This window comes from Roseococcus pinisoli (assembly GCF_018413645.1).
GTDB lineage: Bacteria > Pseudomonadota > Alphaproteobacteria > Acetobacterales > Acetobacteraceae > Roseococcus > Roseococcus pinisoli.
Window position 1 is genome coordinate 109,438 of record NZ_JAHCDA010000004.1, and the last position, 56,228, is coordinate 165,665.

Below are 56,228 nucleotides of genomic sequence, written 5' to 3' on the forward strand. Positions count from 1 at the left end.
ATCATAACGTCATATCTACATGGCTCCTGCTGCACGGATGGCGGGCATTCCCTAGCCCAAGGGCAGGGCGGCCATGTGAGACGGGCATGGTGCGCCGCACACGAAAAAGGCGGCGCCGGTTTCCCGACGCCGCCTTTCGCCTTCCGTAGCCGCTGTCCCGGCGCTCAGCCGACCGAGAGCCGGCGCTCGACGATCTGCTGCTTCATGCTCTTCTGAAGCTTCTCGAAGGCGCGCACCTCGATCTGGCGCACGCGCTCGCGGCTGATGTTGTACTGCTGGCTGAGCTCCTCGAGCGTGGTGGGCTCGTCCTTCAGGCGCCGCTCGATCAGAATGTGGCGCTCGCGCTCGTTCAGGGTGCGCAGCGCGCCGTTCAGCATGTCCTTGCGGTTGGACATGTCCTGCCGCTCGGCGAGCTCCTCCTCCTGGCTCTCGGTCTCGTCCACCAGCCAGTCCTGCCACTCGCCCTCGCTATCGGCGCGGACGGGGGCATTCAGGCTGTTGTCCGGCGAGGCGAGGCGGCGGTTCATGCTCACCACGTCCTGCTCCGGCACCGCGAGGGTCTTCGCGATCTTGGCCACGACCTCCGGCTGGAGGTCGCCTTCCTCGAGCGCCCCGATCTGGCCCTTGAGGCGGCGCAGATTGAAGAACAGCTTCTTCTGCGCGGCCGTGGTGCCCATCTTCACGAGCGACCAGCTGTGCAGGATGTATTCTTGAATCGCGGCGCGAATCCACCACATGGCATAGGTAGCAAGACGGAAGCCGCGATCCGGATCGAAGCGCTTCACCGCCTGCATCATACCGACGTTGCCCTCGCTGATGAGCTCGCCGACCGGCAGGCCGTAGCCCCGGTAGCCCATGGCGATCTTGGCCACGAGACGCAGATGCGAGGTGACGAGCTTATGGGCCGCGCCCTCGTCGCCGACATCGCGCCAGCGCTTGGCCAGGTTCAGCTCCTCCTCGGGGGCAAGCATGGGGAACTTGCGGATGTCCTGCAGGTAGCGGGACAGGTTGCCTTCGGGGGCCATGGGGATGCTGAGGGATGCCATAGAAAGCCTTCCATCTGCGTCGCGCCCCACCCCGTGACGGCGGCGGGTGCGCGGACTTGGAGCGATAACGTCCCCGGGGCCCTCCCGGCTGCATCCGCCCCGGTCACGGAGAGGGCGGTGGCAGCAGCCTGGATCTTCAGCGGCACCCCAGGGGTCTTACCAATGTCGTAGCCTTAGCCGGATCTCGCGTCTTTGTCCAGATAAACCGACCATTCTAGTACGGATAGGAAATCACTGGCCTTTGATGAGATCCGCGGCGTTCGACGTGGGGTTCCCGCCAAGCTGGGCGAGCAGGTCCTGCATGTCCTTCGGCGGATCCGAGCGAAAGGTTAGCGCCGCCCCCGTGACGGGATGGCGGAAGGCGAGCGACGTCGCGTGCAGGGCCTGCCGCGGGAAGGCGAGCAGGCTTTCGCGCAGCTCCTCGGGCAGCGCCTTACTCGCGGCGGGGGTGCGACGCAGATAGACCGGGTCCCCCACCAGCGGATGGCCGCGATGCGCCAGGTGCACGCGAATCTGGTGCGTCCGGCCGGTCATGAGCTTGCAGCGCAGCAGGGCGGTCGCGCCGAACCACGTCGTCTCGGTGGAATAGCGGGTAATGGCGTGCTTTCCCGAGGTGGCGCCGGCGGCCCCTCCCCGCGACCGCGGCTCCACCACGGCCATGCGCTTGCGGTCCGTGGCATGGCGGCCGATCGCGGCCTCGATCTCGTCCTTGGCCGGATTCGGCACGCCCCAGACCAGCGCGAGGTATTCGCGGTCGAGGTCGCGGGCGGCGAAGGCCTCGGAGAGAGCCTGGTGGGCCGGCTGCGTCTTGGCCACGACCATGATGCCGGAGGTGTCCTTGTCGAGCCGATGGACGATGCCCGGCCGCTTCTCCCCGCCGATTCCCTCCAGCTCCTCGCCCGCATGGGCCAGGAGCGCGTTCACCAGGGTGCCGTCGGCATTGCCCGGCGCCGGATGGACGACGAGCCCCGCCGGCTTGTCGAGCACGATCAGGTCCCGGTCCTCGTAGAGGATGTCGAGATCCATCGCCTGGGCTTCCGGTTTGGCGGGCACGGGCGATGGCGGCGAGATCGCGTAGAGCGCGCCGGCGCGCACGCCATGGGACGGTTCGGTCACCACCACGCCGTCGCGGGAGGCATGCCCCTGCTCGATCAATGCCTTGACGCGGGAGCGCGAGAGGCCGCCTATCCGCTCCGCAAGGAAACGGTCCAGGCGCATGCCCTGGTCGGATTCGAGCGCGGCGATCTCATGGGTCTTGGACAAATGCGGGCACTCAAATTCCTGGTTGTGACAATGGGGGTGCTGATCGTGGCCGGCACCGTGGCCCTCGTCGTGCTGCTCGTCCAGCGCGCCGGGCGCGGGGGTGGATCGTCCCTGCCACCGATGAGCCTCGAACTGCCGGCCGGTAGCCGGATCGTCGGAATCGCCGGGGCCGAGGGGCGCTTCGCCGTACTGGTGCAGCGGCCGGACGGCGACCGGATCGTGTTCCTCGACGCGCGCACCGGACGGCCCGTGGGTGAGGTCATTCCTGGCGCCGGAGTACCTGTGCGCTGACCCGGGCGCTGAAAATGCACAAACTTTGCCGCCCCCCGCTTGATCCCGGAAAGAAGCCCGACTAGAAGCTCGACACCGGCCACGTCCCTTTCGTCTAGAGGCCTAGGACACCGCCCTCTCACGGCGGCAACAGGGGTTCGAATCCCCTAAGGGACGCCAGCCGCCATCCTCCGGATCGGCGAGTTCTGGCCAACCACTCATCAGAAAAGTATCCTGCCCTCCCTACCGGTACGCCCCCTCGCGCGAATCCGTCGCGAGACCTTGCCTGACGCCCTGCCTCCCGCCACCTGAAGCGCAAGCTCGGGATTGTCGGGCGTCATCGATTCCTTCGGCTAGCATGAACAAAGCGTTAGCTTTAAGACGTCGCAACCCATCATTCGGACCCACTTGCTCCGGAGGCTCCCATGGCCCTTGCCGATCTGTTCCCCGCTTCCAGCGGGGTCCTGACTCTCTCGCCCTCCAATAAGAAGGAGCTGTTCGAGATGCTCGCGGCCGAGGTGGCCGCGCGGATCGATCAACCGCAGGAGCGAATCCTCGACGCCATCCTGGCGCGCGAGAAGCTCGGCCCCACCGCCCTGGGCCGCGGCGTGTCGCTGCCCCATGCGCGGGTGGACTGGCTCGACAATCCGGTCGCCATCCTGGCCCGCCTGACCCGCGGCATCGACATGGAGGCCCGCGACGGCGAGCCGGTCGATCTCGTCTTCCTGGTCCTTTGGCCGGAAGCCGCGTCGGAGGGTTTCCTCCCGGCCCTGTCCGGCATCTGCCGGGTCCTGCGCGACAACCAGCTTCCGCGGCAGCTTCGCCAGGCCCAGTCCGCCGACGAGGCCCTCGAGACCCTTCGGGCCGCCGAACGCGCCCAGGACTGACCGCCACGAGGTCCGCCACCTTCCGGCACCGCCTTGCGAGCGGCGCCGAAATCCAGAACTGACGGAGAGCCCGCCGCCCGATGCCCGATACTTTCTACCTCATCGCAGCGGTCCTACTCCCTTTTCTAGGCGCCATGGTGGCGATGATGCTGCCGCAAAGCGCCCGGCTCGAGGCCTGGCTGGCGGGGGCCGTCGCGCTGCTGACGCTGGTGATGGTGGTCCTCGGCTACTCCTCCATGGCGGCCGGCAGGATGCCGCGCGTCGAGATCCCCTGGGTGCCGGAGCTCGGCCTGTCCTTCGTGCTGCGGATGGACGGCTTCGCCGCCGCCTTCGCCATGATGGTCTCGGGCATCGGCTTCCTCATCGTCCTCTACGCGCGCTACTACATGTCGCCGGACGACCCGATCCCGCGTTTCTTCGCCTTCCTCCTCGCTTTCATGGGCTCGATGCTGGGGATGGTGCTCTCGGGCAACCTCATCCAGCTCGTCTTCTTCTGGGAGCTGACGAGCCTCTTCTCCTTCCTGCTGATCGGCTACTGGCAGAACGTCGCCGCCGCGCGCGACGGCGCGCGCATGGCCCTGACCGTGACGGCGGGCGGCGGCCTCGCCCTTTTCGCGGGCATGCTGGTGCTGGGGCACATCGTTGGCAGCTATGACCTCGACGTCGTCCTGGCCTCCGGCGACCTGATCCGGAACCATCCGCTCTATCACGTCGCGCTGGTCCTGATCCTGCTCGGCGCCCTGACCAAGAGCGCGCAGTTCCCCTTCCACTTCTGGCTGCCGCACGCCATGGCGGCGCCGACCCCGGTCTCGGCCTACCTCCACTCCGCGACGCTGGTGAAGGCCGGCATCTTCCTGATGGCGCGGCTCTGGCCCGTCCTGGCGGGGACGGATGCCTGGTTCTGGATCCTCTGCCCGATCGGGCTGATCACGCTGCTGCTGGGGGCCTATGTCGCCATCTTCCAGCACGACATGAAGTCGCTGCTGGCCTATTCGACGATCAGCCATCTCGGCCTGATCACGCTGCTGCTCAGCCTCAACAGCGACCTCGCGATGGTCGCCGCCGTCTTCCACACGATGAACCACGCCACCTTCAAGGCGTCGCTGTTCATGGCGGCCGGCATCATCGACCACGAGACGGGCACACGAGATATCCGGCGACTCTCCGGGCTGAACGAGACCATGCCCTTCACGGCGCGGCTCGCCCTGGTGGCCGCGGCCGCGATGGCCGGCGTCCCGCTGCTGAACGGCTTCATCTCCAAGGAGATGTTCTTCACCGAGGCGCTGACCGCCTCGACGATGCCGACCTTCATGCACGGCATCCTTCCCATCGCCGCGACCATCGCGAGCATCTTTGCCGTCACCTATTCGCTGCGCTTCATCCACGGCGCCTTCTTCGGCCCCGCCACCGACGACCTGCCCAAGCGCCCGCACGAGCCGCCGCAGTTCATGCGCGTGCCGGTCGAGGTGCTGGTCTTCACCTGCATGGTCGTCGGCATCCTTCCGGCGGCGACCATCGGCCCGCTGCTCGATGTCGCGGTCCGCTCGATCCTCGGCGACGCCACGCCCGAATACAGCCTCGCGGTCTGGCACGGCTTCAACCTGCCGCTCGTGATGAGCCTCCTGGCGCTGGCGGGCGGTGCGCTGATGTACCGGCTGCTCTACCGCCACCTGAACGCCGGCATCGACGGCACGCCCCTGCTGTCCGGCCTCGACGGGCGCCGCGCCTTCGACCAAGTGATGGTGTTCCTGTCCTGGCGCTTCGCCCGCACGGTCGAGCGGCTGATGGGCACGGACCGCCTGCAGATGCAGCTGCGCCTTGTGGTCTGCATCGCCTTCCTGGCAGCCACGCTGACGCTGCTGCCGCACGGGCTGCGCGCCGGCGACCTGCGCCTGACCCCGGTCGACCCCGTGGTGGCGATCCTCTGGGCCATTGGCGGCGCCTGCGCGATCGGCGCGGCCTACCAGGCCAAGTACCATCGCCTCGCGGCCGTCGTCCTGCTCGGCGGCACCGGGCTTATCACCTGCCTGACCTTCGTCTGGTTCTCCGCGCCCGACCTCGCGCTCACCCAGCTGCTCGTGGAGGTCGTGACGGCGGTGCTGCTGCTGCTGGGTCTGCGGTGGCTGCCCCGGCGCTTCGAATCCGCCGGCTCGGGCGACCTGCTGGCACGCTTCCGGCGCCTGCGCGATCTCGTCATCGCCGTGGCCGCCGGCGGGGGCCTGGCCGCGATCTCCTACGCGATGATGACCCGCGCCTCGCCCGAGGGGATCTCGCGGCAGTTCCTGGCGCGCGCCTACGCCGAGGGCGGCGGCACCAACGTGGTGAACGTCATCCTCGTGGACTTCCGCGGCTTCGACACGATGGGCGAGATCACCGTCCTCGGCATCGTGGCGCTGACGGTCTTCGCCCTCCTCCGGCGCTTCCGCCCGGCCCCCGAGAGCGTCGGCGTGCCGGACCAGCAGCAGGGCGATGCCCGCGACTGGCTGCTGGTGCCGGCCGTGACCATGCGCATGCTCTTCCCGATCATCTTCGCGGTCGCGGTCTATCTGCTGCTGCGCGGGCATGACCTGCCGGGCGGCGGCTTCGCGGCGGGGCTGATGCTCTCCATCGGCATCCTGCTCCAGTACATGGCGGGCGGGGCGCGCTGGGTGGAGGACCACCTGCGCGTGCTGCCGCTGCGCTGGATGTCGGTCGGCCTGCTGCTGGCCGTCGGCACCGGCACGGCCGCGACCTTCTTCGGCAAGCCCTTCCTCACCTCCTACTTCGCCTATGCGAATCTGGGGCCGCTCGGGAAGCTGCCGCTGGCCAGCGCGGTCATCTTCGACCTCGGCGTCTTCGCCCTCGTCTTCGGGGCGACGGTGCTGATCCTCATCGCGCTCGCGCACCAGTCGGTGCGCAGCCAGCGCGCCGCCCCGCCCCCGCCCCCCGAAGCCCCGGCCCGCGTGGGAGAGGACTGATGGAACTCGCACTTGCCCTCGCCATTGGCATCCTCGGCGGCTCCGGCGTCTGGCTGCTCATGCGGCCGCGCACCTTCCAGCTCATCATCGGCCTGTCGCTGCTGTCCTATTCGGTGAACCTCTTCATCTTCAGCATGGGCCGCTTCCCGATCGGATCGCCGCCCATCCTCGAGCCGGGCGGCGCCGGTGACCCGGCGAACTATGCCGACCCCCTGCCCCAGTCGCTGGTGCTGACGGCCATCGTGATCGGCTTCGCCACCACGGCGCTGTTCCTCGTCGTGATGATGGCCGCCCGGGGCCTGACGGGCGGCGACCATGTGGATGGGAGGCCGCCGCGATGACCGGCTGGCTCGAACACCTCATGATCGTCCCGGTCGCGCTGCCGCTGATCGTGGGCGCGATCATGGTGGCGCTGGACGAACAGCGGTACCGGCTCAAGGCCGCGATGGGGATCCTCTCGATCCTCGTGATGCTCGGCACCTCCATCACCCTCGCCGTGCAGGCGCATGCCGGCGGCGCCGTCTCCCTCGGCGTCTATCCGCTGGGGAACTGGCCCACGGCCTTCGGCATCGTCCTGATGCTCGACCGGCTCTCGGCGCTGCTGCTGATCCTCTCCTCGGTGCTGGGCCTCGCCGCCCTGCTCTATGCGCTGCCGCGCTGGCAGCGGATGGGCGCGCATTTCCACGCCCTGCTCCAGTTCCAGCTCATGGGGCTGAACGGCGCCTTCCTCACCGGCGACCTGTTCAACCTCTTCGTCTTCTTCGAGGTCCTGCTCGCCGCCTCCTACGGCATGGCGCTGCACGGCTCGGGCGTCGCACGCGTGAAGGCGGGGCTGCACTACATCTCGGTCAACCTGGCCGCCTCGCTGCTCTTCCTGATCGGCGTGAGCATGATCTACGGCGTCGCGGGCACGCTCAACATGGCGGACCTCGCCGCGCGCATCCCCAACATGCCGGCCGAGAACCGCCCGCTGCTGGAGGCGGGGGCCGCGATCCTCGGCATCGCTTTTCTCGCCAAGGCGGCGATGTGGCCGCTGGGCTTCTGGCTGACGCCCACCTATGCGGCCGCGAGCCCGCCCTCGGCCGCGATCTTCTCGATGATGAGCAAGGTCGGCGTCTATGCGGTCATGCGGCTCGTGCTGCTGCTCTTCGGGGCGGAATCCGGCGCCTCGGCCGGCTTCGGCGGCACCTGGCTCATGGTCGGCGGCATCGCGACCATCCTCTTCGGCGCGGTCACCGTCCTCGCCACGCAGGACCTGCCGCGCCTTGCCGGCGCCAGCGTCTTCATCTCCTCGGGCACGCTGCTGGCCGCGGTCGGGGCCGGGCAGGTTTCGGTGACCGGCGGCGCGCTCTTCTATCTGACGAGCTCCGCCCTCGCGATCGGGGCCTTCTTCCTGCTGATCGAGCTCATCGAGCGCGGCCGCGAGGTCGGCGCCGACGTGCTGGCCGTGACGCTGGAGGCCTTCGGCGACGGCGACGAGGAGGAAGAGGAGGATGAGGAAATCGGCGCCCCCATCCCCGCCACCATGGCGGTGCTGGGCGCCTGCTTCCTCTGCTGCGCCATCCTGTTGGCCGGCCTGCCCCCCCTCTCGGGCTTCATCGCGAAATTCGCGATGCTGAGCGGGATCCTGAACCCCCATGGGCTCGGCGAGGGCCCCGCGCTGGTCGCGCCCAGCGGCTGGGGGCTGCTGATCGCCCTGATCCTGTCGGGCTTCGCGACGATCGTCGCCATGGCCCGTGCCGGCATCCGCAACCTCTGGGCCATCGCCGACCGGACCGTGCCGCGCGTGGGCGCGGTGGAGATCGCGCCGGTGCTGATGCTGCTTTTCATCTGCATCGGCATGACGGTCGCGGCGGGGCCGACCATGCGCTACATGCAGGCCGCCGCCGTTTCCCTGCACACGCCGCAGGAATATGTGCGGCAGGTCATGGAGGACGGCCCATGAGGTGGCTCCTGCCCCACCCGCTGGTCTCCCTCGGCCTCCTCGTGCTGTGGCTGCTGCTGAACCGCACCTACGCGCCGGGCCCCGCTTTGGTCGGCATCATCGTCGCGCTGATGGGCGGATGGGCGCTGGCGCTTCTCGACCCGGGACGCCCCCGGCTGCGGCGCCTGGACGTCGTCCTGAAGCTGACGCTGCATGTGCTGCTGGACATCGCCAAGTCCAACCTCGCCGTCGCGCGCAACATCCTCGAGCGGAAGTCCGATCGCCGCGCCGGCTTCCTCCGCATCCAGCTCGAGCTGCGCGAGCCGCAGGCCCTCGCGGTCCTGGCCTGCATCGTCACCGCGACGCCCGGCTCCGCCTGGGTGGAGTTCGACCCCGAGGACGGCCAGCTCCTCCTCCATGTCCTCGACGTCGGCGAGGAGGCGGATTGGGTGCGCCTCATCAAGGAACGCTACGAACAGCCGCTGATGGAGATCTTCGCATGACCGTGACCCTGCTGAGCTGGTCGCTGCTGCTCGCGCAGCTGATGATCGGCACCGCGATGCTCTTCGCGACCTGGCGCGTGCTCTGGGGCCCCCGGGCGCAGGACCGGGTCCTCGGCCTCGACACGCTCTATGTGAACGCCATGCTGCTGCTCGTCACCTTCGGCATCCGCGCCGGGACGGACGTCTATTTCGAGGCGGCGCTGGTGATCGCGCTGCTCGGCTTTGTCAGCTCCGTGGCGCTGGCCAAGTTCCTCATGCGCGGCGAGGTGATCGAATGATCGAGATGACGGCCGAGCTCCCCTGGATCGCGGCGGTGCCGGTGGCGCTGCTGCTGCTGATCGGGGCCGGGCTCACCCTGGTGGGCTCCTTCGGGCTGCTTCGCCTGCGCAGCTTCTACGAGCGGGTTCATGCCCCCACGCTCGGCACTTCCTACGGCATGGGCTGCACGCTGCTGGCGTCGATGATCTTCTTCTCGGTCCTGCAGGGGCGGTTCGTCATCCACGAGATCGTAATCGGCTTCCTCATCCTGGTGACGACGCCGGTGACGCTGATGCTCCTGGCGCGCGCCTCGCTGCACCGCGACCGGCTGGAGAAGAACGAGCAGGTTCCGCCGCCGCGGTAAGGCCGCCCGATCCCCGATGGATCAGCGCGGTAACTCCGCCGGAAGGAACCGCGACACCGCCGCCACCAGATCGGTCCCCGAGAAGGGCTTCGGCACGATGGCGACATGCTCGAAGTCGCGCGGCAGGTGCTCCCGCCCATAGCCGCTCACGAAGACGAAGGGCACGCCGCGCGCCGTCAGGGCGGAGGCCACCTCCTCCACCGGCAGGCCGCGCAGGTTGCCGTCGAGCAGCGCCCCGTCGAGAGACAGGTTCTCGATCGTCTTCAGCGCCTGCTCGATGGTTCCGGCCGTGCCGGCGATGACCGCCCCGGCCTGCTCCAGCACCGCGGCCATCTGCATCGAGATGATGGGCTCGTCCTCGATCAGGAGCAGCCGCATTCCCCCGAGATTCTCCTCGGACGGGTCGCTCCTGCGCGGCGGCCTCGCCGCCTCCCCGCGCGCCGCGGCGGGCGCGCCCGCCTCCAGGCTCCAGCCCTCGACCTGGAGGGGAACCGCGATCTCCCAATCCATGCCGTCCGGCCCGTAATGCGCCCGTGCGGACCCGCCCTCGGTGCCCACGCTCTGCTCGATGAGCTTCGTGCCGAAGCCCGTCCGGCTGGGCGGCGCGACGGGGCCCGTGCCCCATTCCTTCCAGCGGAAATGCAGCACGTCCTCCAGGACGCTCCATTCCATCGTCAGCCGGCCCATGGGCTTGGAGAGGGCGCCGTGCTTGTTCGCGTTGGTCGTCAGCTCATGCAGGATGAGCGCCATGTGAAGCGCGATCTGCGGCGCGAGCTGGAGGTCCCGGCCCGAGACCGTCAGCCGATCGGCATCGATGGTGCCCAGCCGGAGCTGGCCTTCGATCAGCTCCTTCAGCATCGCGCCCCGCCAGGTGGAATCGCTCAGCAGCGAATGTGCGCGCGCCAGCGCCTGGATGCGGCCCGAGAAGTCGGTGACGAAATCGGCCGGGTCGGCGGCGCGGTGAAGGCCCTGGGCCGCGATCGCCTGGACCGTGCCGAGCATGTTCTTCACCCGGTGGTTGAGCTCGCCGATCAGCAGCCGCTGGGTCCGCTCCGCCCGCCGGCGCTCCGTGATGTCGAGGATCTGCGCGGAGATGGAGACGAGCGCCCCGTCGGGCACGCGCAGCGCCGAGCAGTACCACTCGCAATCCACGCCCATACCGTCCTTGCGCCGCAGCGGGATCTCCCCGACGGCGCGGGGTGCCTCCCCGGCCTGCAGCTCCGCCTCCAGCGCCTTGAGCGCGGGCATGTCCTCCGGCTGGAGCCAGCCGAGCTCCCGCACGCTGCGGCCCATGGCCTCGCTCCGCGACCAGCCGAAGATGCGCGCCGCGCCGAGCGACCAATCGGTGATGCGGAAGGCGGCATCGAACTCCACCAGCGCCAGCGGCGAGTTGTCGGCATGGGCGCGGAACTGCGTCAGCGCCTCCTCCAGCTTCACCGCGCCGAAGCGGATGTCGTCGCGCTGCCGTGCCAGCTCCTGCCGCTGCCGCGCGAGGTCGAAGAAGACCCCGGCCTTGCTCGTGAGCATGTGCGTGTCGATGGGCTTGAAGAGGAAGTCCACCGCGCCGGTCTCGTAGCCGCGGAAATGCCGCCGCTCATCGGTCGCGACGGCGGTCAGGAAGATGATCGGCACGCGCCGCGTGCGGCCCGTGCCGCGCATCAGCTCCGCGAGCTCGAAGCCGTCCATCCCCTCCATCTGCACGTCGAGCAGCGCCAGCGCGAAGTCGTGCCGCAGCAGCAGCTCCAGCGCCTCGGGCCCCGACTTCGCCCGGAACAGCTGCAGGCCGTCGCGGCGCAGCAGCGCCTCGAGCGCGAAGAGGTTCTCCTCCAGGTCGTCCACCAGGAGGAACTTCACGTCATCAGGCGGCATCGGACCCTCCCCAGACCGCCGGAAGCGTGTCGCTGCGTCGCCAGATCCGCTGCTCGGAGGCGAAGTCCGAGAAGGAATCCGAATGGCTCGAGAAGCGCAGCGTCTCCTGCGCGCCCAGACCGAGGAAGCCGCCATGCACCAGGGAGTTGGCGAAGAGGCCGATGGAACGGTCCTGCAGCTCGCGGTCGAAGTAGATCATCACGTTGCGGCAGGAGATGAGGTGCATCTCGGCGAAGACCGCGTCCGAGACCAGGCTGTGCTCCGAGAAGACCGTGCGCGCCCGCAGCGTCCGGTCGAAGACCGCGGCCCCATAGCCCGCGGAGTAATACTCTGACAGGGATTGCAGGCCGCCGGATTTCCGGTGGTTCTCGGTGAAGAGGGCGATGCGGTCGAGATCGTAGATGCCCGCCTCTGCCTTGCGCAGGGCGGCGGGGTTGATGTCGGTGGCGTAGAAGATGGTCCGCGCGTCGAGCCCTTCCTCCCGGAAGAGGATCGCCAGCGAATAGAGCTCCTCGCCATTCGCGCAGCCGGGCACCCAAACCTTCAGCGAAGGATAGGTCCGCAGATGCGGGATCACCTTCTCGCGCAGCTGCCGGAAGTAGTCCGGGTCCCGGAACATCTCGCTGACCTGGATGGTCATGAGACCGATCAGCTCGGGCAGGATGGCCGGCTCATGCAGCAGGCGGCTCTGCAGCATCGAGAGGTTGGCGCAGCCCAAGCGCTGCCGCGCCTCCTCCAGCCGCCGGGCGACGGAGCTGCGGGAATAGCCGCGGAAATCATAGTGGTAGCGCTGATGGAGCGCCTCCAGCAGCAGGCTGACCTCGATCTCCTCGGTGGCCTGCGGAGCCGTCCAGACCCTCATCGCGGCATCCAGACCCGCACCAGCGAGAGCAGCTTGTCCACGTCCAGCGGCTTGGCCAGGTAGTCGTTGGCGCCGGCGGCCAGGCACTGCGCCTGATCCTCCGGTCGGGCCTTGGCCGTGAGGGTGATGATCGGCAGGTTGCGCCACTCCGCGCGCTTGCGGATCTCGCGCGTCGCGGTCAGCCCGTCCATCTCGGGCATCATCACGTCCATCAGCACGATGTCGATCGGCTCGGCATCGCCGCGCGCGCTGCGGTCCAGCGCCGCCAGCGCCTCGATGCCGTTGCGAGCGATGGTCACCGTCGCGCCATGCGGCTCGAAGATGCTGGTCAGGGCGAAGACGTTCCGCACGTCGTCCTCGACCACGAGGATGTTGCGCCCCTCGATGGCGGCGTCGCGGTTCATGGAGCGCGCGAGCATGCGCTGCTGCTTGTCCGGCAGGTCGGAGACGACCTGGTGCAGGAAGAGCGTCGCCTCGTCCAGCAGCCGCTCGGGCGACTTCGCGCCCTTGATGATGATGGAGCTGGAATACCGCCGCAGCCGCAGCTCCTCCGCGGCAGTGAGGTCGCGGCCCGTATAGACGATGACCGGCGGGAACGGCGTGTCCTCGTCGCCGCGCAGCTGCTCCAGCACCTCGAAGCCCGAGGCGTCGGGCAGGCTGAGATCCAGCACCATGCAGTCGAAGGTCTGCTGGCGCAGTTCCTCCAGCGCGCCGGCCGCCGTGCGGACGCCGATCGCCTTCACATCGTCCGAGGCGAGGAGCGACTTCAGGCTCTCCAGCTGGTTGACGTTATCCTCGACGATCAGGATCCGGCGCACGCGCTCGGCGAAGCGCTTGTCCATCCGCTCCAGCGCCTGGATCAGCTGCTCGCGCTTCACCGGCTTGAGCATGTAGCCGACGGCGCCGAGGGACATGGCCGTCTGCGTGTAGTCGCTGACCGAGACCACATGGACCGGGATGTGGCGCGTGCGGATATCGCGCTTCACGCGGTCCAGCACCGAAAGGCCGGTGTGATCCGGCAGGCCCATATCCAGGATGATGGCCTGCGGCAGGAATTCCTTCGCCGCCTCCACGCCCTCATCCGCGGTGGAGGCCGCGATGCACTGGAAGCCCAGCTCATGCGCCAGGTCGTAGAGGATGCGCGCGAAGGCCGGATCGTCCTCGACGACGAGGATCACGCGTCGGTCGGCCTCGAGCACGCTGCGGTCGTCCTCGATGAAGCTGGTCCGGCGCGGCGGCGCCTCCAGCACCGGTACCTCGACCTTGCGCATCACCGGGCGCGGGTTGTCGATCATCATGGGCGCCGGCCGCAGCCCGCCCGCATCGGTGGCCTGCACGAGGGCCGGGTCGTAGATCTCGGGCAGCGAGAGGGTGAAGGCGCTGCCCTGGCCGGGCACGCTCTCCACCTCAATGTGACCGCCGAGCAGGCGCGCCAGCTCGCGCGAGATGGAAAGGCCGAGGCCGGTGCCGCCGAACTTGCGGTTGATGGTGCCGTCGGCCTGCCGGAAGGCCTCGAAGATCGTCTGCTGCTGGTCCGCCGCAATGCCGATGCCGGTGTCGCGCACCGTGAAGGCGAGCTGGCCGCCCGGCCGGCGGGAGACGCTCAGCCGCACCGTGCCGCGATCGGTGAACTTCACCGCGTTGGAGAGGAAGTTGCGGAGGATCTGCTCCAGCCGCTGCAGGTCGGTCTCCATCTCGGTCGGCGCATCGGCCGCGATCTCGGCCCGCAGCTCGACGCCCTTTTCGGCCGCCATGGCGCGGAAGGTCGCCGCCAGCTTCTCCACCAGCGGCGCCACGCGGCCGCGGGTGGTGAGGAGCTCCAACTTGCCCGCCTCGATCTTCGAGATGTCGAGGATGTCGTTGATCAGCAGCAGCAGGTCGTTGCCCGAGGATTCGATGGTCCGGGCGAAGGTCACCTGCTCGGTCTGCAGGTTGCCGGCGCGATTCTCCGCCAGCAGCCGGGCCAGGATGAGCAGCGAGTTCAGCGGCGTGCGCAGTTCGTGCGACATATTGGCCACGAATTCGGACTTGTAGCGGCTGGCCTGCTCCAGGTCCCGCGCCTGGGCGCGGAGCGCCGTCTGGGCCTGGCTGAGGTCGTCGCGCTGGACCTCGAGCATGCGCGTCTGGGTCTCGAGCTGGGCATTGGTCTGCTCGAGCTCGCGCTGCTGGGTCTCCAGCTCGACCTGCGAGGCCTTGAGCGAGCGGCTCTGCTCCTCCAGCTCCTCGTTGGAGGCGCGCAGCTCCTCGCTCTGCACTTGCAGCTCGTCGGACTGGCGGCGTGTTTCCTCCAGCAGTTTCCGAAGCTCGCCGCGATAGTTCGCCGACCGCACCGCGATGGCGATTGACGTCGAGGTTTGCTCCAGAAGAGCGATCACGCTGTCGTCAACCGGACGGAGAAGTCCCAGCTCGATCACCGCGTTCACAGATCCATCGACGCTGACAGGCAAAATGACGAGATGTTTCGGCTTGTCTTGCCCCAAGGCAGAGCCGAACGAGAGATATCCTTCCGGGATGTCGCTCAGCACTTTGGGGCGATTTTCCACGGCAGCCTGGCCTAACAAACCTTCCCGAAGTGCAAAACGCGCCGGGACCGAGGTGTCCTGCGGCACGCCGTAAGTCGAGGCGCGTCTATAGCCATCCTGGTCGCCAACGAAGACCGCACCGGCAACCGCGCTCACGTAGCCCGTCAGGAAGTCCAGGATGTTATTGCCGAGCTGCTCGATATGCTGGTCGCCCAGCATGGCCGACGACAGGCCGGCGTGTCCCCCCTGGAGCCATTCCTCGCGCCGGCGGGCCAAGGTGGCCCGCCGAATCAAAAGGCTTACCGTCCCCGTCAGAAGGATACCCAGAAGGCCGGATAGAAGGCCTGTCGCCAGGGCGGTATTCTGGGCGCTGTTCATCTCCTGGAGCCGGAGTGACCGCTGCAACGCTTCTTCAGCGGACATTGCCATGATCTGGGCGCGGATCGCGTCCATTTCGGCCTTACCCCGGTCCGTCATGACCGCCGCCAGCGCGGCCTCAAGCGTCCGTGTCCGGCGAAGATCGATTGTCTCCACAAGTTCGGCGAGTTTGGCGTCAACATGCTGTCGAAGCGCATTGACCCTGACTTGCTGCGCTGGGCTGTCCCGCGTCAACCGGGCGGCAGTATCGAGCTTTGATGAGATCGAACCGACGGCGGCATTGTAAGGCTGAAGATACGCCTCGTCATTCGTCAGAAGAAATCCACGCTGGCCCGTTTCGGCGTCCTGCACGGTCGACAGCAAATCATCGAGCACGACAATGACGTCATGAGACTGAACGATCCTCTGATTGCCCTCCCGCAAAGCCTGCAGGTTGAAATAAGCGACCGTGCCGCTGATCAGGAAGAAGACGACCGAGCCTGCGAGAGCAAAGGCGACGATGGGATCCAGTCCCAGGGTTCGCCGGAAGGTATCGGGGGTTCGGATTTGTCGGCTCATATCAAATCCATCATCGATGGTTTCGGGCTGGCGGGAAGGCACGTCCCATTGACGGTCCGGCTCGACAGAGGCGGCGTCCATCAGATTCCACTTTTATCGCTGTCAGGCGATCGCTACGAGAAGGGTACAGAGGCAGCGGCCAACAGCGATAAAAATTCCCGCGCCGGCAAAGTTGGCCACCCCGCGCGTTTCCTGGCTATTCGACACTTGTTCTAAAAGCATCCCAAAATGGGAAAGTAATGGCGGATCAAAGCATAAGGCGCAGCTAACAGCTCGGGGCAGCCGGCACAATTCGCTCGGCGATTCGGGATGGCAAAGTCGCCAGATAACCATTCCAAGATGGAGAACCTGCCATGGACGTCCCGATGATCCGCCTCACCGAGCTCGCCCATGGCGGCGGCTGCGGCTGCAAGCTCGCCCCCTCCGTACTCCAGAGCCTGCTGGCAGACCAGCCGATGGCCGGCCCCTTCGCCCAGTTGCTTGTGGGCTCCGAGACCGCCGACGACGCTGCGGTCTGGAAGGTGGATGACAACCTCGCCGTCATGGCGACGACCGACTTCTTCATGCCCATGGTCGACGATCCGGAGGATTTCGGCCGCATCGCCGCCACCAATGCGATCTCCGACATCTATGCCATGGGCGGCAAGCCGATCATGGCCCTGGCCATCCTCGGCATGCCCATCGGCAAGCTCGACCCCTCCGTGGTCCGGCGCATCCTGGCCGGCGGCGCGTCGATCTGCGCCGAGGCCGGCATCCCCGTGGCCGGCGGGCATTCCATCGACTGTCCCGAACCCGTCTATGGCCTGGCCGTGATCGGCCTCGGCCGGCCGGACCGCGTGCTGCGCAATACCGGTGCCCGGGCCGGGGACGCGCTGATCCTGACCAAGGGGATCGGCGTCGGCATCTATTCGGCCGCCATCAAGAAGGGCCAGCTGCCCGAGGGCGCCTATGCCGAGATGATCGCCACCACGACCCTGCTGAACCGCGCGGGCGCGGAGCTCTCCGCCGACCCCGCGGTGCATGGCGTGACCGACGTCACGGGCTTCGGCATCCTCGGCCATGGGCTGGAGATGGCGCGCGGCTCGGGCCTGACCCTGCGCCTGCGGCAAGACGCGGTGCCCTTCCTGAAGCACGCGGAGGCGCTCGCGCAGCAGGGCTTCATCACCGGTGCCTCGCATCGCAACTGGGACAGCTATGGCCCCAGCATCGAGCTGCCCGCGGGATGCCCCGACTGGCAGCGCCTCCTGCTCGCCGATCCGCAGACCTCCGGCGGCCTGCTCATCGCCTGCGCGCCCGAGGCGGCGGAGGGAATGGTCGCGCGCCTCCAGGCCGGCGGCTACCCGCTGGCCCGGCGGATCGGCCGTGCCGAGGCAGGGCCGGCGCGCGTCGTGGTGGAGTGAGGCAACCGCGGGGCGCGGCGGCGCATTCTCCCTGACAGCCGAGGAGAACCTCCGATGCGCTTCATCCTTCCTATGACCGTCGCGCTGGCCTTCGCCGGGCCAGCCTTCGCCCAGGCGCCGCCAACGCCAGCGGTACCGTCCGGCCAGAGCACGGTCCAGGGCTGCAACCCGGCCGGCCGGGCCGAAGCCGCGACGCCGCCCGCCCGCGGCAGCGGGGACGGCACCGCCCCCGGCAATGCGGGGTCGACCGGTTGGACGGGCGGTACCGGCGGCTCGCATATCGGCACCAATACCCAGGGTGCGACGCGGGATTCGCCGACCTGGCAGGCGCCGACCGCCCGAGGTCTCGATCCCCTCGCCGCCCCGGCCCGACCGGAGCCCGCCTGCTGAGGCAGGGGCGCCGGCCCCTCGGTTCCAGTCAGGCGGGCGGTGACCGCCCGCCCCCAGCATCACCAGTTGAAGCGCACGGCCACCACGCCCTGCGTCGTCGAACGGCGCTCCCGCCCGTCCACGGACCAGCGGTGATCGATATGACCATAGAGGCTGGCCGTTTGCGTGATCCGGGCCGTGACGCCGACGCCGAGCTCGACCGAGGTATTGCCGAACCGGTTCTCGACCGCGGGTGACGCACCGAAGCTCGCGCGATCGGTGCCACCGAAGCCGTGCCAGAGATTGGCCTTGGCATAGGGCTGCCAGAGCGTGTTCGCATCGCGCGCGGTGTATTGCAGGCGCCCGCCGATCCGGCCGGTGACAGCGTCGTCCTCGTTCCAGCCGATCGTCGAATAGGCGTCCCGGCTGCGATTGACCGAGACCGACTGATAAATGATCTGCGCCTGCGGCTCGAGCTGCCAGCGCTGGCTGAGGCGGAAGGGATAGCCGCCCTCCAGCGAGGCGGCGAAGCCAGAGCCGCTGGTGCTCATCCGTGCCTCGTAGAGCGACGTGGCCTTCGCATCGAACCAGTTCCCCTGGACCACCGCGTCCAGGTACCAGCCCGACGGTCCAAAATGGGTCCAGTAGGCGCCCACCGCCGGCCCGTTCAGCGTCAGGCGGCCAAGCCGAAGGTTCTGCTGGCCGAGCGCGAAGCCGCTGACATTGGAGGAGCGGTAGTCCGTATAGGCGACATAGAGGCCGACATGATCGCGATGGCCGTTGTCATGCTGGCTCCGATAGGCGTCGAAGCCCGCCTGTATCCCGACGAGGTTGGCATCGTTCACCCGGCTGTCGACCGTACCCGACCAGCGGCTGCTGCCGCGCTCGCCGATCAGGCGCATCCAGGTGCCGTTCGCGTAGCGGCGGGATTCTGGATTCTGCACGATGTTCATCTCCTCCCCGACCCGCTCATGCAGAGTGCCGAGGGTGGCGAGGCCCATGTGGCGCGCCATGGCCGGAATGGGCGCGTAGAGACCGACCTCGGGGCGGTAGAGCGGAATGACCGGGGGGGATGGGGGGGCAGGGTCGGTTGGCCCGATCGGCGGGGACGGCGGCCCCTGGACCAGGTTGGAGCGCAGGAACCAATCCTCCGCGCCGCTGCTTCCACCGCGGAACAGCCGGTATTCATAGGCGCCCGCCGTCACGCGACCAGCCAGGTTGAAGGCCCCCGGCTGCGTGGTCGCGCCATTCGTCGCCTGAACCAGACGGATGCCGTCAGCCAGCGTCAGCGCGCCGCCGCCGCCCGCATTCGTGACGGAAAGGGTCGTCGTGCCCGTCGCCGTGCCGCCCTTCACCACCAGGAGGTTGGTCGGCGAATTGTCGCTGCCGAGGACCGTGTTGAAGGCCATGCGCCCGCCCTGCCCGACATAGCTGCCGGTCGTCAGGCTCGAGAAGCCGCTGGCGAGGGGCGCGAACTGGATCAGGCCCGCATTGGTGACCGTGCCGGTCGCGTCGGAGGAGCCGGTGACGGTCCAGGCGCTGGCGCCATCCACACGAACATCGCCGGCATGCGTGGCCTGGCCGGTCCAGGCGCTGCCGAGCAGGTTGATATGGGCGGTATTGCCGGGAGCCGCGACGAGGTCGCCCGTCCAGTTGGTGGCATTGAAGGTCGCGTTCACGACGTTGTTCGCGCCGGTCACCGAAAAGATGCCGGCCACCCCGCCCAGGTTCGTCAGGTTGAGGGTCAGGTTGCTGGGCGCGGCGCCGCTGGTCACCGTGGCCAGGGCCAGGCGCCCGCCGACGAGGCCCGAGGAGATGGCGATGGGGCCGTTCAGCGAAATGTTCCCCGTCCCACCTTCGGCGAGAACGACCGGGCCCTGGCTCGAAGCCAGCGTCCCGCCGGTGACCGTCAGCAGGTTCGGCGCGGCCGAGGTGCCCCCCGCGATGTGAACGGCGGCCGCCCCGTTGCCCGACACCTGCGTCGCCACGTTCGACGCGGTCAGCGAGGCCCCATCCTGGGCGCTGAGGCCATGCGCAGAAGCGCCGGAGGTGGTCACGCTGCCGCTGTTCAAAACGACCGCGGACGCCGAGGCCACCGCGCCCAGCGCATTGGCACCCGAGGTGAGGATGGTCGTCCCCGTCGCCGCGAGATTGCCGCCAGCCTCGGCACGCACTCCCGTCGCGCCGATGCCGGAGGTGGTCACACTGCCGTTGTTCAGCGCGACCGTCGCCGCCGAGGCCACCGCGCCCAGCGCGTTATCCCCCAAGGTGCGGATGCTCGTCCCCGTCGCTGTGAGGTCGCCACTGCCCTCGGCGAGCACGCCCGTTGCCCCCGTCCCGGAGGTGGTCACGCTGCCATTGCTCAGCGCGACCGCCGCTCCCGAGGCCACCGCGCCCAGCCCATTGGCGCCCGAGGTGAGGATGGTCGTCCCCGTCGCCGTGAGATTGCCGCCACCCTCGGCACGCACGCCCGTGGCGCCGATGCCTGAGGTGGTCACGCTGCCATTGCTCAGAGCGACTGTGGCCGCCGACGCCACCGCGCCGAAGGCCGCGTCACCGGAGGTTCGAATGGTCGTCCCTGTCGCTGTGAGGTTACCGCTGCTCTCGGCGCGCACGCCCGTGGCGCCAAGACCGGAGGTGGTCACGCTACCACTGTTCAGAACGACCGCGGCCGCCGAGGCCACCGCGCCCAGCGCATTGGCGCCCGAAGTGACGATGGTCGTCCCCGCCGCTGTGAGATTGCCGCCGGTCTCAGCATGCACACCCGTGGCACCGAGGCCGGAGGTGGTCACGCTGCCGTTGTTCAGCGCGACCGTGGCCGCCGAGGCCACCGCGCCCAGCGCGTTATCCCCCGAGGTACGGATGTTCATTCCCGTCGCCGTGAGGTTGCCGCCACCCTCGGCACGTGCACCCGTGGCTCCCAGACCGGAGGTGGTCACGCTGCCGTTGTTCAGCGCGACCGTTGCCGCCGAGGCCACCGCGCCCAGCGCGTTGTCGCCCGAGGTAAGGATGGTCGTCCCCGTCGCCGTGAGATTGCCGCCACCCTCGGCGCGAACGCCCGTGGCGCCCAGGCCGGATGTGGTCACGCTGCCGCTGTTCAGGACGATCGTGGCCGCCGAGGCCACCGCGCCCAGGGCGTTATCGCCCGAGGTAAGGATGGTCGTCCCCGTCGCCGTGAGGAGGCCGCCATTCTCGGCGCGCGCGCCCTGGGCGCCGGCGCCGTAAGTCCTGATCGCACCGTTGGTGAGGTCGATCGACGCGCCGGCGCCGATGGCATAGGCGCCGTGCGCCCCCGCCCCCATGGTCGTGATCGGCACGTCCCGGGCGATGATGATACCTTCGTTTGTGGCCCGGAGACCGCGGGAAGCGACGCCCAAGGTAAGGACAGAACCACCGGCGACGGTCACGCGGGTTCCCGCCTGGCTGGCGAAAATGCCGTCCGATCCAGCGCCCCGCGTCTCGATCACGACGTTCGAGACCTCGATCTGCGAGGCGGTCCAGCCAGCAACGCCGTTGCCCACATCGCCTTCCGTCAGGAGAGAGCTGTCGGAAATGCTGATGATACCCGGACCTCCGGCGCTGACGACGGCGTCGCTCACCTCGCCCGTCATGTGGATCCGCATATTGGACGCCACGATCTTGCTACCCTCATTGGCATAGAGCCCCCCGATTTCAGGGGCGGGGGAGTTGATCTCGCTGTTGGTGATCTCGATCCGGGAGCCAGTCCCCACGGCAAGAACGGTATGCGACATGCCGTCCACGCCGGAGGAGCTGAGCGTGAGCCCGTCACCAATGATCAGCCCCCCGCTCGACGCCAGAAGGGCTCCACCGATATTGCCGGCAGAAGCGACGGTCGCGTCGGTGATGGTGACGCGCGATCCGGCGCCGTCGGACACCACCCCGCTCGATTCTCCCGCCTGCGCATCGATCATCAGCCCGCGTGCCACGATCTGGCCGCCCGCCTCGGCACGGAGGCCATCAGCCCCTTGCGTCGTCACCGAGCCACCCGTCAGGTCGATGGTGCCCGGGCCGGCGGCGACAGCCCCTACCGCGTTCACGTTGCCGGTGGTGCTGATCGTGACGCCGATGCCCGTATAATCGCCGCCCGTCACACGGATGGCCGCGTCACTGGTGTTCTGGCGCGTCACGCCATTGTCCGTGCAGGAGCCGGAAGACATGTCGATAGCAGCCGGCGCGGCAGGGGAGCATTGCCCGTAGGCTATTTCCGGCAGAATCAATGCCGTACTCAATAAGAGCGCCCCTCGAAGCCATTTTATTCCAGAGGCGCCGGAATCATGATCGATCCGCTCGACATCTGGATGACGGGTCGCAAGGGCAGCGGGCACGAGATCAAAGGAAATTCGGGACACGCTTTTCTCCCACAATATTCGCCGTTCCGGTCATATTCTGGTACATTCAAGTATATAATTTTCTTTAAAAGCAAATATTCCGGTAGTCGAATTTTGTGGAGAATGAAGATCTGAATTTCCGACAAAGGCACACCCCTGCCGTACGGAAGCGACGCCGGCCAGCCATTCTCGACAGGAAATGCGGGGCATGTCCGCTCAGCCGCGGCCTCAGGAGAGCTTCGTTTCTTCCAGAAGGAGGCGCAGGCCCTTCGAATTGAAGAACTCGCCGTCACGGATCAGCCTGCGATCCTCATGCAGCTTCCGCGTAAGGGCACCGAGGCGGGACCGCGCCTCGGAATCGGGCACCAGCCCCTCGCGCCCCGCCCGCCAGAAGACCACGCCCGACCAGCTCACCCCCGCCCCGGCGAAGAGCCGCGCCATCTCCGGCCAGCGCGTCTCGTCGCCCATCACATGCAGCCAGGCTCCGCGCAGCGGCGTCACGCTCGTCTCGCCGATCTCGACCAGCACGAAGAGCACGGTGAAATCCCCGGCCTCGCGATGGGTCGCGGTCAGCCATTCGTCGAAATCGGTGTCGATGTCGGGCCTCATGGGCGGGAGGTTGGCGGAAGAGAATGGGAGTCGAACCCACCCGGGACAGTCTCGCTGCCCCACCCGGATTTGAAGTCCGGACGCCCCACCGGGGACGACTCTCCTCCGAACAGGTCGACGCGGTGCGGATTGATCCGCCGCAGGTCGCCGCGACGCAAGGTTACGCCGTGGCGGTCGAGGAAATCCAGGATCTGGATCGCGACCTTGCGGCCGTTGTCCATGCGGTCGCGGAAGAGCGCCGCGGTGAACTCGCCGCCCTCACTGGTTGCGGCGATGTCGATCGCGAACCCCACCATCTCGGCTGTGGTGGCGCGCAGAAAGAAATGGTCCTGCGCGATCTGGTCCAGCCGGCCGAGCCGCGCGCAGGCCTTCAGCAGGCGGCGGATCTCGGCCTCCGCCACGTCGAGCGTGCCCGCGAGGTCGCGCACGCGCGGCGGGCGGAACCGAGCCTCGCCGCCGAGCAGCGGCTCGATGCGGGCGTAGAGCGCCTCGTCGGCCGGATCGAGGCGGACCTCGTGGCCAGGCAGGCGCAGGAAGGCGCCCTCCAGCACGATCTCGCCGGCACGGGCCAGGCGCTCCAGCGCCGCCCGGAAGGCCGGGGCCGGAAGGCGCGGCTGGACCAGCATGCGCAGCCGCTCGCGGCCGAGGCCCTGCTGGTCCGCATTCTCCTCGTGATAGCGCGCGAGCCCGGCGAGCAGGTTTTCGCGGAAGGCCGCCCAGCCTTCCTCGGAGAGCGTGAGGCGCGCCCCCTCCGCCTCGATGATCACGGCGCCCGAGGCCAGCGCCTCGGCCTCCGCAGGACCGAGCGCATGGTCGCGCGCGAAGGCGTTCAGCTCCACCTGATGCGGCGGGATGGCGAGGAGGCGCGCGAAGGCGCGGGCCGGCTCACGCTCCTGCAGGGCGTCCAACTGAGCGAGGCGCTCCGGCGTGCGCCGCTTTCTCGCGGGCGGCCTGAGATCCAGAAAGCGCCCGCCGCCGATGGTCCGCTGCGCCGAGACGTCGCGCAGGATGAAGCGGTCGCCCGCCGCCGCGGCGATGGGCCGGTCGAGCACCAGCTGCAACAGTCCGCGCCCTCCGGGCGCGACCGCCTCGCCCAGCGGCACGAGGCGCACGCCCACCTCCGCGCTGGCATGATGAAGCCGCGCGGGGAACCAGGCGCCGAGAGGCTTCGGCTCGCTCGCGAGGACGCGACAGGCGGCGTCGATCCGGTCGGTCGGCGCGTGCAGGGCGGGCGCGAGCACCATGTCGCCCCGCGCCACCGCCTCCTTCGAGATGTCGCGGCCGGCGATGTTCAGTGCGCAGCGCTGGCCGGAAAAGCCCCGCTCCGCCGGGCGGTTCTGCGCATGGAGGGAGCGCACCCGCGCCGCGATGCCGGAGGGGCTCACCACCACCTGGTCGCCCACCGCGACCGAGCCGGACAGCACCGTGCCGGTGACGACGGTGCCGGCGCCGGCCAGGGTGAAGCAGCGATCGACGGCCAGGCGGAAGGCGCCCTGCCCGCTGGGCTCGGCCGTCGCCGCCTCGGCATAGGCCAGCGCCGCCTTCAGCGCCTCCATCCCCTGCCCCGTCTGCGCGGAGACGGGTAGGACCGGCGCCTGCGCCAGCGCGGTATCGGCCAGCAGCTCGTGCAGCTCGGCCGTGACCTCGGCGATGCGCTCGACATCGGCGAGGTCCGCCTTGCTCAGCGCCACCATCCCCCGGCCGACGCCGAGCAGGTCCAGGATGGCGAGATGCTCGCGCGTCTGGGGCATCACGCCGTCATCGGCAGCGACGACCAGCAGCGCGAAGTCGATGCCGCTGGCGCCGGCCAGCATGGTGTGCACGAAGCGCTCATGCCCCGGCACGTCGACGAAGCCGATCACCCGCTCGCCATTGCCCTGCGGCATATAGGCGAAGCCGAGATCGACGGTGATGCCGCGCGCCTTCTCCTCCTTGAGGCGGTCGGTATCGACGCCGGTCAGCGCCTTCACCAGCGAGGTCTTGCCGTGGTCGATATGCCCCGCGGTGCCGACGATCATCGCAGCGGCATCCCGGCGCGGCGCTCGGCTTCCTCGAGGCCGGCATCGTCCAGCGCGGCGCGCGCGGCCCCCAGGAAGGGGCGCGCCAGCCGGCTGCCGCCCGACTGCGCGCGCAGGAGCCAGGCCAGCGCCTCGACGGCATCGGGCTCGACACCCGTTCCCATGTGCAGCGCGGCGCCCAGCATGGCCTGGCCGTCGGCATCGCCCAGCTCGGCGCCCCGGCGCCACCAGGCGGCGGCCTTGGTGGGGTCACGCTCCACGCCCATCGCGTGGTGATAGAGCATGCCCAGCCGCGTCATCGAGGAGGCGATGCCGGCCTCGGCGGCGAGCAGCGCCCAGCGCCGCGCCTCCTCCGGATCGGCGGGCATGACCTCGCCCTCCAGCAGCATCCAGCTGAACATGTCCTGGGCCAGCGCATCGCCCTGTTCAGCCGCGGCGCGGTAGAGCTTTTCCGCCCGCGCGGGATCGGGCTCCACCCCCTCGCCGCCACGCAGGTAGAGGGTGGCGAGGTTGCGCTGGCCCGGCGCGTAGCCGGCCTCGGCCGAGAGGGTGAGCCATTTCAGCGCCAGGAGCGCATCCACCGGCACGCCCAGCCCCTCCACGAAGCAGCCGCCGATATTGGATTGCGCGCGGGCGTTTCCCGCCCGGGCCAGCGGCTCCCACAGCGCCAGGGCCGTGGCGTAGTCCCCTGCGCGGAAGGCGGCCATGGCCTCCTCCATGGGATCTGCGGTGGGCGCACGGCGAAGCCGGTCAAGCCAGGCCACGAAGCGTCTCCAGGAAACCCGCCTCGTCCGTGAGGCAACGCAGGTCCAGCACCAGCGCGCCGTCCTGCATCCGGCCGATCACCGGCCGCTCCAGGCGGCGCAGCGCGGCGGCCAGCCCTTCCAGCTCCCGGCCGCGAAGCGCGATGAGGCGCAGGCCATGGCTCGGCAGCGTGTCGAGCGGCAGGGCGCCGGAGCCGATCTGGCTACGGCAGGCGCAGGTCTCGACCGCGAAGCCGGCGGGCAGCAGCGCGGCCACCGCCGGCGCCAGCCGCTGCGCCTGCGCGCCGATCCCGGCCGCGTCGCGCGCCAGGAAATGCAGGGTGGGCAGCCGCTCCGCCAGCCGGTCGGGATCGCGATAGAGCTTCAGCGTCGCCTCCAGCGCGGCGAGGCGCAGCTTGTCGACGCGGAGCGCGCGCTTCATCGGATTGCGGTTGATCGCCTCGATCAGGTCGCGCCGGCCGACGATGAAGCCCGCCTGCGGCCCGCCCAGCAGCTTGTCGCCCGAGAAGGTGACGATGTCCGCGCCCTCGGCGATCGCCTCGCGCACCGTCGGCTCCTTCGCGAGGCCCCAGCGCGAGAGGTCGACGAGCGTGCCGGAGCCGAGGTCGTTCAGCAGCGGTACCCCGGCCTCATGCGCGATGGCGGCCAGCGCCGCGCCGTCCACCTCGGCCGTGAAGCCCTCGATCCGGTAGTTCGAGGTATGGACCTTGAGCACGAGGCCCGTCTCCGGCCCCAGCGCGCCGCGATAATCCTTGGGGTGGGTGCGGTTGGTGGTGCCCACCTCCACAAGCTTCACGCCGGCGCGCGCCATGATGTCCGGCATGCGGAAGGCGCCGCCGATCTCGATCAGCTCGCCGCGGGAGACGATGGCCTCCCGCCCCGCGCCCAGGGAGTTGAGCGCGATGAGCACGGCCGCGGCGTTGTTGTTCACCAGCGTCGCGTCCTCGGCGCCGGTCAGCTCGCGCAGGAGCTCGCGCAGGTGATCGTCGCGCTCGCCGCGCCTTCCGGTGTCGAGCTCGAATTCCAGGGCCACGGCCTCGCGCATCGCCGCCGTCACGGCCTCGATGGCGGCCTCCGCCAGCACCGCGCGGCCGAGATTGGTGTGCAGCACCGTGCCGGTGAGGTTGAAGAGCGGCCGCAGCCGGGGGCGATAGCGCTCCGCGAGGCGATGCCCCACCGCCTCGGCCACCGCCTCGGCGTTGGGGAGCGGCGCCGAGGCGCCGGCACGCAGCTCGGCCAGCGTCGCGCGGATCGCGGCGGTGGCCTCCGCCCGGCCATGCCGCTCGATGGCCGGCCCGCACAGGCCCAGCACCCGGTCGACCGAGGGCAGGCCGCGAAGGTCGGGCTTGTCGGCCATGGTCAGTAGCCGATCAGGAAGGGGCTGAAGCCGGCGCGGCGGTAGTCGGTCTCCCGCATCAGCAGGTCGAGGCCCAGGCTGGCGACGTCATCCGCCACGCATTCCAGGGAGGGGTTGCGGTTCTGGTAGAGGATCTTCACCCAGCTGCGGCAGGCATCGCAGGTCTCGGCCTTGATGGAGGCGTCCTCCTCCCCCTCGGCCGATTTGTAGCCGATGCCCTTGGTCGAGCCGCAGGCCAGGCACTTGATGCGGACCTCGTTCCAATGCGTGCCGCAGAAGGCGCAGCCGACATAGCGCACATTCTCCGTGCCCAGCCGCCCCGAGACGATGGAGGCCACCGGCGGCCCGCCGCAGACGGGGCAGAGCCCGGTCTCGACGGGCACCAGCAGCGCCGGATCCAGCGAGGAGGCCAGGCGTGCGGCATGAACCTGCATCGCGGCCGAGAGGAAGAGGTGCGGCGACAGCGCCTCGAAGGGAATGGAGTCAGCAAGCACATTGCCGATCACCTCGTCGAGGATCTCGGCGGGTGCGCGGCGCAGCGCCTCCAGCCCCTCCGCGGCCTGCGCCGGCATGTCGAGCGTCGGGGCCTCATCGAGGAAGCGGGCGATGACCTCCCGCAGCTCCGCCGATTTCTCCAGCAGCTTGCGGTCGAGCGGCGGCATCTTTCCGGCCCGCGCGCGCTCCACCTGCTCGGGCGGGATCGGCGTGGCGGGCGGCAGGGCGGCGGCCAGCCGGGACTGCAGTGCCGACAGCGCCGAAAGGAATCGCAGATAGGGCGCGAGCTGGCTGCTTTCCGCCAGCTCCGCGAAGCGCTCGGCACGGCCGGAGAACAGGCCCGCCGGCTCGGGCAGGACGGCGAAGGGGGGCCTGACGATGCGCCCGATCATGGAGGGATCGGGCTGTAATCCTGAGAAACCGGACATGGAACCTCATGGGCCGAACCGGCCACCACGTGACAGCGAGCTACTTGGCCGGGTCGATCCTACGCCGTCCGACCAGCTGGCGCAGCCATTTCCGGTGGTGCCGCCAGGCCCATCCGCCCGTCACCGTGCCGCGCGTCATCGCGCTGAGCGTCCCTCGCGTCCAGAAGGCCGCATAGACGTGCAGGATGAAGATGCAGATGATCAGCACGGCCGCGATGGAGTGGACGAGCACCGCGACGCGGCGGACATCGATGGGCGTGGCCTCGCCGAAATACTGGTCCCAGATCAGGATGCCGCTGGCGATCAGCACCAGGATCAGCCCCGTCATTCCCCAGAAGATGAACTTCTGACCGGCATTGTACTTGCCGAGCTCGGGCAGCCTTTCCTCATGGCCGGCGACGACGTCGCCGATGCGCTTCACCCAGACGACGTCGGTGCGCTCGGGCAGGTTCGCGCGCCAGAGCTGGAAGAAGAAGATGAAGAAGCTGACGAAGAGCACCACCCCGATCCAGGGATGCAGCAGCCGCGTGTTCTGACCGCCGCCGAACAGCCCCGTCAGGAAGAACAGCGCCGGGGTGAAGAGCGCGAGGCCCGACAGCGCGAGCAGGATGAGGCTCGTCGCCGTGATCCAGTGGTTGAGCCGCTGCAGCGGCCCGTAGCGGTTCACGGTGACGGGAGGACCGGAATGGACGGCATCGCTGGGCTGGGCGCTGCCGTCGGGAATCGTGTTCTGGCTCATCCGGTTCTGGTTCATCCGGGCCGCTCCTCGGAATCGGGGGGCGGGACAGGCCGACCCTCGACCAGCTTCTCCGCATTCTCCTCATCCTCGCGGGAGACGCGGTTGGCGCGGCCGAAGATGCCGTGCATCAGGCTGCCGACCGCCGCGAAGCCCATGACGGCCAGGCCGACATACTTCGTCATGCCCTTCCAGGTCTCGACCAGCGGCGAGATGCGCGGGTTCTCCGGCAGGCCGGAATAGATGCCTGGCTGGTCGGCATGGTGCAGCACGTACATCACGTGCGTGCCACCCACGCCCGGCGGGTCATAGAGGCCGGCATTGGCGAAGCCGCGCGACTTGAGGTCGGTGATGCGCTCCTGCGCGTGGCGCGTCATGTCCTCCTTGGTGCCGAAGACGATGGCCTGGGTCGGGCAGGCCTTGGCGCAGGCCGGCCCCTGCCCGACGGCCACGCGGTCCGAGCAGAGGGTACACTTGTAGGCGCGGTGATCGGCCCGCGAGATGCGCGGGATGTTGAAGGGACAGCCCTTCACGCAGTAGCCGCAGCCGATGCAGTTGTCGTGGATGAAGTCCACGATGCCGTTGGTGTATTGAACGATGGCACCGGGCGCCGGGCAGGCCTTGAGGCAGCCCGGATCGGCGCAGTGCATGCAGCCGTCCTTGCGGATGAGCCATTCGAGATTGTTCGTCTCGGGGTTCACCCATTCCGAGAACCGCATGAGGGTGAACATGTCCTCGGTGAGGTCATGCGGGTTCTCGTAGACGCCCGTGTTCACGCCGATCGCCGGGTTGGTGTCGTTCCATTCGACGCAGGCCGACTGGCACGCCTTGCAGCCGATGCACTTCGAGACGTCGATCAGCTTCGCCACGGCCGTGAGCTGGCGCTGGGGCGCCGGCAGGCTCGAGGTCGCGGAACGGCGCAGCAGGTCCTGCGGCCCGAAATTCGCGGCCAGCGCCCGGACCGGCGGATTGCTCACCGCCGTCCGTGGCTGTTCGGCCATGGTCCCACTCATGACACGACTCCCGGCGGCGTTGTGGGTTCGATGTTGACGAGGAACGCCTTGAAGCCTGGCGTCTCGATATTCGCGTCACCCACGAAGGGCGACAGCGTATTGGCGTTGAAGCCCTTCCGCGCGGCGCCGGTGAAGCCCCAGTGGATCGGGATGCCGACCACATGGACCACGCGCCCGCCGTCGCAATGCAGCGGCTGGATGCGCCGCGTCACCACGGCCTTCGCCTTCACCGAGCCGCGCTTGGACCAGACGCGCACCCAGCCGCCCCCGGTGATGCCCCGCATGGCCGCGAGCTCATGCGAGATCTCGACGAAGAACTCCGGCTGCAGGGCCGCATTCACCCTGTTGTGCTTGGTCCAGTAGTGGAAGTGCTCCGTGAGGCGGTAGCTCGTCGCCGCGAAGGGGAATTCCTCCGAATTGCCGAAGCGCGCCACGTCGCTCTCGAAGATGCGCGCCACCGGGTTGCCGCGCATCCTGGGGTTCAGGACGTTCGGCACCGGGCTCTCGAAGGGCTCCATATGCGCGGGGAAAGGCCCGTCCCGCATCATGCCGCGCGTGAAGAGGCGCGAGCTGCCCTCCTGGTTCATGATGAAGGGCATGACCTGGTCGGGTCGCGCCGTCGGTGCGATGTCCGGCACGTCGTAGCCGGTCCATTGGGTCCCGTTCCACTCGAGCAGCTTGCGGGACGGATCCCAGGGCTTGCCCTGCAGGTCGGCCGAGGCGCGGTTGTAGAGCGTGCGCCGGTTGAGCGGCCAGGCGAAGGTCCAGTTGGGATAGACGCCCACCCCGTCCGGATCCTCGGTTCCGCGGCGTGCCATGTTGTTGCCCGCCTCGTTGAAGCAGCCGGAATAGATCCAGCAGCCGGACATGGTGGAGCCGTCGTCCCGCAGCTGGGAGAAGTTCACCACCTGCTTGCCGGCCTGGACCAGCACCTTCGACGGATCGGCCGGATCGGTGAGGTCGACGAGCGCGCGCCCGTTGATCTCCTTCGCCAGCTCCTCCGGCGTCGGCTGGTTGGGATCCTCGTATTGCCAGGAGAGGTTGAAGATCGGATCCGGGAAGGCGCCGCCCTCCTTGCGGTAGAGCTCCCTCATCCGCAGGAAGATCTGCGACATGATCCAGACGTCGTTGCGGGCCTCGCCGGGCGGCGTCGCCGCCGGCCAGAACCACTGCAGCCAGCGGCCGGAATTGGTCAGCGAGCCCTCATCCTCGGCGAAGCAGCTGGTGGGCAGCTGGATCACCTCGGTGCGAATGCTCGCCGGGTTCACGTCGTTGTACTCGCCGTGATTCTCCCAGAAGCGCGACGTCTCCGTCTCCAGCGGGTCCATGGTGACGAGGAATTTGAGCTTCGACAGCGCCGAGGTGGACTTGCCGCGATCCGGGAAAGCCATCAGCGGGTTGAAGCCCTGGCAGATATAGCCGTTCACCCGCCCCTGGTTCATCAGCTCGAACATCCGCAGGATGTCGTAGGACGGTACGTCGAGCTTCGAGAGGTAGTCGTAGCACCAGTCGTTCTCGGCCGTGGCGGCTTCGCCCCACATGGCCTTCTGGAAGCTCACCATGAACTTCGGATAGTTCTGCCAGTAGCTGGTCTGGCCCGGCCGCAGCGGCTTGAACTGCCGCGACTTCATGTAGGTCGCGTAGTCGGTCTCCGCCTCGGTCGGCATGTTCAGGTAGCCGGTGAGCAGGTGCGACATCAGGCCCATATCGGTCAGGCCCTGGATGTTCGAATGGCCGCGCAGCGCGTTCATGCCGCCGCCGCGCACGCCGATATTGCCCAGGATGAGCTGGAGCATCGCCATGGCGCGGATGTTCTGCGAGCCGTGCGAATGCTGCGTCCAGCCGAGCGCGTACATCGACGTCATGGTCTTCGTCGGCGTCGAGCATTCGGAGATCATCTGCGCGACGTGCAGGAACTTGTCCTGCGGCGTGCCGCAGATGCGCTGCACCATCTCGGGCGTGAAGACCGAGACGTGCTGCTTCAGCAGGTTCCAGACGCAGCGCGGGTGCTGCAGCGTCTCGTCCACGCGGGCGAAGCCGTCCTCGCCCATCTCGTAGTCCCAGCTCGTCCGGTCGTAGTCGCGCTTCTCCTCGTCATAGCCGGAGAAAAGGCCGTCGCTGTAGGAGAAGCCTTCCTTCACGATGAAGGAGGCGTTGGTGAAGGCCTTGGTGTACTCCCACTGCACGCGGTCGTTCTGGATGCAGTAGTTGATCACCCCCAGCAGGAAGGCGATGTCCGAGCCCTGGCGGATCGGCGCGTAGTAGTCCGCGACCGAGGCCGTGCGCGTGAAGCGCGGGTCCACGACGATCAGCTTCGCGCCGCGGTGGGCCTTCGCCTCCGTGACCCATTTGAAGCCGCAGGGATGCGCTTCCGCCGCATTGCCGCCCATGACGACAACGAGATCGGTGTTGCGAATGTCGGTCCAGGAGTTGGTCATCGCTCCACGGCCAAATGTCGGGCCCAAACTGGACACCGTGGGGCCGTGTCAGACGCGCGCCTGGTTATCGAATCCTACAATGCCGAGCGTCTTGGCGACCTTGAAGGTCGTCCAGGCCGTCTCGTTGGTGGTGGCCGAGGCCGCGAGCATGCCGGTGGTCGTCCAGCGGTTCACGGTGACGCCGGCCTGGTTGCGGGCGATGAAGTTCGCGTCGCGATCGTCCTTCATCAGGCGCGCGATCCGATCCAGCGCCTGGTCCCAGCTGATCCGCTCGAAGCGGTCCGAGCCGGGGCGGCGGAGCATCGGATAGCGGAGGCGCGTTTCCGACTTCACGAAGTCCTTCAGCGCCGCGCCCTTGGGGCAGAGCGTGCCGAGGTTCGTGGGGTGGTCCGCATCGCCTTCGACGTGCAGGAGCTCGGCATGCTCCCCCTTCCGGACGTCGCCGCGCGAATACAGGATCACGCCGCAGGCGACCGAGCAGTAGGTGCAGGTGTTTCGCGTCTCGGTGGTGTTCACCAACTTGAAGGGCCGGACATGGGCGGCGACCGCGGCCTCCGCCTCCCCGAAGCCCATCGCCGTCACCGAGGTGGCCGCGACACCCGCACCCGCCACCTTCAAGAGGCTGCGGCGCGAGAGTTCGACGTTCATTCTGACCCTCCCATCCAAGGAGTTAGGCCACGAGCAGACTGCGCGGCGCCGATCCAAGTCAAGGAGAAACACCCCATCGACCGGCACGTTGCCCGCGGCAGAAAATCACGAATCCGGAACGTTCCGGTGATGCGTCGCAATAGGGAATCATCCCACCCGCTGCAACGCAGCTCCATGCCGTCGCAGCCATTCCGTCGCGGCATGGCGATGCGACGTCAGCGTTTCGACCAGCGCCCAGAAGCGGTCAGAATGATTCATCTCGCGCAGATGCGCGACCTCATGCGCCACCACGTAGTCGAGCACCCATTCCGGCGCGAGGACGAGCCGCCAGGAGAAAGCCAGCGTGCGGTCGGGCGCGCAGCTGCCCCAGCGGGTGCGGGTGTCCTTGAGGCGGATGGCGCGCGGCGCGACGCCCAGGGCCTCGGCATGCGGCCGGGCGGCGATGCCGATCCGCCGCAGCGCCTCGGCGCGCAGGAAGTCCTTCACGCGCCGGGCGACGAAGGCCTGGTCGCCCGTCACCACCAGCGCCCCATCCTCCAGGAAGGCCGCGCCGCGCCGCGAGGGGTCGTGCCGGATCACGTGATCAGTGCCCCCGATGGGCACAACCGCGCCCGGCTCGAAAGGCCGCTCCGGTGCCAGGGAGCCAAGCCGTTGCATGATCCAGCCCGCATGCTCCGACAGCAGCTCAAGCCCATGCCGGCGGGCCGCGCGCTGGGGAAGCGTGATCACCACGGCGCCCTCCACGGGATCGATGCGCAGCGAGACCCGCCGGGCCCGGGTCGAGCGCCGCCACACCACCGGGCAGGGCTCGGGTGGCAGAAGAGGATCGCGCCTGAGCTCGATCGTCTCGGATTCGGGAAGCGGCATGCCGCAGAATGTCGGGAGCTGCGGCCCGGGTTCAACGGTTGACAGGCACGGGCGCCCCCCACCCACTGCAAAGGATGAGCGCCGCACGGATCCTGCCGAGTCTCCTCATCCTCGGCAGCATCTGGGGACTCAGCCCAGCCATCGCGAAGAAGGCCCTCGCGGCGGGCATGCCTGGCCTCGGCTTCGGCTTCTGGGCGGCCCTGGGATCGGCCCTGCTGCTGGCCACGGTCTGCCTGATCCGCCGCATCCCCATCCGGCTGGACCGCGCGCATCTGCGCTACTATGCGGGCGCCGGCCTTATGGGCTTCGCCCTCGCCAACCTCATCGCCTATACGGCACTGCCGCATATCCCGGCCGGCTTCTTCGCGCTGCTCATGCCGCTGGTGCCCATGCTGACCGTCACCGGCGCCTCGCTGCTGGGGCAGGAGCGGCTGAACCTCCGCAGCGTCGGCGGCACGGTGCTCGGCTTCGCGGGCGTGGCGCTGGCCATGGCGCCCGGCGCCGCCCTGCCCGATCCGTCGCTCATCGGCTGGGCGCTCTTCGCCGCCCTCTGCCCGGTCTGCTACGCCACCTCCAACCTGATCGGCGTGCAATGGGCGCCGCGCGGGACGCAGCCGCTGGGCGCCGCCGCGGGCGCGCTCTTCGCCGCCTCCCTCTTCCTCGGGGTGATGAGCCTCGCCTCCGGCCAGTTCCATGTGCCCGGGGAGGTTCCGCTCCGGACCGAGGCCCTTCTCCCGCTGCAGATGATGCTGACCGGGATGGCCTATCTTCTCTACTTCCGGCTGCTGGTGACCGCCGGCAGCGTGACCACGAGCCAGTCGGGCTACATCGTCACCATCATGGGCGTCGTCTGGGGCGTGGTTCTCTTCGAGGAGCGGATGGGCATCCTCACCCTCCCCGCCGCGGCGCTGGTCTTCTCCGGGCTCTGGCTGGTGACCAACCGCCGCTGATCGCGGTCATTCCCATCGGTGATTGGCTTCGGCCGGCGGCGCGGTGGCATGGTCCGGCCATGGACACGAACACCACCCCCTACACAGCCCCGACCGAGACGCGCATCGGCCACGTCCACCTCAAGGTGGCCGACATCCCCCGCGCCCTGGCCTTCTGGCACGGCGTACTGGGGCTGGAGGTGATGATCCAGGGGCCGAGCGTCGCCTTCCTCTCGGCGGGCGGCTACCACCACCACATCGCGCTCAACACCTGGGAAAGCCTGGGCGGCTCGCCGCCGCCGGCCGGCCATACGGGTCTGTACCATGTGGCGATCCTCTACCCGGACCGGGCGTCGCTGGCCGGTGTACTGCAGCGCGTCCTCGCAGCCGGCATCCAGCTGGAGGGCGCTTCGGACCATGGCGTGAGCGAGGCGCTCTACCTCCGCGACCCGGACGGCAACGGCGTCGAGCTCTACCGCGACCGCCCGCGCGAGGAATGGCCGAAGGACGATCAGGGCCGCATGACCATGTACACGCGGCGGCTGGACGTAAGCGCGCTGCTGGCCGAGGCCTGAGCTACTCGCGCGGCAGCCGGGGCAGGATGGCGCGGACGGCCGCGCGATCCTCGGCCCAGAAGCGCGCGAACTCGGCCGGGCCCATCAGCGCCTCGCCCTCGCCCATGCGCTGCATCGCCGCCTGCACGACGGGGCCGGCGACGGCCTCCCGCAGCAGGCGCTCGGTCGCCTGGACGGTTTCGGCCGAGGCGCCCGCCGGCAGGAAGATCCCCCGCCAGCCCAGGAAGACGAGCTCCGTCCCCGTCTCGCGGAAGGTCGGCGTCTCGGGCAGCGAGGGGTGCCGTGCCTCGGTGGTGATGGCGATGGGGCGGAAGATCGCCCCGCTGCCCTGGCTCAGAACCTGGGCCGGCGGCACGGGGATCAAGTCCACCTGCCCGGCCAGCACGGCGGCGGTCGCGGGGCCGGTGCCCTGGAAGGGCACGTGCAGCAGCTCGATGCCCGCGCTCGCGGCGAAGCGCTCGGCCACGACATGCGCGAAGCTCAGCGGGCCCGGCGTCGCATAGGTCAGGCGGCCCGGCGCCTCGCGCGCCGCGGCGATGACCTGCGGCAACGTGCGCAGCGGGCCGTCGGGGCGCGTCGCGAGCACGAAGGGCGAGGTCGCGATCCGCATCACCGGCACGAAGTCCTCGGCCTTGTAGGTCGTACGGCCGGCCTCGAGCAGGATGGACATGGGCGAGCCATCGGCCTGCAGCAGCGTCGTCCCGTCCGGCGCGGCGCGCGCCACGGCGAGGGAGCCCACGGCGCCCGAGGCCCCGGCCCGGTTCTCGACGATCGCCGCCCGGCCCATGGCCGTCATCTGCTCGGCGATGGCACGGGCAAGCAGGTCGGCGCTGCCGCCCGGCGGATAGGGAATGACGAGCCGGAGGGCGCGGGACTGTGCCCGCGCGGAAGAAGCCAGTGCCGGCGCAGCCAGCACCGGCAGGGCCCACAGGGCCCTGCGTGACAGCGACATTCCGGCTTCCTCCGCCAGCTTCGCGGGCGGTCAGCCCGCGAAGGGGTCCCGCAGCGCGATGGTGTCGTCGCGGTCGGGCGAGGTGCTCAGCATCATCACCGGCGCCTCGACCAGCTCCTCGATGCGGCGGACGTACTTCACGGCCTGGGCCGGCAGCTCGGCATAGCTGCGGGCGCCGCGGGTCGAATCCGACCAGCCTTCCATCACCTCGAAGATCGGCTCGGCCTTGGCCTGCGCCTTCATCGCGGCCGGCAGGTGCTTCAGCACCTTGCCGTCCACGCGATAGCCCACGCAGATCTTCAGCTCATCGAGGCCATCCAGCACGTCGAGCTTAGTGAGCACCAGGCCGTTCACGCCGCCGATCTTCACCGCCTGGCGCACCATCGCCGCGTCGAACCAGCCGCAGCGGCGCGGACGGCCCGTGACCGTGCCGAACTCATGGCCGCGCTCGCCGAGCCGCTTGCCCGTCTCGTCGAAGAGCTCGCTCGGGAAGGGGCCCGAGCCCACGCGCGTCGCATAGGCCTTGGCGATGCCGAGCACGAGGCCGATGGCGTCCGGCCCGATGCCCGCGCCCGCCGCCGCATTGCCGGCGACGGTGTTGCTGCTGGTCACATAGGGATAGGTGCCGTGGTCGACATCAAGCATGACCGCCTGCGCGCCCTCGAAGAGCACGCGCTTGCCCTCCTTCCGGGCCTCGTCCAGCCGCTCCCAGACGGGCTCGGCGAAGGGCAGCAGCTTGGGCGCCAGGGCCAGCAGCCCGTCCAGCAGCGCCTGCTTCTCGAATTCCGGCGAGCCGAGGCCGCGCAGCAGCGAGTTGTGGTGCAGCAGCAGCTCGTCGAGCTTGGCCGAGAGCGTCTCCGGCTCCGCCAGGTCGCAGAGGCGGATGGCGCGGCGGCCCACCTTGTCCTCATAGGCCGGGCCGATGCCGCGGCCGGTGGTGCCGATCTTGTCCTCGCCGCGCGCGGCCTCGCGCGCGCGGTCCAGCGCCGGGTGCAGCGGCAAGATCAGCGGCACGTTGTCGGCGATGCGCAGATTGTGCGGCCCGACATCGAGCCCCTGGCCGCGCACCTTCTCGATCTCGCCGAGCAGGGCGTCGGGATCCAGCACCACGCCATTGCCGATGATGCCGAGCTTCCCGCGCACCACGCCCGAAGGAAGCAGGCTCAGCTTGTAGGTCGTATCGCCGACCACCAGCGTATGGCCGGCGTTATGCCCGCCCTGGAAACGCACGACGATGTCGGCCCGGCTCGCAAGCCAGTCCACCACCTTGCCCTTGCCCTCGTCGCCCCACTGGGCGCCGATCACGGCGACATTGGCCATCAGCCGGTACCTTTCTGAATCGGGACGGCGCGATGGCCATCCCATAGATATGTGCAGCGCAGGGCGCTGGCCTGATCGGCGGCCGAAAGGGCGGCCACCGTCGCGAAGCCCTCGTCGCGCAACGCCGCGCCAGCGGCGGCGGTGGTGCCGAGGGGCAGGAAGCAGCGCGGGCGGGACGGCGCGGGAGGCGCCGCCCGAAGCACGGCGTCCGGGTAGAGGGTCATGCCCGTGGCCGGCTCGTCGTTGACCGACAGGTAGCGGCCCCCGCGCGCGAGCTCGCCCGTGCGGCCCGGACCGAAGATCGTGAAGGCCACGCCCACATGATACTGGAAGCCGCGGAACTCCACCGGATCCAGCGTGACGCGCAGGTCCGGCGCGCGGGCGGCGATGGCACCGATCACGCTGGCGGCGTTCTCGGCGATGGCGCGCGCGGCCTCGGGCAGGTCGGCGGCGCGCAGCACCTCGATCGCCTGGGCCGCCGGCCCGGCGGCGGCCAGCAGGCGGGGCAGCAGCGCCGCGATCGGCCCCGCGCCTTCCGCCAGTGCCGTCACCGCGGCCGCATCCTTGCGGTCCAGCGCGTGGATCAGGCGATCGGTCAGCGCGGCGCCGATTCCGGCGGCGGCCAGCAGGGCATGGGCCATGCGCGGCAGGGTCACGTCCAGCGTGATGCCGGTGACGCCGACCCGCGCCAGCGCCTCGGCCGCGACCAGCGCGACCTCGGCATCGGCCTCGGGCGCGGCGCCGCCGATCAGCTCGATCCCGGCCTGGGGAAGCTGGCGGGCGGGCGCCAGCTCGGACCCACGGACCCGCAGCACCTGGCCGGAGTAGCAGAGCCTGAGCGGACGTGCCTGGAGGCCGAGGCGCGTCGCGGCGATGCGGGCCACCTGCGGCGTCGTGTCGGCGCGCAGGCCCATCATCCGCTGGCTGACCGGGTCCATGAGGCGGAAAGTCTGCTCCGAGACCGCGGCGCCGGACCCGGCGAGCAGCCCCTCCTCGAATTCCAGGAGAGGGGGCTTCACCCGCTCGTAGCCGTAGCGGCAGAAGCCCTCCATCAGCGCTTCGACGAGCGCAGCCTCCTGCTCCGCCTCAGGCGGCAGCAGATCCATGAGCCCAGCCGGTAGAAGGCCGGGCGGCGAAAGCGGGTTGGCGGCGTCATTCATCCCGTACGGGTGTGTGGCAGCGAGAAGGCTGACGGGCAAGATGCGGTATGCCAGAATAACGTCATGAAGCGCCGCGCCCTCCTTGCCCTCTCCCTCCCTGCGGCCCTTCTGGGCGCCGGCTGCGCGGAGGATCCCTCGCAGAGCTACCTCTGGGGCGTCGGCGATCCGATACGGGGAACGGCGCTGAACGCGACCCGCATGCTGGGCGACACCTCGCGCTGGGACGGCGATCCTGCGGGGGCAGCCATCGCCGCCGCGCAACTCGAATTCCTGGCCCGCAGCTTCCGCGAGGACCCGATCTGGTCCGTCCGGGCCAGCACGGCCACGGTGCAGGAGCTCCAGCAGGCCGTGCTGCAGATGCGCGAGGCGCTGGGAATCAGCCCGACGGCCCCCAATGCCGTCATCGAGCAGCTGCTGCGCCAGGCCGGGGAAGCGCTGCGGGCGGGCAGCCAGGCCCGCGCCCTGGCCGCGCTTTCGGGACCCAACTTCATCGTCCCGCCGCAGGAAGTGCTGCGGCGGCTGGGCAGCCTGCCGCGGCTCAACCGTGTCTCCGCCGCCGCCGGCATGGCCGGGAACGACGCCTTCCGCCGTCCCCGCTGAGGCCGGGCTTCAGCCGAAGGGGTCGGGCGTGCCTTCGGGCAGCGGCACGCGGGCCACGTTCAGGGTAAGGCCCACGGCGACGTAATAGCCGCAGATGCCCAGCAGCTCGGCCACGCCCTTCTCGCCGAATCGCGCCTTCGCCGCCTCGAAGGCCGCGTCGCTCACATCCTTGTCGCGATGGAGCTCGCTGCAGAAGCGATAGACGGTGGCCTCGTCCTCGGCCATTCCCTCAGGCGGGCGGCCGAGGCGCACGGCCTCGGCGATCGCGGGCTTCAGCCCGCCCGCGAGCGCCAGCGGCAGATGCGCGAACCATTCGTACCGCGCCTCATAGGCCTTGGCCGTGATGATGATCGCGAGCTCGGAGAGGCGAGCGGGGAAGCTGCTGTCCCAGCGCATGAAGCGGCCGACATTCTGCAACCGCTCGGCCATGTCGGGGCTGTGCAGCCAGGCCGGGAAAGGCCCGCGCACGCCCGAGCGCGCCCCGGAGGCGATGCTTTCCGCGACCTCGCGCTGGCGCGGGTCCATGGTCTCGGGGGTGAGCGTAGTGAAGCGGGTCATGGACGTTTCCTGCGGCTTGTTGCGGCGACGATCCGCCCTTCGGTGCTCCCACCTCGGACGACCGTCGCCGGATTGCCGCGAGGATGCCGCGCGGCCGCGGAATCGCCAATGGCGCTAGGCGGCGACGCCCACGCGCCGGTAGTCGCGCGCAAAGTAGAGCAGCGCCGCGTCCACGCCCTCGCCCAGCCGGATGGCCTCGATCTCGGCGAAGACGACGAGGTGCGTGCCCTTCTCCACCATGTCGGTGATGCGGCCGTCGAAGGCGACCATCGCGCCCTCGAGCGCCGGTGCCCCGGTGGCCAGCGTGCTCCAGCCGCCGCTGCCGAAGCGGGCCTCGCCTTCCACGCCCGTGAAGCCCGCGAAGATGCCCGAAAGCTCCTGCTGCTCGGCCGAGAGCGTGTTCACGCAGAGCACGCCGTTCCGCCGGAAGACCTCGGCCGAGGAGACGCCCTTGTTCATGCAGACCAGCAGGGTCGGCGGGCTGTCGGTCACGCTACACATCGCGCTGGCCGTGAAGCCGGCCCGCCCGGCAGGGCCGTCGGTCGTGATGATGTTCACCGCGGCGCACAGCCTCGCCATGGCATCCCGGAATTCCTTACGCTCGACGGGCATTACCGATCCTCACTGCATCTGCTCAATCTGATCCACGACACCATGGCCGAAAATCGCGCCTGTGTATCCTCACCGCCGCCCGCAGGCCGCGGCCCTTCTTCGGATCGGGATGTGGTGGTTCCACAGGGCGGATGCAGCGAGCATGGTGCGTCGGCGCATCCTCCGTTAGATGGCTTTCATCGGCAACAATGCCAAGGGAGTTCAAGATCATGGCCCAGATTCAGATCCCCGCCGCCGACGGCTCCGGCAGCTTCGACTGCCTCGTCGTCGAGCCGAAGGCCCCGCAGGACGGCGCGGCGCCGGCCGCGCGCGGCGTGGTCGTGCTCCTGCAGGAGATCTTCGGCGTGAACAGCGCCATGCACGCCCTGTCCGAATGGGTGGCCGATATGGGCTTCATCGCCCTCACGCCCGACCTCTTCTGGCGGCAGCAGCGCAACGTGGTGCTGGAGCCCGACCAGGGCCAGGACCAGTGGGAGCAGGCCTTCAAGTTCATGAACGGCATGGACCAGGAGAAGGCCGTGGCCGACATCGCCGCCACCATCGCCCATGGCCGCGCGATCGCCGGCGCGAACGGCAAAGTGGGCACCATGGGCTTCTGCCTGGGCGGCCGCCTCGCCTTCAAGGCCGCGACCGGCACCGATGCGGACTGCAACGTCAGCTACTACGGCGTGGGCCTCGACGGGCTGGTGGCGGAGAAGCCGGCCTTCCGCGGCCCGCTGCTCATGCACATCGCCGAGAAGGACAAGTTCGTCCCCGCCGAGGCGCAGGCCAAGATCCTCGAAGGCGTGAAGGCCAATCCCAAGGTCAGAGCGCATGTCTATCCCGGCGTCGACCACGCCTTCGCGCGCATGGGCGGCCATTCCTGGGACGGCCGCGCGGCGACCATCGCCAATGGCCGCACGGCGGAATTCCTCGTGAAATACGTCGGCTAAGGTCACACTTCGTCGCAGCGGGCGGCGCGGCGTCATGGCATGATCGCGCCATGACGCCGCTCGCCGCCCATGCCGCGATCCGCTTCGGCCTCGGCAACCGGCCGGAGGCGCAGCTTCCGGCCGATCCGCGGGCCTGGCTCACCGGGCAGATCAGCCCCCTGCCCGAGGCGCCCGGCCCCAGCCTCGCCGAGGCCTTCGCCGCCCAGCGGCAACGCCAGCGCGACCCGACGAGCCAGGCCGTCAGCGACCTGTTCCGCACGGAAGCCCTCGCCTGGTCCACGCGGATGATCACGACCACGGCCCCCTTCGCCGAGCGCTGGGCGAATTTCTGGACCAACCACCTCACCACCAGCCGCCGCGCCGGCCAGGCCACCGTCATGCTGGGCCACTACCAGCGGCTGGCGATCCGCGCCCATGCCTTCGGCCGGTTCGAGGACATGCTCCTCGCCGCCTATCGGCACCCGGCCATGCTCTTCTACCTGGACCAGTCCGGCTCCATCGGCCCCTCCAGCCCCGCGGGGCAGCGCGCCCGCCGCGGCCTCAACGAGAACCTCGCCCGGGAGTGCATGGAGCTGCACACCGTGACGCCCGCCGCCGGCTACAGCCAGGAGGATGTGACGACCCTGGCGCGTCTCCTGACCGGCTGGTCCGTCGGCCGGGGCGCGCCGGCCAACGAGCCGGAAGGCTTCCTCTTCCGGGCCCGCGCCCATGAGCCGGGCGACAAGATCCTGCTGGGCCGCACCTTCCCCGAGGGCGAGGAGGGGGGCGCCGAGGCGCTGCGCTTCCTGGCCGGCCATCCCGCCACGCATCATGCGCTGGCGCTGAAGCTCGCCCGGCATTTCGTGGCCGATGCACCGCCGGCGCCGGCGGTCGCGCGCATCGAGGCCGCGCTGCGCGACAGCGGGGGAGACCTCGCCGCCGCCGCTCGGGCGGTGGTCGCCGCGCCGGAGGCCCGTGCGCCGCTGCGCAAGCTCCGCAGCGGGCAGGACTATGCCATCGCGGTGCTGCGCGCGCTCGGCCTCGGCGATGAGGGCGCGCCCATGCTCCTCGGCACCCTGGCCCGGCTGAACCAGCCGCTCTGGACCGCGCCCGCGCCGATCGGCTGGTCCGACGAGGCGAGCGAATGGGCCGCGCCCGAGCAGCTCATGCGCCGCCTGGACTGGGCAAGCGAGATCGCGGGCCGCACGGCCGCCGCCGGCGTGATCGAGCCCGAGCCGCTGGGCGAGGTCCTGCTCGGCCCCCTCGCCCGTGCCGAGACCATGGCCGCCGCCCGCCGCGCCGGATCGGTGCGGGAGGGCCTGCTGCTGCTGCTGGCTTCCCCGGAGGCGCAACGCCGATGAGCCCCAACCTGCGACGACGCAGCTTCCTCCTCGGCCTCGGCGGCGCGCTGGCGCTGGGTGGCAGCCGGATGGCCCTCGCCGCCGGCCCGCCGGGCGAGAAGCGCCTCGTGGTCGTGCTGCTGCGCGGCGCCATGGACGGGCTTTCGGCCGTGCCGGCCTATGGCGATCCCGCTTTCGCTGCGCTTCGCGGCCCCCTGGCCCTGCCGGAGCCCGGCCAGGAGGGCGGCGTGCTCGACCTCGGCGGGCGCTTCGGGATGCATCCTTCGCTGGCCAGGCTGCACGCCCTCTATGCCGCCAACCAGGCGCTGGTGCTGCACGCCATCGCCGGCCCCTGGCGCAGCCGCAGCCATTTCGAGGCGCAGGACCTGCTGGAAAGCGGCGCCACGCAACGCCTGCCCGATGGCTGGCTCAACCGCGCGCTCAGCGCGATGCCGCCCGAGCCGCCGGGTGCCGCGCGACGCGGCCTCGCGGCCGGGCTCGACGTGCCGCTGCTGCTGCGCGGCCCGGTGCGGGTCGGCAGCTTCGCGGCGCGGGCGCGCAACCGGCCCGACACCGAGACGCTGGCGCTGCTCGCGCGCTGGCACGCGGCCGACCCGCAGCTCGGCCCCGCCTTCGCGGAGGGGCTGCGGGCCCGCGGCTTCTCGGCCGAGGCGCTGGCCGGGCAGGCGCCGCCGCCGCGCGGCGTCAACGGCTTCCTCGTGCTGGCGGAATCCGTGGGGCGCCTGCTCGCCGATCCGCGCGGGCCGCGCGTGGCGGCCATGGAGCTCGACGGCTGGGACACCCATGCGGCGCAGGCCCAGCGCCTGGGCAATACGCTGCGCGTGCTGGACGAAGGGCTGGACGCGCTGCGCGCCGGCCTCGGCCCCGCCTGGTCGCAGACGGCGGTGCTGGTGATGACCGAGTTCGGCCGCACCGCGCGCATCAACGGCACGCAGGGCACCGATCACGGCACCGCGGGCGCCGCCTTCGTGCTGGGCGGCGCGGTGCGCGGCGGCCGCGTGCTGACGGACTGGCCCGGCCTCGGCCCCGGCCGGCTCTTCGAGAACCGGGATCTGGCGGCGACGATGGATCTGCGCCGCGTCGCCAAAGGCCTTCTGGCGGATCACCTCGGGCTGGGGGCTGGCGCTCTCGCCCGCGCCTTCCCCGAGAGCGGCGACGCGCCGCCACTCCCGGACCTCGTCGACCGGTCGGCCTGACGCGGCGCGACCGACGCGACAAAGCGTCTGCATTTCTGCGCATACTTTCCGGCGGCGGCCGTGCCATGTTTTTCCGCCATGACGCTGCTCGCCGCCCATGCCGCGGTCCGCTTCGGTCTCGGCGCGCGCCCCGACATGCCGGCGCCCGCCGATCCCGCAGCCTGGCTCACCGCCCAGATCGCCACCCTGCCGGAGCTGCCGGGGCCGGGGCTCGGCGAGATCCAGGCCGCGCTCCGCGCCCAGCGGCGCGACATCCGGCACCCCGGCGTGGGCGACATCCTGCGTACCGAATCCACGGCCTGGGCGACGCGCATGATCACCGCGCGCCGGCCCTTCGCCGAGCGCTGGGCGAATTTCTGGACCAACCACCTGACCGTGAGCCGCCGTGCCTTCCAGACCGCGGCCTGGCTCGGCCACTATCAGCGCACCGCCATCCGCCCCCATGCCTTCGGCCGCTTCGAGGAGCTGCTCCTCGCCGCCTACCGGCATCCGGCGATGCTGAGCTACCTCGACCAGACCAATTCCACCGGCCCCCGCAGCGTCATGGGCCGGCGCGGCCGCGGGCTGAACGAGAACCTCGCACGCGAATGCCTGGAGCTGCACACCGTCACGCCGGCCGGGCGCTACGCCCAGCGGGACGTGACCGCCCTCGCCCGCCTGCTCACGGGCTGGTCCGCCGGCCGGGGCGAGCAGTTCCGCGAGGAGGACGGCTTTCTCTTCCGTGCGGAGGCGCATGAGCCCGGGCCGAAGCAGCTCCTGGGCCGCGACTTCCCCGAGGGCGAGGAGGGCGGCGCCGAGGCGCTGCGCTTCCTCGCGAACCATCCGGCCACCTATCGCGCGCTGGCGGCCAAGCTGGCGCGGCACTTCGTGGCCGACGCCCCGCCGCGCGCTTCCGTGACCTGGATCGAGGACGCACTGCGCAACAGCCGGGGCGACCTCTCCGTCGTCGCGCGCGCTCTCCTCGCCGAGCCGGAGGCGCAGCGGCCGCTGCGCAAGGTCCGCAGCGCGCAGGACTTCGCCATCGCGGTGCTGCGGGCCCTGGGCTTCGGCGCCGAAGCCGCGCCGGTGCTCCTGGCCACGCTCACGCGGCTGAATCAGTCCCTCTGGAACGCGCCCGCACCCGATGGCTGGTCCGACGAGGCGGCCGAATGGGCGGCGCCGGAACAGCTCATGCGCCGGCTCGACTGGGCGGACGAGCTGGCGGGCCGCACGACGGCGGGCGGCGGGGCCGATCCCGGCGCCTTGGCCGATACCTTCCTCGGTGCCCTCGCGCGCGGCGATACCCTGGCCGTGATGCAGCGCGCCGGCTCGGCGCGGGACGCAATCGTGGTGCTGCTCGCCAGCCCGGAGGCGCAACGCCGATGAACACGCCCCGCCGTTCCCTCCTGCTCGGCCTCGGCGGCGCGATGGTGGCGGGCCGCTCGCGCCTGGCCCTCGCCCAGGGCCCGGCGGGCGACCGGCGCCTCGTCGTGGTGCTGCTGCGCGGCGCGCTCGACGGGCTGGCGGCCGTCGCGCCCTATGGCGATGCGGATTTTGCCGCCCTGCGTGGGCGCCATGCCCCGCCCGAACCCGGGCAGGAAGGCGGCACGCTCGACCTCGGCGGCTTCTTCGGCCTGCATCCCGCTTTGCCGAAGCTGCATGCGCTGTACCGCGCCGACCAGGCGATGGTGCTGCACGCCATCGCGGGTCCCTGGCGCAGCCGGAGCCATTTCGAGGCGCAGGACTTCCTGGAATGCGGCGCGACGCAGCGTCTCTCGGATGGCTGGCTGAACCGCGCCCTGGCGACCTTGCCGCCCGAGCCGCCCGGCGCCGCGCGGCGCGGCCTGGCCCTGGGCATCGACGTTCCGCTGCTGCTGCGGGGGCCGGCGCGCGTGGGCAGCTTCGCCTCGCGCAACCGCACGCGGCTGAACACGCCGCTTCTCGCCGCCCTCGCCCGGCTGCACCGCACCGACCCGCAGCTCGGCCCCGCCTTCGCCGAGGGGCTGCGCGCGCGCGGATTTTCCGCGGCCGTGCTCGCGGGCCAGGAGCCGCCACCGCCGGGCACCGGTAGCTTCGCCTCCCTGGCAGGATCGGCGGGGCGGCTTCTGGCCGATCCGCGCGGGCCGCGCGTCGCCGCGCTCGAGCTCGGCGGCTGGGACACGCACGCGACTCAGGCCCCCCGGCTGATCGGCGAGCTCCGCGCGCTGGACGAAGGACTCGACGCGCTGCGCCTCGGCCTCGGCGAGGCCTGGTCGCAGACGGCGGTGCTGGTGATGACCGAGTTCGGCCGCACCGCGCGCATCAACGGCACGCAGGGCACGGACCACGGCACGGCGGGCGTCGCCTTCCTGCTGGGCGGCGCGGTGCGCGGCGGCCGGGTGCTGGCCGACTGGCCGGGCGTCGCGCCCGGGCGGCTCTTCGAGAACCGGGACCTGGCGCCCACGCTGGACCTGCGGCGTGTGGTGAAGGGGCTGCTCGCCGAGCATCTCGGCCTGAACGCGGCGGCGCTGCTGCGCGCCTTCCCCAATAGCCGCGACGCCGATCCGCTGCCGGGCCTGCTCACCGAGCCGGCCTGACCTCCGCATAGGTCGTGTAGCCATGCGGCGTGACCAGCAGCGCCACATGGCAGGGCGCGGCGGCGCCGAGGCCGAAGCCCAGGGTCACGCGATCGAGGAATGGGGGTTCCGGCAGGTCGAAGCCCTCCGCCCGGAAGTAATCCGCCACCCGGAAGACGAGCTCGTAGCGGCCGGGGCGGAAGTCGGTCTCCGGCAGCAGGCCGGCCGGCGCATGGCCGTCGGACCGGGTGATTCCCTCCGCGAGAAGGACGCGCCCCTCCTCCCCCTCCTGCCGGAACAGGCGAAAGCCCATCCCGGCGGCCGGGCGGCCCTGGGCCATGTCCAGAACATGCGTGGAAAGCCGGTCCATCCTCGTCCCCGTCAAGGAAATGCAAGGCTGACGCGCGCTCGCCCTCGCTGGCAAGGCTATAGGAGTTGTTCTAATTCCCGCGCAGGAGGCCCGCATGCCCGATCCCGTTGCCCCGAACCTCGTCGCTGCCGTCAGCGAGGCGCGCCAATGGCAGCGCCTGATGGAGATGGGCGCGATCGGGGGCTTCTCCGACGCCGACGGCAATGAGGGCGTGAACCGCGCCTGCCTCACCGACCTCGACCGCCAGGCGCGACGCCTGCTGATCTCCTGGGCCGAGGCGATCGGCCTCACGGCCAGCACCGACATCCTCGGCAACCTCTTCCTGCGGCACGAGGGCACGGATCCGACGCTCCCGCCCGTCGTCACCGGCAGCCACATGGACAGCCAGCCGCAGGGCGGGCGCTTCGACGGCATCTGGGGCGTGATCGCCGCCTTCGAGGCGGTGCAGGCGCTGCGCGAGGCGGGCATCGCCACGCGCCGGCCCGTCGAGGTCGTGGCCTGGACCAACGAGGAGGGCGGCCGCTACGCACCGGGCTGCATGGGCAGCATGGCCTATGCCGGCTACGCCCCGCCGACCACCTGGGACGCCGTGACCGACAAGGACGGCATCCGCTTCGGCGACGCGCTGGCCGAGCACCTGGCGCTGGAAGCCGACATCGCGCGCCGCCCGCTCGGCACCGTCGAGGGCACGGCGCCCTTCGCCTATGTCGAGGCGCATATCGAGCAGGGCCCGCGCCTCGAGGCCGAGGGTTTCGACATCGGCGTCGTCACCGGCATCCAGGGCAGCCGCTGGTTCCTGGTCGAGATCAACGGCAAGTCCGACCATGCGGGCACCACGCCGCTCGGCCTCCGGCGCGACGCGGTGCAGGACATGCTGCGGGCGATCACCGCGCTGAACGCCCTGATGCACGACCCTTCCGACGTGCTGCGCTTCACCGTGGCCCATATCGAGGTCGAGCCGAACACGTCCAACAGCGTTGCCGCCGTCGCGCGCTTCACCATCGACTTCCGCCACCCGGACAATGCCGTGCTCCAGGCGCGCGGCAATGCCATCGAGGGCGTGATCCAGGCGGCGCTGAAGACCTGCACGGCCAAGGTGACCGAGCGCTTCCACGCCATCCCCACCGACTTCGCGCCGCTGGTGCCCGATGCGGTGGAGGGCGCCGCGCGCGCCCAGGGCCTGCGCGCCCTGCGGCTTCCCTCCGGCGCCTTCCACGACGCCCAGTTCATCCACCCGCTATGTCCGACCGGCATGATCTTCGTGCCGTGCCGCGCCGGTGTCTCGCACCATCCCGCCGAATATGCGGAGCCCGGGGCCCTCGCGGCCGGGGCAAGGGTGCTGGCGCAGGTGCTGGCCGATCTGGCGAACCGATAGGCAGGATCATGACCGACCAGTTCTCCCTCCCCAAGGACCGCATCCGCACGCTGCTGCTGGAGGGGATTTCCAGCACCGCCGTCGAGCTGCTGGGCCAGGACGGCTACAACAACATCGAGCGCGAGAAGAAGGCGCTCGAGGGCGCGGCGCTGAACGAGGCGATGCGCGGCATCCACATGCTGGGCATCCGCAGCCGCACCAACGTGACCGAGGAGGTGCTGAGCCACGCCGACCGGCTCATCGCCATCGGCTGCTTCTGCATCGGCACCAACCAGGTCGATCTCGACGCCGCCCGGCACCGCGGCATCCCGGTCTTCAACGCGCCCTTCAGCAACACGCGCTCCGTCGCCGAGCTCACGCTCGGCGAGATCGTCATGCTGCTGCGCGGCATCTTCCCGAAGTCCACCGCCGCCCATGCCGGGCAGTGGGACAAGTCGGCCGACGGCTTCCGCGAGGTGCGCGGCCGCACCCTGGGCATCGTCGGCTACGGCAATATCGGCAGCCAGCTCTCCGTGCTCGCCGAGGCCTTCGGCATGCGGGTGATCTACTTCGACACGGCGACCAAGCTGCCCCACGGCAATGCCAGCCGCTGCGGCTCGCTGGACGAGCTGCTGCACTGGTCGGACGTGGTGACCGTGCACCTGCCCGAGACGCCGGCGACCATGAACCTCATGGGCGCCGAGCAGATCGCCAAGATGAAGCCGGGCAGCTTCCTCATCAACAATGCCCGCGGGACCATCGTGGACGTGCCCGCGCTGGCCGCGGCCCTGCGCGCCGGTCACCTGGCGGGCGCGGCGCTGGACGTCTTCCCCGAGGAGCCCAAGCGCAACGGCGACCCCTTCATCTCCCCGCTGCAGGGCATCGACAACGTGATCCTGACGCCGCACATCGGCGGCAGCACCGAGGAGGCGCAGTCGCGCATCGGCGAGGAGGTCGCGCGCAAGCTCGTCGACTATTCCGACACCGGCAGCACCGAGGGCGCGGTGAACTTCCCGCAGGTCGCGCTCCCGGCGCGCCCGACGGGCACGCGCTTCATGCACGTGCACCGCAACGCGCCCGGCGTTCTCGGCAATGTGAACCAGGTCTTCGCCAAGCGCGGCGTCAACATCGCCGGCCAGTACCTGCAGACCGACGGCGAGATCGGCTACGTCGTGGTCGATGCCGGCGCGACGCGGGAGAGCGAGGCGATCCTCGCGGAGCTGCGGGCCCTGCCCCACACCATCCGGGCGCGGCTGCTCTACGAGCGGGACTGAGCGGCGCCGGTCCGGCGCGGGATCAGCGACGGAGGCGCCGGCGCCTCCGGAAGCGCCACCAGTCCTGCGCCGGCCCCAGCAGCAGCAGGGGCGAGGCCGCCAGCGTCAGCAGCGCGAAGACGGCCGACGCCTCCCGCGCACCGGAGGCGAAGGCCGCCACCGTCACGCCGGCAAGGCCGCCCACCACCAGCAAAGCCAGGGCGAAAAGTCCCAGAATCAACCGATGCCGCCCGGACAGCCATTCGGGCGGGGGCGGAAGCGTTTCTCGAGCCTCGCCGTCGCGCCCGACGTCGTAGGTCCTGCTGGGGTCTAGGCCGAAGGGCCTGTCGGAATCGGGCGGCACGGGGGCAGCTTCGTTTCACGGCCGAAGCGCTCGACCGCGAGGTTTCGCGAGGCGCCGGCCGGCGGTGATTCCGCGCGGCGGCGTCGGCCGGATCCTAGAGCATTTTCAAAGGGGGCGGAATCGCCCACGAAAGCCCGCTTAGCGTCGCACCACGACGAAAAGCGGCCCGGGCTCGATCCCCATGCGGCGCAGGCGCCGGCGGCGCCACCACATCGAGACGCTGGCCACCAGCGCCGCGCCGATCACCACCGGCAGCAGCAGGCCGATGAAGAAGATCGCCAGGGCCACCAGCAGCAGGCCGCCCGCGACGAGGGCGATGAGAAGCGCAATCCGGCTCGTCCCCGCCAGCACGGCGTTGAGGCCGCTGGGGCGCGGCGGATCGCGGAACTCGCCCTCTGGCGTCATGTCCAGGACCGGGGGGCGATGCATAGGGTCGCTCATGCTGGCGATGTTGCCCTTCCTGGCCGGCGCTTCAACCCCCGTTTGCCGATGTTCCGCCCGCGTCCTAAATCCGGAAGGTCATTGGAGGGAACATCATGCCGCTTCTCGGCTGCATCGCAGACGACTTCACCGGGGCCACCGACCTCGCCAGCACCCTCGTCCGGCAGGGGATGAGCGCCGTCCAGGTCATCGGCGTGCCGGAGGGACCGCTGCCGGAGGCGGATGCCGTCATTATAGCGCTGAAGTCGCGCACCATTCCGGTGGCCGAGGCCGTCGCGCAGTCGCTGGCCGCCTGCGAGGCGCTGCTGGCGGCCGGCGCGAAGCAGTTCCTCTTCAAGTACTGCTCCACCTTCGACAGCACGGATGAGGGCAATATCGGCCCCGTGGCGGAGGCGCTGCTGAAGCGGCTCGACGGCGGCTTCGCCATCGCCTGCCCTGCCTTCCCGACCAACGGCCGCACCATCTACCAGGGCCACCTCTTCGTCGGCGGCGCGCTGCTGAACGAGAGCGGGATGGAGAACCATCCGCTGACGCCCATGCGCGACGCCAACCTGGTGCGCGTCCTCGGCCGGCAGACGGAGGGCAGCGTGGGCCTGCTGCCCTTCGGCGTGGTGGAACGGGGCACGGGCGCGATCCGTGCCGAGGTGACCAGGCTGCGCGAGGGCGGGCGCCGCTTCGCGATCGCCGACGCCATCACCGACGCGCATCTCATGGCGCTCGGCGAGGCCTGCGCGAACCATGCGCTGATCACCGGCGGCTCGGGCATCGCCATGGGCCTGCCGGAGAATTTCCGCCGTTCCGGCCTGCTGCCGGCGCGCGGCGATGCGGGCGCGCTTCCCGAGGTGGGTGGTCTCGCCGCCGTCATCGCCGGCTCCTGCTCGCGCGCGACGCTCGGACAGATCGGCGTGGCGCGCGATCATGTGCCGACGCTGGAGCTCGACGCGCTGGCGACGCCGGACGCCGCCGCCCTCGCCCGCCAGGCGAAGGAATGGATGGCGGACAAGCTCTCGGCCGACCGCCCCGTCGTGATCGCCGCTTCCGCGCCGCCCGATCGCGTGGAGGCGCTGCAGAAGAAGCTGGGCCGCGACGCGGCGGGCGCCCTGGTGGAGGAAGCCATGGCGGAGATCGCCGACGCGCTGGTCGCCGCCGGCGTGCGGCGCCTCGTCGTCGCGGGCGGCGAGACCTCGGGCTCGGTGGTGCAGCGCCTCGGCGTGCGCAGCCTGCGCATCGGGGCCGAGATCGATCCAGGCGTGCCCTGGACGCATGCGACGCCGGACAGCGCGCCGGAGGGCATGCTGCTGGCGCTCAAGAGCGGCAATTTCGGCGCGCGCGACTTCTTCCTGAAGGCCTTCCAGTGACGGAAGAGGCGCAGCGCCGGCTGCTCGTCGAGCTCGGCGCCTCGCTCTTCCAGCGCGGCTACAGCGTCGGCAGCGCGGGCAATATCAGCATCCGGCTGGAGGACGGCTATCTGATGACGCCGACCAACTCCTCACTCGGGCGGCTGGAGGCGGCGCGCATCAGCAAGCTCGACCGCGACTGGAACCACGTGGACGGCGACAAGCCGACCAAGGAGGTCTTCCTCCACCGCGCCTTCCTCGATGCGCGGCCGGAGGCGGGTGCCGTCGTGCACCTGCACAGCACCTACGCCACCGCCATCTCCTGCTTCGAGGAGGCGGTGATCCCGCCGCTCACGCCCTATTTCGTGATGCGCGTCGGCCGCACGCTGCCGCTCATTCCCTACTACCGGCCGGGCAATCCGGAGATGGAGCCCGCTGTGCATGCGGCGGCGAAGGGCGCGAAGGCGGTGCTGCTGGCCAATCACGGCCCGGTGATATGCGGCGCCACGCTCATCGATGCCGTGAACGCGGCCGAGGAGCTGGAGGAAGCGGCCAAGCTCGCGCTGCTGCTGCGCGGGATGTCGCCGCGGCTGCTGACGCCGCCCCAGGTGGACGACCTGCTCACCACCTTCGGCTAACCGCATAAAAAAGGCGCCGCCCCGCGAGGGGCGACGCCGGTATCGCACAAGCCGAGTGCGTGATCAGTCCGCCTGGGTCTCCGACGCCTCAGGCACCGACGTCACGACCGGGGCGACGGCCGCAGCCTGCGCCAGCTCGGCCTTCTTCGCGGCGCGCGTGACGGCAGCCTTGCGGGCGGCTTCGGCGCGCTTCGGATCCTTCGCCTTCACTGCCTTCTCAGCCTTGACCGCCTTCGCGGGCTTGGCCGCCTTCACGGGCTTGGCCGCCTTGGCAGCGGGCTTCTTCGCAGCGACGGCCTTCTTCGGAGCAGCAGCCTTCTTCGCGGGAGCGGCCTTCTTCGGAGCAGCCTTCTTTGCGGCGACGGCCTTCTTCGGAGCGGCCTTCTTCGCGGCAACGGCCTTCTTCGGAGCAGCCTTCTTCGCGGCGACGGCCTTCTTCGGAGCGGCCTTCTTCGCGGCGACAGCCTTCTTCGGAGCAGCCTTCTTCGCGGCGACGGCCTTCTTCGGAGCAGCCTTCTTCGCGGCAACAGCCTTCTTCGGAGCGGCAGCCTTGCGGGCCGGAGCCGCCTTCTTCACCGCTGCGGCCTTGCGGGCCGGAGCAGCCTTCTTCGCCGTGGCGGCCTTGCGCGCCGGGGCGGCCTTCTTCGCAGGCGCAGCCTTCTTGGCGGCGGCGGCCTTCTTAGGCGCAGCCTTCTTCGCGGGAACAGCCTTCTTCGCGGCGGGCTTCTTCGCCGCGGCGACACGACCACGCGCGGTCGCGGGCTTCTTCGCGGTGCGGCGCGCGCCGGCGGCCACAGCCATGGCTTGAGCGCGCGGCTTGGCGTCAGTGGTGTCGATGGTATCGGTCATTCTTGTTCTCCTATGCGCCGTGGCGCTCCAGACCTGGATGATGGCTCGCCGCGGCGCCTTGCCGCGGCGGAATGCAGAGACAATTCACTCGGCAGGCGACGTGCCCCGCGGGAGAAGGATCGGCGCGCCATCTGCGCTTCCACCGGCATCAGGCGACGGCCCATGCCTCTCTTCCGCAGCGGCCGGAAAGTGAACCTCCTGACAACGGAACTGCGCAGACCCGATCCTGGATCATCCTTACCTGCTCGACGCGCGCCCTGCCCCACGATCCGATCCTGATGATCGCCATTCTCGCGGTGCTCGCGCCGGCGCTCTCATGCAAGCGAATCGCTCGTCAATGCGTGCGTTTGCAACGCTATCGGAATGCGCGAGTTGCGTGTCAAACACATTCTGCGTTTGCGCTTGGTTTTTCGCGCACGACGCCGCAGCGATGCAGCACGCGATCCCACGAAAAAGGCCGCCCGATTGCTCGGGCGGCCTTCGTCTTTCCGCGTCGGAAGCACGTTCGTCGACTTCCCGCAGACCGCGCGAAAGCGGCCGGCGGCAAGGGTTTCCTAGCGCGCGCTCATCGGCGGCACCGGCCGCTGCTCGAGACCGGTGTAGACCGACAGCGGGCGGATGAGCCGGTTGTCCGCCAGCTGCTCGAACACATGCGCCGACCAGCCGGTGATGCGGCTGCACACGAAGATCGGCGTGAAGAGCGGGATGTCGAAGCCCATCAGGTAGTAGGCAGGGCCCGCCGGGAAATCGAGGTTCGGGTGGATGCGCTTCTCGTCGAGCATCACCTTCGCGAGCACGGCGGAGGTGTTCATCCACCGCTTGTCGCCCACGACCTCCGCCATGATCTCGGCGTATTTCTTCATCGTCGGCACGCGGCTGTCGCCCGACTTGTAGACGCGGTGGCCGAAGCCCATCACCAGCGCCTTGTGGTCGAAGCGGCTGCGCAGCCAGGCCTCCGCCTCCTCCGGCGAGGGGATCTCCTTCAGCATGTGCATCACCGCCTCGTTGGCGCCGCCATGCAGCGGGCCCTTCAGCGCCGCGATGCCGGCCGTGATCGCGCCATGGATGTCCGCCATGGTCGAGCTGACGGTGCGGGCAGTGAAGGTCGAGGCGTTGAAGGTGTGCTCGGCGTAGAGGATCATCGAGACGTCGAAGGCCCGGACGACCTCCTTCGCCGGCACCTTGTCGAAGACGACCTTGAAGAAGTTCTCGCAGTAGGAGAGCGACGGATCGGGCGCCACCGGCTCGAGACCCTTGGAGAGGCGGAAGGCTGCGGCGACGGCCTGCGGGGCCTTGGCGAAGATGCGCATGGCCTTGCGGCGCTGCGCGGCATCGCTGATGTCGGCCCATTCCGGGTCCTCCATCCCCATGAAGCTCACCGCGGTGCGGATCGCGTCCATCGGATGGGCGGTCTTCGGGAATTCGCGGATGACCTTCAGCAGCGCCGGGCTCAGCGCACGGTTGGCCTTCTCCTCGTCCTGGAAGGCCTTGAGCTGGGCGGCATTCGGCAGCTCGCCGTTCCAGAGCAGGTAGGCCACCTCGTCGAAGCTCGCCTGCTCGCAGAGGTCCTGCACGGCATAGCCGCGATAGGTGAGGCTGTTGGTCTCCGGCATCACCTTGGAGATGCTGGACTCGTCGGCATAGACGCCGACGAGGCCCTTGCGGATTTCGGGGGCGGTTTCGCTCATCGACTGCTTCCTCTCGTCCTGTTTGTTCGTGGATCCGGGCTCGGATGGCCGCGCCCGGATCGTCCGGCTCAGAAGATGCCGGGCTTGCTTTCGAGGAGCGTGCCCTTCGGCAGCGCAACATTGAGCGCGCCGAGCTCGCCCGCCTTCAGGCTCGTCAGGTTCTCGGCCGCGTCAATGAAGCGGTTCGCCTCGCGGGCGGTGATGATCCCGTCCGTCAGGGTGCGGAACTTGTTGATGTAGTCGGCCCGCACGAAGGGGCTCGCGCCGCGCGGATGGGCATTGGCGACGCCGAGCTCGTCCACCAGCTTCGTGCCGTCCTTGAACAGGATCTCGACGCGGCCGCCGAAGGCCAGCGTCTCGGGATCGCGCGAGTGGTAGCGCTCCGTCCACTCCGGCGCCTCGGTCGTCTCGATCTTGTGCCAGAGGCGGACCGTGTCGGCGCGGCCGGCGCGCTTGGGCGCGTAGCTATCGACATGGTGCCAGCGGCCGTCCTGCAGGGCGACGGCGAAGATGTACATGATCGAGTGGTCGAGGGTCTCGCGGCTCGCCTTCGGGTCCATCTTCTGCGGGTCGGCCGCGCCGGTGCCGATCACGTAGTGCGTGTGATGGCTGGTGTGGATGATGATCTTCTCGATCGCGTCGAAGTCCTTGATCTGCTCGCGCATGCGGAAGGCGAGGTCGATCAGGGCCTGGCTCTGGTACTCGGCCGAGTGCTCCTTGGTGTAGCTGTCCAGGATGGCGCGCTTCGGCTCGCCGGCGCCGGGCAGCGGCACCTCGTAGTAGGTCGGGTCGTAGACCGTCTTGCGGCCCTTGCTGTCGGCCTGCGTGCGGCCGGAGAGCACCCAGGCGATCACGCTGTCCTCACCCTCGTAGATCGGGCTCGGCGCGCCCTCGCCGCGCATGCAGCGGTCCACCGCCTCGATGGCGAGCTTGCCGGCATGGGCGGGCGCATAGGCCTTCCAGGAGCTGATCTCGCCCTTGCGCGACTGGCGGAAGGTGATGGAGGTGTGCAGCGCCTGCTGGATGGCCTGGAAGACGACCTCCTGCTTCAGGCCCAGCAGCGTGCCGATGCCGGCCGCCTGGGCCGGGCAGAGATGCGCGATATGGTCCACGCGGTGCTCGTGCAGGCAGATGGCGCGCACCAGGTCGATATGGATCTCGTAGCCGGTCGCGAGGCCGCGCAGCAGGTCACGGCCCGAGCGCTCCATGGTCTGCGCCACCGCCAGGATCGGCGGGATGTTGTCGCCGGGGTGCGAGTAGTCGGCGGCGAGGAAGGTGTCGTGCATGTCGAGCTCGCGCACCGCGGTGCCGTTCGCCCAGGCGGCCCATTCCGGGCTCACCGTCGTGCCGGCGGGCATGCCGAAGACGGTCGCGCCGCCCTTCTTCGCATGGCCGAGCGCCATGCCGCGCGCCGAGACGACCGGGCGGCGGTTGATCGCCGCGATGGCGACCGAGGCGTTGTCGATGATCCGGTTGATGATCATCTCCGACACGTCCTTCTGGACGGCGGTCTTGTCGGTCGCGACGCCCGCGATCTTCCAGGCGAGCTGGTCCTCGCGCTTCAGCAGCGCCTTGGAGGGGTGAACTTTGACGGCGTGCTTCTGCATTCGCGCTTTCCTCATTTCCTCATGCCGGCTTGGCGGCCCATCCGCGCGCGCCTAGCCTGATTCCTAAGCCTTGACGGGGCGCCATCCTAGGCGCCCCGCGATGCAGCGCAACATGGGTGAAGGATTTCCGAGGATGGCATTCGATCTGGTGGTACGGGGCGATCTGGTGCTGGCGGACCGTGTTCTGGAAAGCGGCTGGATCGGCGTCTCGGACGGCGTCATCTCCGCGATCGGCCAGGGCGCGCCTCCGGCCGCAACCGAGGTGGCGGACCACCGCGGCAAGCTGATCTTCCCGGGTCTGGTCGACGGCCATATGCACACGAGCAGCGCACTGGGCTGGCCCGGCATCGAGGGCGCCTCCAGGACGGCGGCGGCCGGCGGCGTCACCACCTGCGTGGACATGCCCTACGACATTCCCCGGCCGGTGACCGACACCCGGATCCTCGCCGAGAAGATCGCGGTGGTGA

At 69.9% G+C, this 56,228-nt stretch carries 49 protein-coding genes, 2 tRNA genes and 2 pseudogenes (1 of these 53 running past the window's edge); 25 read left to right on the forward strand and 28 right to left on the reverse strand.

Annotated elements, in window-relative coordinates; translation table 11 throughout:
- Positions 1-164: 164 nt before the first annotated feature.
- The gene (gene rpoH, locus KHU32_RS18740) at positions 165-1,046 is read right to left on the reverse strand and encodes an RNA polymerase sigma factor RpoH (protein ID WP_213671699.1); all 882 of its coding nucleotides are present in this window, start codon (positions 1,044-1,046) and stop codon (positions 165-167) included.
- A gap of 231 nt (positions 1,047-1,277) precedes the next feature.
- A complete protein-coding gene (locus KHU32_RS18745) occupies positions 1,278-2,264 on the reverse strand; it encodes an RluA family pseudouridine synthase (protein ID WP_213672079.1) in 987 nt (328 codons plus the stop codon).
- Positions 2,265-2,339: 75 nt separating this feature from the next.
- On the opposite strand from KHU32_RS18745, the gene KHU32_RS18750 reads away from it, so the two are divergent.
- The 9 genes from KHU32_RS18750 (at position 2,340) to mnhG (ending at position 9,472) form a co-directional block, all read left to right on the forward strand.
- Positions 2,340-2,600 carry a DUF6476 family protein gene (locus KHU32_RS18750; RefSeq protein ID WP_249681394.1) on the forward strand — a complete coding sequence of 87 codons (261 nt, stop codon included), beginning with the start codon at positions 2,340-2,342 and terminating at the stop codon, positions 2,598-2,600.
- Between the two features lie 83 nt (positions 2,601-2,683).
- Positions 2,684-2,759, forward strand: a tRNA-Glu gene (locus KHU32_RS18755).
- 245 nt (positions 2,760-3,004) lie between these two features.
- Positions 3,005-3,466 (forward strand): PTS sugar transporter subunit IIA, encoded by a 462-nt coding sequence (locus KHU32_RS18760; RefSeq protein WP_213671701.1) that lies wholly within the window; start codon positions 3,005-3,007, stop codon positions 3,464-3,466.
- A gap of 80 nt (positions 3,467-3,546) precedes the next feature.
- The gene (locus KHU32_RS18765) at positions 3,547-6,423 is read left to right on the forward strand and encodes a monovalent cation/H+ antiporter subunit A (RefSeq protein ID WP_213671702.1); all 2,877 of its coding nucleotides are present in this window, start codon (positions 3,547-3,549) and stop codon (positions 6,421-6,423) included.
- A complete protein-coding gene (locus tag KHU32_RS18770) occupies positions 6,423-6,764 on the forward strand; it encodes a Na+/H+ antiporter subunit C (protein WP_213671703.1) in 342 nt (113 codons plus the stop codon). The genes KHU32_RS18765 and KHU32_RS18770 overlap by 1 nt, the downstream gene beginning before the upstream one ends.
- Positions 6,761-8,368, forward strand: coding sequence for a monovalent cation/H+ antiporter subunit D (locus KHU32_RS18775; RefSeq protein ID WP_213671704.1), 1,608 nt, complete (start codon positions 6,761-6,763; stop codon positions 8,366-8,368). Before KHU32_RS18770 ends, KHU32_RS18775 begins: the two co-directional genes overlap by 4 nt.
- The gene (locus KHU32_RS18780) at positions 8,365-8,850 is read left to right on the forward strand and encodes a Na+/H+ antiporter subunit E (RefSeq protein WP_213671705.1); all 486 of its coding nucleotides are present in this window, start codon (positions 8,365-8,367) and stop codon (positions 8,848-8,850) included. Before KHU32_RS18775 ends, KHU32_RS18780 begins: the two co-directional genes overlap by 4 nt.
- Complete coding sequence (locus KHU32_RS18785) at positions 8,847-9,128, forward strand: K+/H+ antiporter subunit F (protein WP_213671706.1); 282 nt, start codon at positions 8,847-8,849, stop codon at positions 9,126-9,128. Before KHU32_RS18780 ends, KHU32_RS18785 begins: the two co-directional genes overlap by 4 nt.
- Positions 9,125-9,472, forward strand: a complete 348-nt coding sequence (gene mnhG / locus KHU32_RS18790; protein WP_249681395.1) for a monovalent cation/H(+) antiporter subunit G — start codon at positions 9,125-9,127, stop codon at positions 9,470-9,472. The genes KHU32_RS18785 and mnhG overlap by 4 nt, the downstream gene beginning before the upstream one ends.
- A gap of 21 nt (positions 9,473-9,493) precedes the next feature.
- On the opposite strand, the gene KHU32_RS18795 is transcribed toward mnhG, so the two are convergent.
- The 4 genes and pseudogenes from KHU32_RS18795 to KHU32_RS23565 all read right to left on the reverse strand — a co-directional run.
- Positions 9,494-11,341: a response regulator gene (locus KHU32_RS18795; protein WP_213671707.1), complete on the reverse strand. Its 1,848-nt coding sequence runs from the start codon at positions 11,339-11,341 to the stop codon at positions 9,494-9,496.
- Positions 11,331-12,203, reverse strand: a complete 873-nt coding sequence (locus KHU32_RS18800) for a CheR family methyltransferase (protein ID WP_213671708.1) — start codon at positions 12,201-12,203, stop codon at positions 11,331-11,333. The genes KHU32_RS18795 and KHU32_RS18800 overlap by 11 nt, the downstream gene beginning before the upstream one ends.
- Positions 12,200-15,001 (reverse strand): response regulator, encoded by a 2,802-nt coding sequence (locus tag KHU32_RS18805; RefSeq protein ID WP_249681396.1) that lies wholly within the window; start codon positions 14,999-15,001, stop codon positions 12,200-12,202. Before KHU32_RS18805 ends, KHU32_RS18800 begins: the two co-directional genes overlap by 4 nt.
- 168 nt (positions 15,002-15,169) lie before the next feature.
- Positions 15,170-15,478, reverse strand: a pseudogene (locus tag KHU32_RS23565) (CHASE3 domain-containing protein); the annotation flags it as partial.
- 12 nt (positions 15,479-15,490) lie between these two features.
- Between KHU32_RS23565 and KHU32_RS18810 the strand changes: the two are divergent.
- The 3 genes from KHU32_RS18810 (at position 15,491) to KHU32_RS18820 (ending at position 17,451) form a co-directional block, all read left to right on the forward strand.
- Positions 15,491-15,877: a hypothetical protein gene (locus tag KHU32_RS18810; protein ID WP_213671710.1), complete on the forward strand. Its 387-nt coding sequence runs from the start codon at positions 15,491-15,493 to the stop codon at positions 15,875-15,877.
- A 137-nt stretch (positions 15,878-16,014) separates the two neighbouring features.
- The gene (selD, locus tag KHU32_RS18815; protein WP_213671711.1) at positions 16,015-17,061 is read left to right on the forward strand and encodes a selenide, water dikinase SelD; all 1,047 of its coding nucleotides are present in this window, start codon (positions 16,015-16,017) and stop codon (positions 17,059-17,061) included.
- 54 nt (positions 17,062-17,115) lie between these two features.
- Positions 17,116-17,451: a hypothetical protein gene (locus KHU32_RS18820; RefSeq protein ID WP_213671712.1), complete on the forward strand. Its 336-nt coding sequence runs from the start codon at positions 17,116-17,118 to the stop codon at positions 17,449-17,451.
- A gap of 59 nt (positions 17,452-17,510) precedes the next feature.
- On the opposite strand, the gene KHU32_RS18825 is transcribed toward KHU32_RS18820, so the two are convergent.
- The 11 genes and pseudogenes from KHU32_RS18825 to KHU32_RS18875 form a co-directional block, all read right to left on the reverse strand.
- Positions 17,511-21,608 carry an autotransporter outer membrane beta-barrel domain-containing protein gene (locus KHU32_RS18825; RefSeq protein ID WP_213671713.1) on the reverse strand — a complete coding sequence of 1,366 codons (4,098 nt, stop codon included), beginning with the start codon at positions 21,606-21,608 and terminating at the stop codon, positions 17,511-17,513.
- A 399-nt stretch (positions 21,609-22,007) separates the two neighbouring features.
- Positions 22,008-22,388, reverse strand: coding sequence for a hypothetical protein (locus KHU32_RS18830; RefSeq protein ID WP_213671714.1), 381 nt, complete (start codon positions 22,386-22,388; stop codon positions 22,008-22,010).
- An 11-nt stretch (positions 22,389-22,399) separates the two neighbouring features.
- Positions 22,400-22,495 (reverse strand) — tRNA-Sec (locus tag KHU32_RS18835).
- An 87-nt stretch (positions 22,496-22,582) separates the two neighbouring features.
- Positions 22,583-24,406 (reverse strand): annotated as a pseudogene (gene selB / locus KHU32_RS18840) (selenocysteine-specific translation elongation factor); the annotation flags it as partial.
- Positions 24,403-25,170 carry a tetratricopeptide repeat protein gene (locus tag KHU32_RS18845; RefSeq protein ID WP_213671715.1) on the reverse strand — a complete coding sequence of 256 codons (768 nt, stop codon included), beginning with the start codon at positions 25,168-25,170 and terminating at the stop codon, positions 24,403-24,405. The pseudogene selB and the gene KHU32_RS18845, both read right to left, overlap by 4 nt.
- On the reverse strand, positions 25,157-26,527 hold the full coding sequence (gene selA, locus KHU32_RS18850; protein ID WP_213671716.1) for an L-seryl-tRNA(Sec) selenium transferase: 1,371 nt from the start codon (positions 26,525-26,527) through the stop codon (positions 25,157-25,159). Before selA ends, KHU32_RS18845 begins: the two co-directional genes overlap by 14 nt.
- 2 nt (positions 26,528-26,529) lie before the next feature.
- On the reverse strand, positions 26,530-27,450 hold the full coding sequence (fdhE, locus tag KHU32_RS18855) for a formate dehydrogenase accessory protein FdhE (protein ID WP_213671717.1): 921 nt from the start codon (positions 27,448-27,450) through the stop codon (positions 26,530-26,532).
- Between the two features lie 40 nt (positions 27,451-27,490).
- Positions 27,491-28,204, reverse strand: coding sequence for a formate dehydrogenase subunit gamma (locus tag KHU32_RS18860; RefSeq protein ID WP_249681397.1), 714 nt, complete (start codon positions 28,202-28,204; stop codon positions 27,491-27,493).
- Entirely contained in the window at positions 28,201-29,187 is a 987-nt protein-coding gene (fdxH, locus tag KHU32_RS18865) for a formate dehydrogenase subunit beta (RefSeq protein ID WP_213671718.1), read from the reverse strand. Before fdxH ends, KHU32_RS18860 begins: the two co-directional genes overlap by 4 nt.
- Before the next feature lie 8 nt (positions 29,188-29,195).
- Positions 29,196-32,285, reverse strand: a complete 3,090-nt coding sequence (gene fdnG / locus KHU32_RS18870; protein WP_213671719.1) for a formate dehydrogenase-N subunit alpha — start codon at positions 32,283-32,285, stop codon at positions 29,196-29,198.
- A 147-nt stretch (positions 32,286-32,432) separates the two neighbouring features.
- A complete protein-coding gene (locus KHU32_RS18875; RefSeq protein ID WP_213671720.1) occupies positions 32,433-33,152 on the reverse strand; it encodes a M48 family metallopeptidase in 720 nt (239 codons plus the stop codon).
- 74 nt (positions 33,153-33,226) lie between these two features.
- Here KHU32_RS18875 and KHU32_RS18880 point away from each other — a divergent pair, with 74 nt between their 5' ends.
- The gene (locus KHU32_RS18880) at positions 33,227-34,102 is read left to right on the forward strand and encodes a DMT family transporter (RefSeq protein ID WP_213671721.1); all 876 of its coding nucleotides are present in this window, start codon (positions 33,227-33,229) and stop codon (positions 34,100-34,102) included.
- 59 nt (positions 34,103-34,161) lie between these two features.
- The gene (locus KHU32_RS18885; RefSeq protein WP_213671722.1) at positions 34,162-34,656 is read left to right on the forward strand and encodes a VOC family protein; all 495 of its coding nucleotides are present in this window, start codon (positions 34,162-34,164) and stop codon (positions 34,654-34,656) included.
- Between the two features lies 1 nt (position 34,657).
- Here the strand turns inward: KHU32_RS18885 and KHU32_RS18890 are convergent, their stop codons facing one another.
- From KHU32_RS18890 to KHU32_RS18900, 3 genes are read right to left on the reverse strand one after another with little or no spacing between them, the layout of a single operon-like run.
- Positions 34,658-35,608 carry a tripartite tricarboxylate transporter substrate binding protein gene (locus KHU32_RS18890; protein ID WP_213671723.1) on the reverse strand — a complete coding sequence of 317 codons (951 nt, stop codon included), beginning with the start codon at positions 35,606-35,608 and terminating at the stop codon, positions 34,658-34,660.
- 30 nt (positions 35,609-35,638) lie between these two features.
- Entirely contained in the window at positions 35,639-36,928 is a 1,290-nt protein-coding gene (locus KHU32_RS18895; RefSeq protein ID WP_213671724.1) for an adenylosuccinate synthase, read from the reverse strand.
- Positions 36,928-38,034, reverse strand: a complete 1,107-nt coding sequence (locus KHU32_RS18900) for an ATP phosphoribosyltransferase regulatory subunit (protein WP_249681398.1) — start codon at positions 38,032-38,034, stop codon at positions 36,928-36,930. The genes KHU32_RS18895 and KHU32_RS18900 overlap by 1 nt, the downstream gene beginning before the upstream one ends.
- Before the next feature lie 117 nt (positions 38,035-38,151).
- Here KHU32_RS18900 and KHU32_RS18905 point away from each other — a divergent pair, with 117 nt between their 5' ends.
- Positions 38,152-38,688, forward strand: coding sequence for a hypothetical protein (locus tag KHU32_RS18905; RefSeq protein ID WP_213671726.1), 537 nt, complete (start codon positions 38,152-38,154; stop codon positions 38,686-38,688).
- 9 nt (positions 38,689-38,697) lie between these two features.
- Here KHU32_RS18905 and KHU32_RS18910 read toward each other — a convergent pair whose 3' ends face one another.
- On the reverse strand, positions 38,698-39,246 hold the full coding sequence (locus KHU32_RS18910) for a carboxymuconolactone decarboxylase family protein (protein WP_213671727.1): 549 nt from the start codon (positions 39,244-39,246) through the stop codon (positions 38,698-38,700).
- Between the two features lie 114 nt (positions 39,247-39,360).
- Positions 39,361-39,858 (reverse strand): flavin reductase, encoded by a 498-nt coding sequence (locus KHU32_RS18915; protein ID WP_213671728.1) that lies wholly within the window; start codon positions 39,856-39,858, stop codon positions 39,361-39,363.
- 209 nt (positions 39,859-40,067) lie between these two features.
- Here KHU32_RS18915 and KHU32_RS18920 point away from each other — a divergent pair, with 209 nt between their 5' ends.
- The 5 genes from KHU32_RS18920 to KHU32_RS18940 all read left to right on the forward strand — a co-directional run bounded on the left by KHU32_RS18920 (position 40,068) and on the right by KHU32_RS18940 (position 45,881).
- Complete coding sequence (locus tag KHU32_RS18920) at positions 40,068-40,790, forward strand: dienelactone hydrolase family protein (RefSeq protein ID WP_213671729.1); 723 nt, start codon at positions 40,068-40,070, stop codon at positions 40,788-40,790.
- Between the two features lie 50 nt (positions 40,791-40,840).
- Complete coding sequence (locus tag KHU32_RS18925; RefSeq protein WP_213671730.1) at positions 40,841-42,130, forward strand: DUF1800 domain-containing protein; 1,290 nt, start codon at positions 40,841-40,843, stop codon at positions 42,128-42,130.
- A complete protein-coding gene (locus KHU32_RS18930; RefSeq protein ID WP_213671731.1) occupies positions 42,127-43,326 on the forward strand; it encodes a DUF1501 domain-containing protein in 1,200 nt (399 codons plus the stop codon). The genes KHU32_RS18925 and KHU32_RS18930 overlap by 4 nt, the downstream gene beginning before the upstream one ends.
- 78 nt (positions 43,327-43,404) lie before the next feature.
- Positions 43,405-44,691, forward strand: a complete 1,287-nt coding sequence (locus KHU32_RS18935; protein ID WP_213671732.1) for a DUF1800 domain-containing protein — start codon at positions 43,405-43,407, stop codon at positions 44,689-44,691.
- Positions 44,688-45,881 carry a DUF1501 domain-containing protein gene (locus tag KHU32_RS18940; RefSeq protein ID WP_213671733.1) on the forward strand — a complete coding sequence of 398 codons (1,194 nt, stop codon included), beginning with the start codon at positions 44,688-44,690 and terminating at the stop codon, positions 45,879-45,881. The genes KHU32_RS18935 and KHU32_RS18940 overlap by 4 nt, the downstream gene beginning before the upstream one ends.
- Here the strand turns inward: KHU32_RS18940 and KHU32_RS18945 are convergent.
- Entirely contained in the window at positions 45,865-46,230 is a 366-nt protein-coding gene (locus KHU32_RS18945) for a hydroxyisourate hydrolase (RefSeq protein WP_213671734.1), read from the reverse strand. The genes KHU32_RS18940 and KHU32_RS18945 overlap by 17 nt on opposite strands.
- A gap of 94 nt (positions 46,231-46,324) precedes the next feature.
- Between KHU32_RS18945 and KHU32_RS18950 the strand changes: the two genes are divergently transcribed.
- Positions 46,325-47,605 carry a M20 family metallo-hydrolase gene (locus KHU32_RS18950; RefSeq protein WP_213671735.1) on the forward strand — a complete coding sequence of 427 codons (1,281 nt, stop codon included), beginning with the start codon at positions 46,325-46,327 and terminating at the stop codon, positions 47,603-47,605.
- An 8-nt stretch (positions 47,606-47,613) separates the two neighbouring features.
- Complete coding sequence (gene serA / locus KHU32_RS18955; protein WP_213671736.1) at positions 47,614-48,858, forward strand: phosphoglycerate dehydrogenase; 1,245 nt, start codon at positions 47,614-47,616, stop codon at positions 48,856-48,858.
- Between the two features lie 22 nt (positions 48,859-48,880).
- On the opposite strand, the gene KHU32_RS18960 is transcribed toward serA, so the two are convergent.
- Entirely contained in the window at positions 48,881-49,078 is a 198-nt protein-coding gene (locus KHU32_RS18960) for a hypothetical protein (protein WP_213671737.1), read from the reverse strand.
- A 261-nt stretch (positions 49,079-49,339) separates the two neighbouring features.
- Entirely contained in the window at positions 49,340-49,630 is a 291-nt protein-coding gene (locus KHU32_RS18965; protein ID WP_249681399.1) for a hypothetical protein, read from the reverse strand.
- Between the two features lie 107 nt (positions 49,631-49,737).
- On the opposite strand from KHU32_RS18965, the gene otnK reads away from it, so the two are divergent.
- Both otnK and otnC read left to right on the forward strand, forming a co-directional pair.
- Entirely contained in the window at positions 49,738-51,000 is a 1,263-nt protein-coding gene (gene otnK, locus KHU32_RS18970; RefSeq protein WP_213671739.1) for a 3-oxo-tetronate kinase, read from the forward strand.
- Complete coding sequence (otnC, locus tag KHU32_RS18975) at positions 50,997-51,617, forward strand: 3-oxo-tetronate 4-phosphate decarboxylase (RefSeq protein WP_213671740.1); 621 nt, start codon at positions 50,997-50,999, stop codon at positions 51,615-51,617. The genes otnK and otnC overlap by 4 nt, the downstream gene beginning before the upstream one ends.
- Positions 51,618-51,680: 63 nt before the next feature.
- Here otnC and KHU32_RS18980 read toward each other — a convergent pair whose 3' ends face one another.
- From KHU32_RS18980 to KHU32_RS18990, 3 genes are all read right to left on the reverse strand, one after another.
- On the reverse strand, positions 51,681-52,466 hold the full coding sequence (locus KHU32_RS18980; protein WP_213671741.1) for a hypothetical protein: 786 nt from the start codon (positions 52,464-52,466) through the stop codon (positions 51,681-51,683).
- Between the two features lie 554 nt (positions 52,467-53,020).
- Positions 53,021-54,154, reverse strand: a complete 1,134-nt coding sequence (locus tag KHU32_RS18985; protein WP_213671742.1) for a bifunctional 2-methylcitrate synthase/citrate synthase — start codon at positions 54,152-54,154, stop codon at positions 53,021-53,023.
- 68 nt (positions 54,155-54,222) lie between these two features.
- Positions 54,223-55,761, reverse strand: a complete 1,539-nt coding sequence (locus KHU32_RS18990) for an MmgE/PrpD family protein (protein ID WP_213671743.1) — start codon at positions 55,759-55,761, stop codon at positions 54,223-54,225.
- A 133-nt stretch (positions 55,762-55,894) separates the two neighbouring features.
- On the opposite strand from KHU32_RS18990, the gene KHU32_RS18995 reads away from it, so the two are divergent.
- Positions 55,895-56,228 carry the 5' end (the start) of a dihydroorotase gene (locus KHU32_RS18995; RefSeq protein WP_213671744.1) on the forward strand. Its footprint extends 1,040 nt past the window's final position, so 334 of the gene's 1,374 nt are visible here — the first part of the coding sequence; the start codon lies at positions 55,895-55,897; the stop codon falls past the right edge of the window.

Coding starts and splice junctions, on each gene's coding strand:
- KHU32_RS18915 (WP_213671728.1), bottom strand. CDS start 39,858: ATGCCCGTCGAGCGTAAGGAATTCCGGGATGCCATGGCGAGGCTGTGC.
- KHU32_RS18910 (WP_213671727.1), bottom strand. CDS start 39,246: ATGACCCGCTTCACTACGCTCACCCCCGAGACCATGGACCCGCGCCAG.
- KHU32_RS18765 (WP_213671702.1), top strand. CDS start 3,547: ATGCCCGATACTTTCTACCTCATCGCAGCGGTCCTACTCCCTTTTCTA.
- otnK (WP_213671739.1), top strand. CDS start 49,738: ATGCCGCTTCTCGGCTGCATCGCAGACGACTTCACCGGGGCCACCGAC.
- KHU32_RS18760 (WP_213671701.1), top strand. CDS start 3,005: ATGGCCCTTGCCGATCTGTTCCCCGCTTCCAGCGGGGTCCTGACTCTC.
- mnhG (WP_249681395.1), top strand. CDS start 9,125: ATGATCGAGATGACGGCCGAGCTCCCCTGGATCGCGGCGGTGCCGGTG.
- KHU32_RS18930 (WP_213671731.1), top strand. CDS start 42,127: ATGAGCCCCAACCTGCGACGACGCAGCTTCCTCCTCGGCCTCGGCGGC.
- KHU32_RS18920 (WP_213671729.1), top strand. CDS start 40,068: ATGGCCCAGATTCAGATCCCCGCCGCCGACGGCTCCGGCAGCTTCGAC.
- KHU32_RS18825 (WP_213671713.1), bottom strand. CDS start 21,608: ATGTCTTCCGGCTCCTGCACGGACAATGGCGTGACGCGCCAGAACACC.
- KHU32_RS18785 (WP_213671706.1), top strand. CDS start 8,847: ATGACCGTGACCCTGCTGAGCTGGTCGCTGCTGCTCGCGCAGCTGATG.
- KHU32_RS18990 (WP_213671743.1), bottom strand. CDS start 55,761: ATGCAGAAGCACGCCGTCAAAGTTCACCCCTCCAAGGCGCTGCTGAAG.
- KHU32_RS18800 (WP_213671708.1), bottom strand. CDS start 12,203: ATGAGGGTCTGGACGGCTCCGCAGGCCACCGAGGAGATCGAGGTCAGC.
- KHU32_RS18900 (WP_249681398.1), bottom strand. CDS start 38,034: ATGGATCTGCTGCCGCCTGAGGCGGAGCAGGAGGCTGCGCTCGTCGAA.
- KHU32_RS18950 (WP_213671735.1), top strand. CDS start 46,325: ATGCCCGATCCCGTTGCCCCGAACCTCGTCGCTGCCGTCAGCGAGGCG.
- fdhE (WP_213671717.1), bottom strand. CDS start 27,450: ATGTCCGGTTTCTCAGGATTACAGCCCGATCCCTCCATGATCGGGCGC.
- KHU32_RS18860 (WP_249681397.1), bottom strand. CDS start 28,204: ATGAACCAGAACCGGATGAGCCAGAACACGATTCCCGACGGCAGCGCC.
- KHU32_RS18965 (WP_249681399.1), bottom strand. CDS start 49,630: ATGCATCGCCCCCCGGTCCTGGACATGACGCCAGAGGGCGAGTTCCGC.
- KHU32_RS18795 (WP_213671707.1), bottom strand. CDS start 11,341: ATGCCGCCTGATGACGTGAAGTTCCTCCTGGTGGACGACCTGGAGGAG.
- KHU32_RS18745 (WP_213672079.1), bottom strand. CDS start 2,264: ATGCGCCTGGACCGTTTCCTTGCGGAGCGGATAGGCGGCCTCTCGCGC.
- KHU32_RS18905 (WP_213671726.1), top strand. CDS start 38,152: ATGAAGCGCCGCGCCCTCCTTGCCCTCTCCCTCCCTGCGGCCCTTCTG.
- KHU32_RS18890 (WP_213671723.1), bottom strand. CDS start 35,608: ATGTCGCTGTCACGCAGGGCCCTGTGGGCCCTGCCGGTGCTGGCTGCG.
- serA (WP_213671736.1), top strand. CDS start 47,614: ATGACCGACCAGTTCTCCCTCCCCAAGGACCGCATCCGCACGCTGCTG.
- KHU32_RS18925 (WP_213671730.1), top strand. CDS start 40,841: ATGACGCCGCTCGCCGCCCATGCCGCGATCCGCTTCGGCCTCGGCAAC.
- KHU32_RS18830 (WP_213671714.1), bottom strand. CDS start 22,388: ATGAGGCCCGACATCGACACCGATTTCGACGAATGGCTGACCGCGACC.
- rpoH (WP_213671699.1), bottom strand. CDS start 1,046: ATGGCATCCCTCAGCATCCCCATGGCCCCCGAAGGCAACCTGTCCCGC.
- KHU32_RS18775 (WP_213671704.1), top strand. CDS start 6,761: ATGACCGGCTGGCTCGAACACCTCATGATCGTCCCGGTCGCGCTGCCG.
- KHU32_RS18940 (WP_213671733.1), top strand. CDS start 44,688: ATGAACACGCCCCGCCGTTCCCTCCTGCTCGGCCTCGGCGGCGCGATG.
- KHU32_RS18810 (WP_213671710.1), top strand. CDS start 15,491: ATGAGACTGAACGATCCTCTGATTGCCCTCCCGCAAAGCCTGCAGGTT.
- selD (WP_213671711.1), top strand. CDS start 16,015: ATGGACGTCCCGATGATCCGCCTCACCGAGCTCGCCCATGGCGGCGGC.
- KHU32_RS18885 (WP_213671722.1), top strand. CDS start 34,162: ATGGACACGAACACCACCCCCTACACAGCCCCGACCGAGACGCGCATC.
- KHU32_RS18895 (WP_213671724.1), bottom strand. CDS start 36,928: ATGGCCAATGTCGCCGTGATCGGCGCCCAGTGGGGCGACGAGGGCAAG.
- KHU32_RS18820 (WP_213671712.1), top strand. CDS start 17,116: ATGCGCTTCATCCTTCCTATGACCGTCGCGCTGGCCTTCGCCGGGCCA.
- KHU32_RS18770 (WP_213671703.1), top strand. CDS start 6,423: ATGGAACTCGCACTTGCCCTCGCCATTGGCATCCTCGGCGGCTCCGGC.
- KHU32_RS18750 (WP_249681394.1), top strand. CDS start 2,340: ATGGGGGTGCTGATCGTGGCCGGCACCGTGGCCCTCGTCGTGCTGCTC.
- KHU32_RS18985 (WP_213671742.1), bottom strand. CDS start 54,154: ATGAGCGAAACCGCCCCCGAAATCCGCAAGGGCCTCGTCGGCGTCTAT.
- KHU32_RS18935 (WP_213671732.1), top strand. CDS start 43,405: ATGACGCTGCTCGCCGCCCATGCCGCGGTCCGCTTCGGTCTCGGCGCG.
- KHU32_RS18875 (WP_213671720.1), bottom strand. CDS start 33,152: ATGCCGCTTCCCGAATCCGAGACGATCGAGCTCAGGCGCGATCCTCTT.
- KHU32_RS18780 (WP_213671705.1), top strand. CDS start 8,365: ATGAGGTGGCTCCTGCCCCACCCGCTGGTCTCCCTCGGCCTCCTCGTG.
- selA (WP_213671716.1), bottom strand. CDS start 26,527: ATGGCCGACAAGCCCGACCTTCGCGGCCTGCCCTCGGTCGACCGGGTG.
- KHU32_RS18980 (WP_213671741.1), bottom strand. CDS start 52,466: ATGACCGATACCATCGACACCACTGACGCCAAGCCGCGCGCTCAAGCC.
- KHU32_RS18945 (WP_213671734.1), bottom strand. CDS start 46,230: ATGGACCGGCTTTCCACGCATGTTCTGGACATGGCCCAGGGCCGCCCG.
- fdxH (WP_213671718.1), bottom strand. CDS start 29,187: ATGGCCGAACAGCCACGGACGGCGGTGAGCAATCCGCCGGTCCGGGCG.
- KHU32_RS18880 (WP_213671721.1), top strand. CDS start 33,227: ATGAGCGCCGCACGGATCCTGCCGAGTCTCCTCATCCTCGGCAGCATC.